At 57.5% G+C, this 55,285-nt stretch carries 58 protein-coding genes and 1 tRNA gene (1 of these 59 running past the window's edge); 27 read left to right on the top strand and 32 right to left on the bottom strand.

What is annotated here, in order from left to right; translation table 11 throughout:
- The first annotated feature begins 162 nt into the window (after positions 1 to 162).
- The 3 genes from AWH62_RS15015 to AWH62_RS15005 are packed head-to-tail and all read left to right on the top strand — an operon-like array spanning position 163 to position 3,173.
- Entirely contained in the window at positions 163 to 1,125 is a 963-nt protein-coding gene (locus AWH62_RS15015; RefSeq protein ID WP_143743091.1) for an ABC-three component system protein, read from the top strand.
- Positions 1,019 to 1,378, top strand: coding sequence for an ABC-three component system middle component 8 (locus tag AWH62_RS17270; RefSeq protein WP_366933631.1), 360 nt, complete (start codon positions 1,019 to 1,021; stop codon positions 1,376 to 1,378). Before AWH62_RS15015 ends, AWH62_RS17270 begins: the two co-directional genes overlap by 107 nt.
- Positions 1,353 to 3,173 carry a DUF2326 domain-containing protein gene (locus AWH62_RS15005; protein WP_075191302.1) on the top strand — a complete coding sequence of 607 codons (1,821 nt, stop codon included), beginning with the start codon at positions 1,353 to 1,355 and terminating at the stop codon, positions 3,171 to 3,173. The genes AWH62_RS17270 and AWH62_RS15005 overlap by 26 nt, the downstream gene beginning before the upstream one ends.
- Before the next feature lie 143 nt (positions 3,174 to 3,316).
- Here the strand turns inward: AWH62_RS15005 and AWH62_RS15000 are convergent, their stop codons facing one another.
- The 3 genes from AWH62_RS15000 to AWH62_RS14990 all read right to left on the bottom strand — a co-directional run bounded on the left by AWH62_RS15000 (position 3,317) and on the right by AWH62_RS14990 (position 5,088).
- Positions 3,317 to 4,447 (bottom strand): Fic family protein, encoded by a 1,131-nt coding sequence (locus AWH62_RS15000; RefSeq protein WP_075191301.1) that lies wholly within the window; start codon positions 4,445 to 4,447, stop codon positions 3,317 to 3,319.
- A gap of 78 nt (positions 4,448 to 4,525) precedes the next feature.
- Positions 4,526 to 4,861 (bottom strand): hypothetical protein, encoded by a 336-nt coding sequence (locus tag AWH62_RS14995; protein ID WP_075191300.1) that lies wholly within the window; start codon positions 4,859 to 4,861, stop codon positions 4,526 to 4,528.
- Positions 4,858 to 5,088 (bottom strand): hypothetical protein, encoded by a 231-nt coding sequence (locus tag AWH62_RS14990; RefSeq protein ID WP_075191299.1) that lies wholly within the window; start codon positions 5,086 to 5,088, stop codon positions 4,858 to 4,860. The genes AWH62_RS14995 and AWH62_RS14990 overlap by 4 nt, the downstream gene beginning before the upstream one ends.
- 556 nt (positions 5,089 to 5,644) lie before the next feature.
- Between AWH62_RS14990 and AWH62_RS14985 the strand changes: the two genes are divergently transcribed.
- Positions 5,645 to 6,223, top strand: a complete 579-nt coding sequence (locus AWH62_RS14985) for an AraC family transcriptional regulator (RefSeq protein ID WP_233128349.1) — start codon at positions 5,645 to 5,647, stop codon at positions 6,221 to 6,223.
- Here the strand turns inward: AWH62_RS14985 and AWH62_RS14980 are convergent.
- From AWH62_RS14980 to mobC, 6 genes are all read right to left on the bottom strand, one after another.
- The gene (locus AWH62_RS14980; protein ID WP_011644255.1) at positions 6,220 to 7,074 is read right to left on the bottom strand and encodes a sterol desaturase family protein; all 855 of its coding nucleotides are present in this window, start codon (positions 7,072 to 7,074) and stop codon (positions 6,220 to 6,222) included. The genes AWH62_RS14985 and AWH62_RS14980 overlap by 4 nt on opposite strands.
- A gap of 214 nt (positions 7,075 to 7,288) precedes the next feature.
- Positions 7,289 to 10,396, bottom strand: coding sequence for an efflux RND transporter permease subunit (locus AWH62_RS14975; protein ID WP_011644256.1), 3,108 nt, complete (start codon positions 10,394 to 10,396; stop codon positions 7,289 to 7,291).
- A gap of 12 nt (positions 10,397 to 10,408) precedes the next feature.
- Positions 10,409 to 11,608, bottom strand: coding sequence for an efflux RND transporter periplasmic adaptor subunit (locus AWH62_RS14970; protein WP_011644257.1), 1,200 nt, complete (start codon positions 11,606 to 11,608; stop codon positions 10,409 to 10,411).
- Complete coding sequence (locus tag AWH62_RS14965) at positions 11,605 to 12,891, bottom strand: TolC family protein (RefSeq protein WP_011644258.1); 1,287 nt, start codon at positions 12,889 to 12,891, stop codon at positions 11,605 to 11,607. The genes AWH62_RS14970 and AWH62_RS14965 overlap by 4 nt, the downstream gene beginning before the upstream one ends.
- Positions 12,892 to 13,533: 642 nt before the next feature.
- Positions 13,534 to 14,445, bottom strand: coding sequence for a relaxase/mobilization nuclease domain-containing protein (locus tag AWH62_RS14960; RefSeq protein ID WP_011644259.1), 912 nt, complete (start codon positions 14,443 to 14,445; stop codon positions 13,534 to 13,536).
- Between the two features lie 8 nt (positions 14,446 to 14,453).
- Positions 14,454 to 14,783 carry a plasmid mobilization relaxosome protein MobC gene (gene mobC / locus AWH62_RS17265; protein ID WP_011644260.1) on the bottom strand — a complete coding sequence of 110 codons (330 nt, stop codon included), beginning with the start codon at positions 14,781 to 14,783 and terminating at the stop codon, positions 14,454 to 14,456.
- 880 nt (positions 14,784 to 15,663) lie between these two features.
- Here mobC and AWH62_RS14945 point away from each other — a divergent pair.
- Entirely contained in the window at positions 15,664 to 16,206 is a 543-nt protein-coding gene (locus AWH62_RS14945) for a hypothetical protein (RefSeq protein ID WP_011644261.1), read from the top strand.
- Between the two features lie 31 nt (positions 16,207 to 16,237).
- The gene (locus AWH62_RS14940; protein WP_011644262.1) at positions 16,238 to 16,681 is read left to right on the top strand and encodes a helix-turn-helix domain-containing protein; all 444 of its coding nucleotides are present in this window, start codon (positions 16,238 to 16,240) and stop codon (positions 16,679 to 16,681) included.
- Here AWH62_RS14940 and AWH62_RS14935 read toward each other — a convergent pair.
- Entirely contained in the window at positions 16,621 to 17,073 is a 453-nt protein-coding gene (locus tag AWH62_RS14935; RefSeq protein ID WP_011644263.1) for a helix-turn-helix domain-containing protein, read from the bottom strand. The two genes, AWH62_RS14940 and AWH62_RS14935, sit on opposite strands and share 61 nt — an antisense overlap.
- Positions 17,074 to 17,143: 70 nt before the next feature.
- Here AWH62_RS14935 and AWH62_RS14930 point away from each other — a divergent pair, with 70 nt between their 5' ends.
- From AWH62_RS14930 to merB, 4 genes are read left to right on the top strand one after another with little or no spacing between them, the layout of a single operon-like run.
- Positions 17,144 to 17,530 carry a mercuric transporter MerT family protein gene (locus tag AWH62_RS14930; RefSeq protein WP_011644264.1) on the top strand — a complete coding sequence of 129 codons (387 nt, stop codon included), beginning with the start codon at positions 17,144 to 17,146 and terminating at the stop codon, positions 17,528 to 17,530.
- Between the two features lie 10 nt (positions 17,531 to 17,540).
- A complete protein-coding gene (locus tag AWH62_RS14925; RefSeq protein WP_011644265.1) occupies positions 17,541 to 17,918 on the top strand; it encodes a cation transporter in 378 nt (125 codons plus the stop codon).
- A 39-nt stretch (positions 17,919 to 17,957) separates the two neighbouring features.
- Complete coding sequence (gene merA, locus AWH62_RS14920) at positions 17,958 to 19,388, top strand: mercury(II) reductase (RefSeq protein WP_075191298.1); 1,431 nt, start codon at positions 17,958 to 17,960, stop codon at positions 19,386 to 19,388.
- Between the two features lie 7 nt (positions 19,389 to 19,395).
- Positions 19,396 to 20,043, top strand: a complete 648-nt coding sequence (gene merB, locus AWH62_RS14915) for an alkylmercury lyase MerB (protein WP_011644267.1) — start codon at positions 19,396 to 19,398, stop codon at positions 20,041 to 20,043.
- A 32-nt stretch (positions 20,044 to 20,075) separates the two neighbouring features.
- Here the strand turns inward: merB and AWH62_RS14910 are convergent, their stop codons facing one another.
- Entirely contained in the window at positions 20,076 to 20,630 is a 555-nt protein-coding gene (locus AWH62_RS14910) for a PEMT/PEM2 methyltransferase family protein (RefSeq protein ID WP_011644268.1), read from the bottom strand.
- Entirely contained in the window at positions 20,630 to 21,265 is a 636-nt protein-coding gene (locus tag AWH62_RS14905; RefSeq protein WP_075191297.1) for a cation transporter, read from the bottom strand. The genes AWH62_RS14910 and AWH62_RS14905 overlap by 1 nt, the downstream gene beginning before the upstream one ends.
- A 64-nt stretch (positions 21,266 to 21,329) precedes the next feature.
- Here AWH62_RS14905 and AWH62_RS14900 point away from each other — a divergent pair, with 64 nt between their 5' ends.
- Complete coding sequence (locus AWH62_RS14900; RefSeq protein WP_075191296.1) at positions 21,330 to 21,776, top strand: helix-turn-helix domain-containing protein; 447 nt, start codon at positions 21,330 to 21,332, stop codon at positions 21,774 to 21,776.
- Positions 21,777 to 21,780: 4 nt separating this feature from the next.
- Here AWH62_RS14900 and lspA read toward each other — a convergent pair whose 3' ends face one another.
- From lspA to AWH62_RS16895, 7 genes are all read right to left on the bottom strand, one after another.
- Positions 21,781 to 22,344 carry a signal peptidase II gene (gene lspA / locus AWH62_RS14895; protein WP_075191295.1) on the bottom strand — a complete coding sequence of 188 codons (564 nt, stop codon included), beginning with the start codon at positions 22,342 to 22,344 and terminating at the stop codon, positions 21,781 to 21,783.
- Between the two features lie 73 nt (positions 22,345 to 22,417).
- Positions 22,418 to 22,804 carry a DUF302 domain-containing protein gene (locus AWH62_RS14890; protein WP_011644272.1) on the bottom strand — a complete coding sequence of 129 codons (387 nt, stop codon included), beginning with the start codon at positions 22,802 to 22,804 and terminating at the stop codon, positions 22,418 to 22,420.
- Positions 22,805 to 23,013: 209 nt separating this feature from the next.
- Positions 23,014 to 24,225, bottom strand: a complete 1,212-nt coding sequence (gene nhaA, locus AWH62_RS14885; RefSeq protein WP_011644273.1) for a Na+/H+ antiporter NhaA — start codon at positions 24,223 to 24,225, stop codon at positions 23,014 to 23,016.
- 786 nt (positions 24,226 to 25,011) lie between these two features.
- Complete coding sequence (locus AWH62_RS14880) at positions 25,012 to 28,152, bottom strand: efflux RND transporter permease subunit (RefSeq protein ID WP_075191294.1); 3,141 nt, start codon at positions 28,150 to 28,152, stop codon at positions 25,012 to 25,014.
- Positions 28,136 to 29,515 (bottom strand): efflux RND transporter periplasmic adaptor subunit, encoded by a 1,380-nt coding sequence (locus tag AWH62_RS14875; RefSeq protein ID WP_075191293.1) that lies wholly within the window; start codon positions 29,513 to 29,515, stop codon positions 28,136 to 28,138. The genes AWH62_RS14880 and AWH62_RS14875 overlap by 17 nt, the downstream gene beginning before the upstream one ends.
- A complete protein-coding gene (locus AWH62_RS14870) occupies positions 29,512 to 30,825 on the bottom strand; it encodes a TolC family protein (RefSeq protein WP_011644276.1) in 1,314 nt (437 codons plus the stop codon). Before AWH62_RS14870 ends, AWH62_RS14875 begins: the two co-directional genes overlap by 4 nt.
- 42 nt (positions 30,826 to 30,867) lie before the next feature.
- Entirely contained in the window at positions 30,868 to 31,176 is a 309-nt protein-coding gene (locus AWH62_RS16895; RefSeq protein ID WP_143743088.1) for a hypothetical protein, read from the bottom strand.
- Between the two features lie 213 nt (positions 31,177 to 31,389).
- Here AWH62_RS16895 and AWH62_RS14860 point away from each other — a divergent pair, with 213 nt between their 5' ends.
- The 4 genes from AWH62_RS14860 (at position 31,390) to AWH62_RS16890 (ending at position 33,596) form a co-directional block, all read left to right on the top strand.
- Positions 31,390 to 31,995 carry a site-specific integrase gene (locus tag AWH62_RS14860; protein WP_011644277.1) on the top strand — a complete coding sequence of 202 codons (606 nt, stop codon included), beginning with the start codon at positions 31,390 to 31,392 and terminating at the stop codon, positions 31,993 to 31,995.
- A 78-nt stretch (positions 31,996 to 32,073) separates the two neighbouring features.
- Complete coding sequence (locus AWH62_RS14855; protein WP_041636976.1) at positions 32,074 to 32,634, top strand: hypothetical protein; 561 nt, start codon at positions 32,074 to 32,076, stop codon at positions 32,632 to 32,634.
- A gap of 66 nt (positions 32,635 to 32,700) precedes the next feature.
- Entirely contained in the window at positions 32,701 to 32,868 is a 168-nt protein-coding gene (locus AWH62_RS17040) for a hypothetical protein (protein WP_158025645.1), read from the top strand.
- Positions 32,869 to 33,224: 356 nt separating this feature from the next.
- Positions 33,225 to 33,596 carry a hypothetical protein gene (locus AWH62_RS16890; protein WP_011644278.1) on the top strand — a complete coding sequence of 124 codons (372 nt, stop codon included), beginning with the start codon at positions 33,225 to 33,227 and terminating at the stop codon, positions 33,594 to 33,596.
- Between the two features lie 3 nt (positions 33,597 to 33,599).
- On the opposite strand, the gene AWH62_RS14850 is transcribed toward AWH62_RS16890, so the two are convergent.
- From AWH62_RS14850 to AWH62_RS14825, 5 genes are all read right to left on the bottom strand, one after another.
- Positions 33,600 to 35,357: a type IV secretory system conjugative DNA transfer family protein gene (locus tag AWH62_RS14850; protein WP_011644279.1), complete on the bottom strand. Its 1,758-nt coding sequence runs from the start codon at positions 35,355 to 35,357 to the stop codon at positions 33,600 to 33,602.
- Positions 35,354 to 36,286, bottom strand: a complete 933-nt coding sequence (locus tag AWH62_RS14845; protein WP_075191291.1) for a hypothetical protein — start codon at positions 36,284 to 36,286, stop codon at positions 35,354 to 35,356. Before AWH62_RS14845 ends, AWH62_RS14850 begins: the two co-directional genes overlap by 4 nt.
- Before the next feature lie 468 nt (positions 36,287 to 36,754).
- Positions 36,755 to 37,273 carry an antirestriction protein ArdA gene (locus AWH62_RS14840; RefSeq protein ID WP_075191290.1) on the bottom strand — a complete coding sequence of 173 codons (519 nt, stop codon included), beginning with the start codon at positions 37,271 to 37,273 and terminating at the stop codon, positions 36,755 to 36,757.
- A gap of 557 nt (positions 37,274 to 37,830) precedes the next feature.
- Positions 37,831 to 37,916, bottom strand: a tRNA-Leu gene (locus tag AWH62_RS14830).
- A gap of 73 nt (positions 37,917 to 37,989) precedes the next feature.
- Positions 37,990 to 39,177 carry a phage integrase SAM-like domain-containing protein gene (locus AWH62_RS14825; protein ID WP_075191288.1) on the bottom strand — a complete coding sequence of 396 codons (1,188 nt, stop codon included), beginning with the start codon at positions 39,175 to 39,177 and terminating at the stop codon, positions 37,990 to 37,992.
- Positions 39,178 to 39,523: 346 nt separating this feature from the next.
- Here AWH62_RS14825 and AWH62_RS14820 point away from each other — a divergent pair, with 346 nt between their 5' ends.
- The 3 genes from AWH62_RS14820 to AWH62_RS14810 are packed head-to-tail and all read left to right on the top strand — an operon-like array spanning position 39,524 to position 41,317.
- A complete protein-coding gene (locus tag AWH62_RS14820) occupies positions 39,524 to 40,153 on the top strand; it encodes an exopolysaccharide biosynthesis protein (RefSeq protein WP_075191287.1) in 630 nt (209 codons plus the stop codon).
- Positions 40,154 to 40,208: 55 nt separating this feature from the next.
- A complete protein-coding gene (locus AWH62_RS14815) occupies positions 40,209 to 40,739 on the top strand; it encodes a disulfide bond formation protein B (RefSeq protein ID WP_158025644.1) in 531 nt (176 codons plus the stop codon).
- On the top strand, positions 40,736 to 41,317 hold the full coding sequence (locus AWH62_RS14810; RefSeq protein ID WP_075191286.1) for a demethoxyubiquinone hydroxylase family protein: 582 nt from the start codon (positions 40,736 to 40,738) through the stop codon (positions 41,315 to 41,317). The genes AWH62_RS14815 and AWH62_RS14810 overlap by 4 nt, the downstream gene beginning before the upstream one ends.
- Here the strand turns inward: AWH62_RS14810 and AWH62_RS14805 are convergent.
- From AWH62_RS14805 to AWH62_RS14795, 3 genes are all read right to left on the bottom strand, one after another.
- Positions 41,314 to 41,835 (bottom strand): DUF1697 domain-containing protein, encoded by a 522-nt coding sequence (locus tag AWH62_RS14805; RefSeq protein WP_075191285.1) that lies wholly within the window; start codon positions 41,833 to 41,835, stop codon positions 41,314 to 41,316. The two genes, AWH62_RS14810 and AWH62_RS14805, sit on opposite strands and share 4 nt — an antisense overlap.
- 15 nt (positions 41,836 to 41,850) lie before the next feature.
- Positions 41,851 to 42,417 (bottom strand): HNH endonuclease, encoded by a 567-nt coding sequence (locus tag AWH62_RS14800; RefSeq protein ID WP_075191284.1) that lies wholly within the window; start codon positions 42,415 to 42,417, stop codon positions 41,851 to 41,853.
- Positions 42,418 to 42,644: 227 nt separating this feature from the next.
- Positions 42,645 to 43,310: an alpha/beta hydrolase gene (locus AWH62_RS14795; protein WP_075191283.1), complete on the bottom strand. Its 666-nt coding sequence runs from the start codon at positions 43,308 to 43,310 to the stop codon at positions 42,645 to 42,647.
- 253 nt (positions 43,311 to 43,563) lie between these two features.
- Here AWH62_RS14795 and gluQRS point away from each other — a divergent pair, with 253 nt between their 5' ends.
- Complete coding sequence (gene gluQRS / locus AWH62_RS14785) at positions 43,564 to 44,400, top strand: tRNA glutamyl-Q(34) synthetase GluQRS (protein WP_075191281.1); 837 nt, start codon at positions 43,564 to 43,566, stop codon at positions 44,398 to 44,400.
- Here gluQRS and AWH62_RS14780 read toward each other — a convergent pair.
- Positions 44,397 to 44,957, bottom strand: coding sequence for a hypothetical protein (locus tag AWH62_RS14780; RefSeq protein WP_143743087.1), 561 nt, complete (start codon positions 44,955 to 44,957; stop codon positions 44,397 to 44,399). The two genes, gluQRS and AWH62_RS14780, sit on opposite strands and share 4 nt — an antisense overlap.
- Positions 44,958 to 45,094: 137 nt before the next feature.
- Between AWH62_RS14780 and AWH62_RS14775 the strand changes: the two genes are divergently transcribed.
- Positions 45,095 to 46,144 carry a Rieske 2Fe-2S domain-containing protein gene (locus AWH62_RS14775; RefSeq protein WP_075191279.1) on the top strand — a complete coding sequence of 350 codons (1,050 nt, stop codon included), beginning with the start codon at positions 45,095 to 45,097 and terminating at the stop codon, positions 46,142 to 46,144.
- The gene (locus AWH62_RS14770; RefSeq protein WP_075191278.1) at positions 46,144 to 46,350 is read left to right on the top strand and encodes a twin transmembrane helix small protein; all 207 of its coding nucleotides are present in this window, start codon (positions 46,144 to 46,146) and stop codon (positions 46,348 to 46,350) included. The genes AWH62_RS14775 and AWH62_RS14770 overlap by 1 nt, the downstream gene beginning before the upstream one ends.
- 8 nt (positions 46,351 to 46,358) lie before the next feature.
- Here AWH62_RS14770 and AWH62_RS14765 read toward each other — a convergent pair whose 3' ends face one another.
- Positions 46,359 to 47,432 (bottom strand): serine hydrolase, encoded by a 1,074-nt coding sequence (locus AWH62_RS14765; protein ID WP_075191277.1) that lies wholly within the window; start codon positions 47,430 to 47,432, stop codon positions 46,359 to 46,361.
- Positions 47,433 to 47,488: 56 nt separating this feature from the next.
- Between AWH62_RS14765 and AWH62_RS14760 the strand changes: the two genes are divergently transcribed.
- Positions 47,489 to 48,064, top strand: a complete 576-nt coding sequence (locus AWH62_RS14760) for a cob(I)yrinic acid a,c-diamide adenosyltransferase (protein ID WP_075191276.1) — start codon at positions 47,489 to 47,491, stop codon at positions 48,062 to 48,064.
- Positions 48,065 to 48,175: 111 nt separating this feature from the next.
- Positions 48,176 to 48,757 (top strand): YceI family protein, encoded by a 582-nt coding sequence (locus AWH62_RS14755; protein ID WP_075191275.1) that lies wholly within the window; start codon positions 48,176 to 48,178, stop codon positions 48,755 to 48,757.
- 65 nt (positions 48,758 to 48,822) lie between these two features.
- On the opposite strand, the gene AWH62_RS14750 is transcribed toward AWH62_RS14755, so the two are convergent.
- Positions 48,823 to 50,337, bottom strand: coding sequence for a serine hydrolase (locus AWH62_RS14750; protein WP_083635236.1), 1,515 nt, complete (start codon positions 50,335 to 50,337; stop codon positions 48,823 to 48,825).
- A 103-nt stretch (positions 50,338 to 50,440) separates the two neighbouring features.
- Between AWH62_RS14750 and AWH62_RS14745 the strand changes: the two genes are divergently transcribed.
- The 4 genes from AWH62_RS14745 (at position 50,441) to AWH62_RS14730 (ending at position 53,327) form a co-directional block, all read left to right on the top strand.
- Positions 50,441 to 50,800, top strand: coding sequence for a PadR family transcriptional regulator (locus AWH62_RS14745; protein WP_075191273.1), 360 nt, complete (start codon positions 50,441 to 50,443; stop codon positions 50,798 to 50,800).
- On the top strand, positions 50,797 to 51,348 hold the full coding sequence (locus AWH62_RS14740; protein ID WP_075191272.1) for a hypothetical protein: 552 nt from the start codon (positions 50,797 to 50,799) through the stop codon (positions 51,346 to 51,348). The genes AWH62_RS14745 and AWH62_RS14740 overlap by 4 nt, the downstream gene beginning before the upstream one ends.
- Before the next feature lie 297 nt (positions 51,349 to 51,645).
- The gene (locus tag AWH62_RS14735) at positions 51,646 to 52,395 is read left to right on the top strand and encodes an electron transfer flavoprotein subunit beta/FixA family protein (protein WP_075191271.1); all 750 of its coding nucleotides are present in this window, start codon (positions 51,646 to 51,648) and stop codon (positions 52,393 to 52,395) included.
- 2 nt (positions 52,396 to 52,397) lie between these two features.
- A complete protein-coding gene (locus AWH62_RS14730) occupies positions 52,398 to 53,327 on the top strand; it encodes an electron transfer flavoprotein subunit alpha/FixB family protein (protein WP_075191270.1) in 930 nt (309 codons plus the stop codon).
- Positions 53,328 to 53,395: 68 nt separating this feature from the next.
- On the opposite strand, the gene AWH62_RS14725 is transcribed toward AWH62_RS14730, so the two are convergent.
- Both AWH62_RS14725 and AWH62_RS14720 read right to left on the bottom strand, forming a co-directional pair.
- Entirely contained in the window at positions 53,396 to 54,808 is a 1,413-nt protein-coding gene (locus tag AWH62_RS14725) for an amidohydrolase family protein (RefSeq protein WP_083635235.1), read from the bottom strand.
- A gap of 88 nt (positions 54,809 to 54,896) precedes the next feature.
- A protein-coding gene (locus tag AWH62_RS14720) for a helix-turn-helix transcriptional regulator (RefSeq protein WP_075191268.1) crosses the window boundary here: on the bottom strand, positions 54,897 to 55,285 show its end. Its footprint extends 724 nt past the window's final position; 389 of the gene's 1,113 nt are visible here — the last part of the coding sequence; its start codon lies off the right edge, out of view; its stop codon occupies positions 54,897 to 54,899.

Raw genomic sequence — 55,285 nt, 5'->3', positions numbered from 1 at the left:
AATCGCGTACCGCAAGTCGGGACCCAGATAGCGGTTGCACATATACGGTACCGATTTTGGAGATAGCTCGAAACGCGACACTTAACCGTCGATCGCCAGTTCCAATTCCGAAATAGATTCAATTTGATAAGGGAGTTGCGAAAAATCCCAAATTTCGTTTAAATGGATCAACAAGAAATTACACCCAATGGTAGCATGCTGATCCGACCATACCGCTATGAAGACCTGAATGATGCCGAGTTTGAGGAACTCTCGAACAGCATATGTACGCAGCTGCTCGGCCTTGGAACAATTTCATTTTCTGCCGGCCCTGATGGTGGACGAGACGGAAAGTTCACCGGAAAGGCTAACGAATGGCCAAGCGCCACGGAGCCAGCGTCAGGCCACTTCATAATTCAAGCGAAATGGACCTCCAATCCCGCAGCGTCGGTCAGCGACAGCGACTTTAAGAAGGTCGTCGACAAAGAGATTCCCAAGATCGAAACCCTCGTCGAAAACGGCGAGCTCGATCACTACCTCCTTTTCACCAACCGGAAGAAACCTGCGAATTCGACCCAACTTGTCATCGATCGAATAATTGCTGCTGGCGTCAAGAGCGTTGGAATTTTTGGAATCGAGGAGCTGAATCGCCACCTGCAATCCAACCCGACCATTTGGTCAAATCTCGGATTTCCGGAAACTAGTCGACCATTTCGCGTGGACCCAACCGATCTCAATGACCTTGTGTCGTCATTCCGCGATGCCGTTGAGAACGGAGGCGATCAATTCGATAGTGCTCGAAACTTCACGTATCTAAAGCAAGCAGAGAAGAATAAGATCAACGGCGTCAGCGCCGATTACGCAACCTATATGCGAGAATCATCGCTACCCCATTTCGCTGACATTCAAACGTTTCTCCAGGATCCGAGAAACGCCGAGGTCAAGTCGATCTACCACGACGCAGCGGACGATCTTAAGCAGAAAATTCTAGTGTTTCGTGACCAATTCGATTCATTCGACAAGGTCCTGACTTACATTCATGACTTGGTCACGAACGCCAATGACGCACTGCGCACCAGAAAGCGGTTCGTGCGAGTTTTCCTTCACTATATGTATCATGACTGCGATATCGGTCAGCATGCTTAGTCCAACCAAACACCTCGACCTTGATCGCTCCGTACTTTGGGTCTCGAGTATCATACTTTCCGAGCTTAAGCGGCGACGCGTTCTCTCGTTCGAAGCTGTTCGGAAACTCATCAAACGGCGCGTCAAAGACGATAATGACATCGTGCTAATACCAGCGCTCAGCTTTTTGTACTTGGTTGGTCGCTTAGATTATCACCTCAAAACGGATTCGTTCGAGTACGCGGATCATGGAGGCGATGCCGATGCAATTTAGTCGCCTCTATTCGAACAAACCGACTGTTTTTGAACCGATAGATTTCAATTGTGCCGATGCTGCAAACGTATTGAATTTGGTTCTAGCAGACGTTCAAAATCCAAAAGAAAAAGGTAAAGACTCCCACAATCTGGGGAAAACAACCCTCATTCATCTACTTGAGTTCTGCCTACTCAAATCAATAACCAGCACGTCGCACATACTGGAAAAGCGTCGCGACCGCTTTGTTGAATTCGTCTTCTTCGTTGAGCTCGCTCTCCACGATGGGGGCTTCGTGACAATCAAGCGATCGGTGGAATCCAATACCCGCATATCCATAAAGCGCCATATTGAACGAGGGGAAGACTTTACCGACCTCGCCGATGACGAATGGGACCATGACGACGTAAGCCTCGAAGCTGCCATCAAGCTCCTCGACTCTTATCTAAATCTCCAAATCGTTGCTCCCTGGGGGTATCGAACCGGAGTTTCCTACTTTCTGCGGACGCAAAATGATTATTTGGACGTCTTCCAGATCCAAAAATTTGTTCAAGGAAAACACAGAGATTGGAAGCCATATTTGGCTCGCATCTTCGAACTCGACCACGAAGCCGCGCAACTCAAGTATGAAATCGACCAAGATCTCGACGATGCAGACCAAAAGTGGAAACGAAAGAAGGCCGAGATCCTCGACGAGCACAGCGATCGGAACGCGCTCTCAACTCAGATCGAAATCAAACGGGACGAGTTATCTGAAGTCGAAACTCAATTGGATGATTTTGACTTCAAAGGAGAAGAGCGCCGTATCAATCGCGAGCTAGTCGATGCGGTAGAACGAGATATCCAAGAAGTCGGCCGCAACCTCTATGCAATTACCACCGACATCGAGCAAATCGATCACTCACTTTCGACCGGGCTACGATTTGACCTAAATAGGGTGCAAGAAATTTTTTCTGAAGCCGAAGTGCATCTGCCAAACGGGCTTACTCGTGACTACGAGGAACTGGTCGAGTTTAACAAAAAGCTGACCCGGGACCGCGATGCTGCGCTTAAGAAACGTAAGCGTGAACTTATTGAGCTTCGTAGCAACACAGAGGCCAAGCAAGACGAGCTAAATGAGCGACGACAAGAGTATTACTCCATAATTAAGACTGCAGATTCCTTCAAAAAGTACAAAGCGCTTCAAAAGCAACTGGCGAAGCAACGGGCGGAACTCGCTATTTTGGAAGGGCAGCTCAAGCGTCTTGACGAACTTTCGGAGATAGAAGCAGAGCGAAGGGAACTCAAGCGACAGCGTGATGCCTTGGTTCAGAGGATGGAAGTCAGTCTACGCCAAGAAAATTCTCGGAAAAATCAAGTAGTTGTTTTGTTTAATCGCTATGTTCGCCGCGTGTTGGGCATCAACGGCGAGTTTGTCATTCGTCAAAACGGAGAAGGAAATTTCGATTTCGGCATCAAGACGACTGACCGTCTTGGCAACGATACAAGTCAAGCCGACGGAAAGACCTACAGCCAACTTATTTGTGCGCTGTTCGATTTGGCCGTTCTGAAGGTGCTAGAGAACGAACCATTTTTCCATTGCGTGTACCATGATGGCCTACTCGAAGGTCTTGATAATAGAAAGAAGATGGCAGTTCTTTCGCTTATTCGAGAGTTCATCAAGGATGGCAAAGTTCAATACATTTTCAGCGTAATCGATTCCGACCTCCCTCGTGATGATGACGATAATAAAGTAGCGTTCACCGACGAGGAGATCATCTTGCGGCTAAATGACAGCGGTAACGATGGCCTCTTATTCAAGATGCCTCCGTTCTAATCACCATTCCCTTGGTGAGACACCCGGCATTCCCTCGGAGCCGACACGCATCCAACCAGCACCGCCTCGCAGCGATCGTCATACCCCCGAAGCGGGGTTGACCGAGCAAGAGCGACGCTATGCTGACCGTTAGGCTTCTTAGGTCAGGCTAGCTGTTCATTAGCTAGATTGATCTCGTACCGGGCACTTCGACCGGCACCGACAGGTAGCAGCGCACCTATCTCGGCAAGATGCTGCAGATCCCTTGTGGCCGTCGCTTTCGACACCTTGGCCATGGACATGTATTTGCGCGCATTCATGCCGCCCTGGAACCCGTCAGGCCCAGCTTCCAGCATCTTCACAACGACCTTGTTTTGACGCTCTGATAACGCGTCACCATGGCGATCGAAGAACCGCGCCTTTGCGAGGATGAAGCTCACTTGCTCATCCGCCCTGTCTTGGGCTTCCACAATGGTGCTGACGAAGTAATGCACCCATTCGGTGACATCATTGGAGCGCTGCGCGCGCTTCAACGCATCGTAATAATCATTACGCTTTCGCTCGATTGCCTCAGACAAGCTGAGCACAACCGGGCGCCCGAGCCCTTGGGACAACACCTTCTCAGAAAGTGCCCGTCCGACACGACCATTACCGTCTTCGAACGGGTGGACGCTTTCGAAGTAGACGTGCGCTATCGCGGAGCGAACCGGTGCCGGCTGCATGGCCGCTGACCCATCTGGCGCACTGTCATTGAACCAATTTATGTAGCCCGCCATCTCGTCAGGGACGCGATCTGATGGTGGCGCTTCATAATGAACCTTCCATTTGCCGTAGGCACCAGACACGACTTGCATGGGCTCATCGCTGGATCGCCATTGCCCAACGCTCAGCTTTTCAGGGTCGGCAACGCCGCCTAAGAGAAGCTGGTGCCAATCAAAGAGCATTTGATCGGTGAGAGGGGCGGCATACTCGTTGCGAACACGAAGCATCAGCTGCGCCACGCCTTTGGCGCGCTCATCACTGACTTCTTCGGGTTCGGGACCAACACCGAGATGCTTCATCAGAGAAGAGCGAACGTCCTCTCTGCTGATGAACTCACCTTCGATTTCGGAGGTCTTCACAGCCTCGGCCACCATCAGCTCGATGATGGTTTCGATTTGCATGCTGTCTGGCAGACCGCTAAGGGCACCACTTACACGCCCCGCTTTCTCGGCGAATTCGTATAAAAGCCCCTGTATTTCCGCGACTTCAAAGCGGAATTCAGGCCAATCTTTTTGCTGCCAATTGTACTTCATGAGCCGATTGTACCACTTAATCGGCTCACAAAACAAACTAATTATGAGCCGATTAGAGCTTCTAATCGGCTCACAGCGCTAAATCAAAGCAAGCTGTTGGGCGCTCGGGTCAGGGATTCCGTACACTTCTCGCGCCATCGAGATGGTTTGAGAGCCCGAGAAAATGGGCTTGTCTCGAACTTCATTTGGATGGTCCCAATCAGCCCAGATGCGCAAGCCAGACCCTCGATAGGATACGGACATCCGACCAGGTCCACAGGAACCGCCTGCGATGCCAAGAACCTTTTCAAGAAACGCATGAAGTTGGTCATCGGTTGCTCCATTGACGAGTTCGTCACCGTACCAGCGCAAAAGCGCGCTGGTCGCGATTTCGAATGCGGTCCGCTTGTCCGCATATGAGAGGGCCGCGCTCATGACGCGGCCTTCTTGTTTGATTTGCGAGATGGCTTCTCGGCGCTTCTTGCGTCATCCAAGAGCATCACGACGCCGTCCGGTGGCAATGCGTCCAGCTTGAGGCGAATGTGGCCACCCTTAGTGGTCCAGGCTGCCCCGATCTCACGCCAGAATGATTTCCGGCCGGTGGCTTCATCGCCATCGCGAACAGCGAAGGCGCGAAGAGCGGGTTGAGCGAAGTTTGTCATGGTTGTGTCTCCTTTGGTTTTTGGGCTGAAACACGTCCGTCGTGTTCCAATCGCGGATCACCAAAGGTCGATGGGAGGGAGCTTTGCTGCCCTGTAACCGTAGGCGGCGTTAGCCGGGGCTTAGCGGAGCAAACCCCACGCACCTAGATTTGCGTTTCTTGGACGACGAACGGATGAGGGACGCCAAGAACCGTGGAGCGCCATCGCAACGCGCACAGCTTGAGACACCCGTTTATGCCACAAACAGACGTCCCAGCCGGTCCGCAAAATTGCGCTAGAGATCGTCGCCCCGACCAGAAGGGGAGACAAAACACTCGTGCGCTTGCGACATCGGGCACAGCATCAAAAATGCGATAGGCTCGCACTAGCGAAAACCCTACGTTGGCATATGAAACGAATTGGTTTGTAAATTTGCCATGCTTGGAGGAATGGGTTGGCTCTAAAAGATAGACCTGATCCGGCATGGTCCGGACGCGTAGTTCTCGAGCCAGGGTGGGCCCTGTTCCGGGGACAGACGGGACACGCGACCTTCCATAAGCACTACGCCGTGCAGATCATGTTTTCGGCCAAAGACGATCGGGTCAAGAGTGCTGGAACGAAGAGCGCCTCCAAGGGTAGGGTGACGATAATTTCCTCAATGGAACCGCACCAGGTCACCTCGTCATCGCATGTGACGGACGTGCTATTCGTCGACCCCCTTCGATACCAGCACCTGGCAGAAAGCCACGGTGCCGATGCATTAGCGTGCGCTAATGTCGATAGCTGGATCTCGCATATCAGATCCGCCACCGCAAAACCCAAAGATTTGCGCATCGCAGAACTCCTGCGGGAGCTCGACGAAATGGAGGAGCTAGCACCAGGTTATTCAGCTCGTGATGCCGCAAGGCAAATCAATCTCTCGTCGTCGCGATTTTCCGCGTTGTTCCGGGCCGAGATGAAACTACCATTTCGACAGTGGGTGCTTTGGTCTCGGTTACAACGGGCGTTGAGCGTCATACTTTCGGGAAGCGACCTAACTAGTGCAGCTTATGCAGCAGGGTTTTCAGATTCTGCTCATCTGGCTCGAACGATGAAATCGATGTTCGGCGTGAGCTTAAGCAAAGGCATCGCTCCGCTAACGCGAATTAGTATCTAGCGCATCGACTTAAATGGTCGAATAAGCTGACTCCAATAATCGGTAGGGTAGTCTGGCTCGCCTTCAATGCCGAGATCGTCCGATGTGAAAGTGCGGTTGGGATCAAAGGACGCTGTGCCGAGCAACCAGTCCCATACCATAGTGAATAGGCCGAAGTTGACATCACCTTCACGGGCGGAATTGAGATGATGGAAACGGTGCGCCGGAGCCAGCGCAAGAACGTACTTGAACGGTCCGACACGCACGTCCGCATTTGAGTGCTGCAACAGGAGCTGAAGCGCGATGGCGACCACTAGCAACCAGGCTACGTCTTGCTGCACACCTAGTAAAATTATAGGAAGCACCCCACACACGCCTTCTATCAATTGATGAAGCGGATGTTTCATTAGACCGTTAAATCCATACATGCGTTTAACGCTGTGATGAACCGCATGAAATCGCCAAAGCCAATTAATCCGATGACTCGCGAAATGAGCCATCGTAATCCCGAAATCAACGATGCCTATCGCCAACAACAACTGCCCCCAAAGCGGCCAGTGACTTGGCCAGACCCCAAAATTCGGCAGCAGGGCGGCCAGAAACGGCAAACCCAAGATCGATAAGAAGTTCGCGCCCTCATTGACCACAAAGTGTAGTCGGTCTCGCCAGCGGTCTTGGTGAGAGAGGTTCCAATCTGGATTGTAGGGGATGAGTCTTTCGACCAAAAACGAGACGAAGATCACGCCGACGATCAGGGCCGCGAGCCAGACATGGTGGGCCCCCATAGATACAAGGGTTAGAGCCAGTGCGTTGCCACCCAAGAGAACAAAAGGCACAAAACCCAAGCGCAAAACCCAGCGAATTCCATTCATTTGATACACCGTTCAAGGATTGTCGAACGACATAATGGCGAGCGGCGATACCGTTGGCTTGAACGTTTCAACTGACTCCATCGAACCCCGGGCCGAGCCCGCGGATCGTAGCGTTGATACCTTGCTACGATCCGCAGAGCCTGTAGTGCCGGTCCTCGAAATCGAACGTCGTATTGACGTTCGATGCACAGCCGCGGAGTACAGTGCCTTGTCATCAGTCACGAGCGTGCTCTGTCTCCAATACCGAAACATGCCCGCCCGGTTTTGGTGCGAACCACCGATGTAGCGCTGGCAGTACGAGCAAGGTAAGGACGGTTGACGAAACGAGTCCGCCCATCACAACGGTCGCTAGCGGGCGCTGCACTTCAGCACCTACTCCAGTCGCAAATAGCAATGGCGCCAAACCAAGCGCTGTCGTGAGCGCTGTCATCAGCACCGGCCTTGCTCTCAGTCCTGCCGCTTCAATAGCGAGCGCATTGTGGTCGCGGCCTTGCCGCGCGAAGTCGTCCATAAAGCTGACGAGCACCATTCCGTTACCAAGGGCGATACCGAAAAGCGCAATAAACCCGACCGTGGCTGGCACCGAGACTGGTAATCCTGTTAGCCACAAAGCGAGGGCGCCACCGGTCAACGCGAGAGGAATGTTCAGCAGGATCAATATCGCTGACTTGAGCCTCCCAAATGCGAGTAACAGGATGAGAAGAACTATTCCCAACGTAATCGGTATCACCACGGCGAAGCGGGCATTGGCCTGTTGTTGCAGTTCAAACTGGCCACCCCATTCGACACGATAACCAGGCGGAAGGTCTAGCTGACTGGAGGTCGCCGCTTGCGCATCGGCAACAAAGGAGCCGATATCGCGCCCGCGAACATTGAGCTGCACCGTTATGAAACGCTCCCCATTTTCGCGCGTTATCTGACGAGGACCGACAACAGTTCTTATCGAGGCGACACTTGAAAGCGGCACCCGAGCACCACTCTCGCTTTCTAGGATAAGTCGGCCAATCGCCTGCGCATTGTCACGCCGGTTTTCGTCAAATCTGACGACCACTGGAAACTGGCGAACCCCTTCAAAGAGGACGCCGGCTTCCGCCCCGCCGACGGACGCGCTCAGCGTATCAAGGGCTTCCTCCACTGAAAGACCATATCGGCCTAAGGCCGCGCGATCGACCGAGACGACTAACTGTGGCGCGCCGGTGATCTGATCAGCCTGCACATCACTCGCCCCGCTGACACGTTGAAGAATTGATTGTAGTTCCTGCGAACCTTCCAACAGCACATCCATGTCAGGACCGAAAATTTTTACCGCGAGCTGAGCTTTCGTGCCGGTTAGAAGTTCATCAACCGACATCGCGATCGGTTGCCCGATGTTCACTCTGATTCCCGGAAAGGACTCCAGATCTTCGGATATTTCTGCACGCAGGTCGGTCGGTGTGAGGCCGGGTCGCCACTCTGACCTTGGCTTCAAAGCGACAAAGGCCTCAATACTGTTTACCGGGTCAGCGTGAGCCCCGACCTCGCCTCGGCCAATTCGACTAACAATGGAGTCAATCTCAGGGAACGCCGCCAGCAATCGACGTTCAAGTCGTGTTGATGTCTCGCGCCCCTCGGTGAGCGATATTGATGGAGCCATAGAGACCCGAAGTAAGATATCACCTTCTTCGAGAGCGGGTGTGAACTCCGAGCCCAATCTTGAGCCCGCCAACCCTCCGATGACCAAAAGTCCAAGCGCTAACGCAACCGCAGCAAGGCGTGCGCGGACGAACACGCTTGCGACAGACTTGACCACGCCGGCGATTGCGCCCTCGCCAGACGTATTGTGTTTGGGTGGCTTGATTAAGCCAAAGGCCATGGCGGGCGCGACTAGCGCGGCGTAGAGGAGCGATCCTGTCATGGCAAGGGCGGCAGACGCAGCAAGCGGCCGGAAAGTCTTACCCTCAACACCTTCCAGCGAAAATAGAGGCAGAAACACAATAATCACGACTGCGACGGCTGCGATTAGCGGAGCGATAACTTCCGCGGTCGATTTGGCGACCACATCGCGAGCGTCCTCGCCATTCCGCCGTTCCCGGAAACCTCGGTCGACATTTTCGGCAATGACGATAGCGCCATCAACCATCATACCGATGGCGATGGCGACACCTCCCAAAGACATTAAATTTGCGCTAATGCCCAACACGCTCATCGAGATGAAGGCGAAGCCAACCGAGAATGGAATTGACAAGACCACCACTAGGCTAGGTCGCCAGCCACCGAGGAAGATAAACACGACAACTGCGACCAGTAGAGCACCTTGCCAGAGCGCGGTCGTGACGGTCGAGGCCGCCCGTCTAACCAGTGTACCCTGATCGTAATATGGAACGGCGCGTACGCCTTCTGGCAGGGATGCATTGATCTCATCGAAGCGCGCGTGTGTGCGCTCAATCACATCAGACGTGTTCGTACCATAGAGTTTAAGAACGAGGCCGGCGACCGTCTCGCCATTGCCGTTGGCAGTCGCGAGCCCTTGGCGCGTACCACCGCCAATAACGACCTCTCCAAGATCGCTCACTCTGATCGAACGACCGTTGACCGTGCTAACCGGCGTTTCTGCGAGGTCGGAAACCGATCGTGCCAAGCCGACACCACGCACGGTGTATTGTTCCGCGCCTACTTCGATGAATTGCGCACCGGTCGTGCGATTTGCGCTTTCTAGAGCACCGATTACATCTGCCACCTCTAAATCATAGGCGATCAGAAGATCGGGATTGAGACGAACTTGGTATTGCTTTTCGAAACCGCCAAGCGCTAGCACTTCGGTCACGCCTTCGACGGATTGAAGAGGGTACTTAATCATCCAGTCGGTGATTTCGCGGAGTTCGGTCAGATCATAGGCGCCAGTCTCATCGACGACGCGAAAGTACATGATGATGCCTAGTCCGCTCGAAATGGGCCCGAGCTGGGGCGTCCCGAAACCATCTGGGATGGCTTCGCTGGCCTCTGGTAATCGCTCGCCTACGACCTGGCGTGCGAAGTACACATCCGTGCCATCCTCGAAATAGATGTTTACAATGGAGAGACCGAAATTTGAGACCGATCGGATTTCCTCGACATCTGGAAGACCGGACATCGCGGTTTCGACTGGGAAGGTTACATAGCGTTCGACTTCTTCTGGAGAGAGCCCTTCGGTTTCGGTGAACACCTGAACCAGCGAGGGTGAAGGATCGGGAAACGCATCAACTGGAAGCGCACGAAAGGCAAACAGCCCCCCTACGGTGAGGGTTAGGGCCGCGATGGCGGCTAGCAGCCGGCCGCCGGCAAGGCGGTGCATTAAGTTTTGCATATCTCTAACTTCCTAGTCGTCATCATCACCGAAGGAGTCTCTTTCGAGATGTGCTTTGAGCGTGAATGCACCCTCTGACACGTAGAACTCTCCTTCATCGAGGCCAGACAGGATCACGGTCTGGTTGCCGGATTCAGTTCCCGGCTCCACGGTCCGCGGCGCAAATCCGTCATCAGTTGGAACGAACAGACTCGTTCGACCCGCAACTTCAACGATGGCCGCCGATGGCACTTGGAGGCGGCTCTCGTCGGCCCCGGTTGCAATCTCAGCCGTTGCGAACTGACCGGGGCGCATCCGCCGGTCAGAATTGTCCACAACCATGCGGGCGGTCGCCATGCGCGAGGTTTCGTCTATCGTCGGCAAAACGGTCGAAATCACACCTTCTGCTAACTGAGCCCCCGTTTCTGACCGAAGGACGACGGCCATGCCGGCTTCAACGATTGCTGCGTCCTGCGTGTAGACCGCTATGTCAGCCCATAGGACGCTGTCATCAACAATGGTGAAGAGAGCTGGGGCGCTTGCGTCTTCTGCCGATACTGCTGCGCCAAGGATTGCTGTTCGGCGCGCAACCACACCGCCGATGGGAGCCCGAAGGCGGGCCTGGGCGAGTGTTAGGTCGGGCGCATCGCCGAGAGATGCGAGCTCACTGCGAGGAACGCCCACAGCAATGAGCTTGTTCTCAACGCCTTCGCGTGCGGCGCTGGCCGCGATGAGCGCAGCGCGGGCAGCCTGCAGGTCAGCCTCGGGTGTAATTCGCTCTGCAAAAAGCGTTTCCTCACGTGCCAGGGCTTGCTGGGCAAGGTTTTCGGAAGTGGCGGCTGTCAGAAACTCAGCCTTCAGGTCGGCGAGTTCACGACTGGAGAGGATTGCCAGCGATTCATTGGGAGAGACGAGATCGCCTTCGGTCGCTGTAATTTGGATGATCCGCCCGCTCACTTGCGGTGAGACTGCGGCGACGCGATCTGCATCAAACCTCAACTCGGCCGGGAGAGAGAGAAACTGTCTCAGGGGAGTACGTGTCGCGCGCGCGGTCACAATGCCAGCCTCTGACGCCACCTCCGGGCTTAACTCAACTTGGGCAGATTGTTCGCCATCATCGTGATCCACTTCCGTTGCGGAGGAACGATCCGAGTCTCGGTCCCCACCATTGCCACAAGCGGTAATGGCCAAAGTAGCGGCGATGACCGCGAATAGATGCGGTTTACCAATCATCGGATATCTCCATCAAAGGGGGCTGCCCCAATCAGAGCTCGCAGACGCAGCTCTGCGCTCTGCAAGGCAAACTCTGCATCAATCACAGCGAGTTGGGCGCTCAACAGGGCCGCGCGGGCATTTAGGGTGGCGGTGAGATCGAAACGACCAATCTGATAGCCACGCGAGGCCGCCTCGTAGGCCTCCGTCGCCGCGGGCAGCGTATCGTGTTTTAGGATTTGCAATCGGCTTTGTGCCGTGCGTTGAGCCGCAGCTGCAGCCCGTTGCTGGGCTAACAAGCGTTGTTCGGTAACTGCTCGATTGAGTGTGGCGGCATCGCTCCGGATCGCCGACGCTCGCGCAGCATCCCGCCCGCGATCGAAGATTGGGAGCGGCAGGCTAACACCCGCGACGAAAGCCTCATCGCCGGTCTCTTCAAACCGCCGGATTCCTGCCGATACGCTTATGTCTGGGATGATGGCGCTTCGGGCAAAGCTGGTTTCGGCCTGTCGGACACGAACGGCTGCATCTGCTGCATTTAGCGCAGGGTGTGTCACGTCTGCTTCGACTTCCGCGATGGTGGAATTAAAGCTCACTCCCATCGGTGCTGAGAATGTGGGCTCGGCACTGCCCCACAGGAGAGCAAGCGCGTATCTGCGGCGATCAATACCTGCCTGCGCCGTTTCGACAGACGCGCGCAAAGCGGTCGCGTCCGCCCGCGCCCGCGAGAGCTCCGGTGGTGCCGCAGCGCCCGCATCGACTCGGCGCGCCACAATGCTCACCAGTTCATCCGCTAGATCCGCACTTTCTTCTGCAAGGTTTCGTAATTGGACGGCTGCCACCAACTCAGCAAAGACGATCGCGGCCTCTAGTTCAGTCTCCCTCAGGATAACCGCGCATTCCGCGCTGGCGAGCGCCTGGCGAGCCCGCGCAGCTCGTTCCTCGAGCGCTCGCTTCCCTCCAAGACGGAGCGTTTGTTCTAATGCGAATGTTGATTCAGTTTGATCAAAACCCGACAACGCGTTGCTGCCCGCAAAATTCTCCAGTTCGAGCGATAGGGTCGGGTTGAGCCGCCGCCCGGCTTGGTCCGCCTCTGCACCGAGGGCGCGGGCCTCCAATCCGGCCGCGCGAACAGCAGGCGAGGCGTGGCGAACTTCTGAAAGTACGGTGAAAAGTGTTAGGGGCCTTCCCGGCGAAATTTGTGGCGAACCGCCAATCCGTCCATCGCAAGGTGAGGCCAGCGCGCCTTCGGTCAATGCGGCGAGCGCCAGGGCTGCGGTAGCGCCCTTTAGAAAAAATGACATGTTGTATGCTCCTCAAGCGGATCCAGCTAAAGCGTGCCCGCAAGTGCGGACCGATGTTCTGCTAAGGATCAGGCTCGAGGGGGACGATAGAGACTGCCGATCGGTCGAGATCGCAAACTGTCGACTGGCTGCGGTCTAGCTGAGGGCGCGCCACTCGGTGCCAAACCTGCCTCGTATGATACTTGTCGCGTTTTGAACGCGTGACAGGGGCCGCAATTTTTCCCACGGTCTTCGTGTTCTCCCCGACCTTCGTCCCGCTGCTCGGCGCTGTTCGCCTCTTGGCCAATCACGCAAGCGATAGCGAACTTGTCGTCACATAGCTGGGCATCAGCTATGTGCGCCAACAAAAACGCGCAGGCCACGAGAAGTGAGGCTGCAAGTTTTAGCGTCAGGCCGATCGGCAAGAGTATATTGGTCGATGCCGCTATGATTTCGCCTCTACTCAGTTATCCAACACCCAATTTGGTGAGCAAAATGGATTCGTTCAGATTGAACTACGAAAAGCCTTACTTCCTATAGCGGCTGTAGAAGCAAGCGGTTTTCGAATTTTTTTACATTGTCTCAATCGTGGCGGCTGCCAATTCACTAGAGGCAGGTTGATTGCAGACCCTTGTTCTTGAGTGACGCGCACATACTCGCTAACTACCGGACCCGACCATCATCATCACGATCGCGTTCACGCTGACGGCGCAGCCGTCGCTCGATCTCACTCAATTCGTCCCGGTCAAGAGCGTCTTGACGATCGAAGCCACCGGATTTCTTCCGCTGCGCCTCATGGCTCTTCCAGTCCCCGAAGCGCGCTTCGAGCATCGCTAGACGATGCTTCTTGCCGCCGACTTGGGAGAGCTTGGCGAAGCCCTTCCCATCGCTGAAGATCAATCCTTGGCCCTTGCCATGGATACCGAGCCCGCGCTCGGAAACCCGATCTTCAAGATCATTCCATGAGGATGCCTCATCGAAGTGCGGCCGAATGAACTGGCGCAACTCACCGATCTTATCTTTGCCCCAGGCGACAAGCGCGTTGACGTCAAACCCGCCTTCAGCCCGCTTCTTCAAACGCTCCCCAAAGCTCAACACACGGGAGAGCCGTCCAGGCACCTGCTGTAAGCCTAACTCCCTCTCTTGGGTTTTGAGAGAGCGTTCAAGGCGGGTCTTGTAGCGCCACTTCGGCCAGGCCTTACCGGTTTCCGGATGCACCCGATTGACCAGAACATGGAGATGCGGGTGTTCGGTGTCATTGTGACAAACGATCACCGACTGATGCTCCGACAAACCGAGATCTGAGAGCGTTCGATCTGCAACGCCCGCCATGGCGTCCGGCTCGAGCTGCTCGTCGACTGGCCAACTGACAGAAAAATGAAAGACGGGATCTTGAACCCGTCGCGACATCCGCGCCGTGGCACGCATCATCGCAGGATAGGTGTCCGGATCGGTTGTCGGCAGATTGCGCGCCTCTGCCCATTCGACCCGCTCAGGTCGATCGCCACGCTGCCCCGTGGCGAGATATCGGGCAAGGCCGCCAAAGCCGGTTCCGGTCTGAGCTTCTCCGATCACAAGAAAGCTCAGCCGAGCCGGCGCACAGCGGACAGGACAGCGTCCAGGGTTGCGTGTACCGCGGGAGCGGATACCACGAAGCCGGCGTTGGCCTGCTTTGCGAGCTGATTGAGATTGTTCCCAATCGAGGTCAGCTGGCGAATGGCATCCGCTGTGACGCGTGCAGGTTTCGCTTGGGGACGGGCCCCGAGCGCACATGCACGCACGAAGGCCGCACGGGTCTGATCGCAAGTCTCCGCCGCTTCGTTTATGGCCGCCAACTCAGTTGGCGTGACATAGACGTCGATCCGCTCGGATCGAACCTCGGCGCGTGACTTTCGATGACCCTTTGGCGGCATTCGTTAAGCCCTCCTGGCACTTGAAGGACAAGCAGGATATGCCTTGAGGACACACTTCGTGTGCTTCGAATGGTATACATGTAACGGAGCATTTTTGCCCGTATACATCCTGCTTGCTCTCACCCAAGTCGATCTCATCCGCAGAAATATACTCCAGGTTGAAACGCCGAGCTATAGCACAACCGACACATGTGACGTTGCACCGATGCTTCACCCCAAGCACCGTGGCACATGTGTCACGAGGGCCTGACGAGTCCCCATCTGGGGACTCTAGGAAGGCTCTCGCCAAGAAGCCGTCACAAGACGGATTCTTCTTCAAGAAGGGGGAGACACAATTGGCCGGGCAGAGGCCAATTTGGATCTCGCTTCAGGCCGCAGGCCCAAAGGGTGGGAAAGGGTGGGATAGCGCCAGCGTTTCGCCCCTCCTAAGGGGCGAGAAGTCTCGAACTCGTGATCGATCTGCGCCCTAGAACGACTTGCATCTGTAGTAACTACAGATGTTATTGTGGCGACATGTCAGTAGCGGGTACAGATCAAAGTTGGCTCTCAAGAGCGCTTTCGAGTGGCGGCGTGCTCGGAGGCTTCGCCGCTTTCGTGGGCGCGTCGTGTTGCGTCATCCCGATATTGCTTGTGCACTTCGGATTCGCGAGTGGGTTGGTCGCGAAACTCGGCTGGTTCGCGCGTTGGCAACCTTCCTTCTTTTGGACATCTGCAGGATTGCTCGCCGTTGCAGCGTCCTATGCAATATGGCGCGGCCAAGCATCAAGATCATTTTGGATCTGGTGGGTGATCGGAACAACGTTCCTCATCGCCGCATTCATCCTGCCGCAGTACGAGTTCAGACTTCAAAGTTGGGTTTTGGATTGGACGCGGAGGTAATATGGCAGACGCTAAACCGACTTTCCGTTTCGACGACGCTGGCACAATTCCACCGCCAGGGTGGATCGGTCGTGCTGCTCGCGCGCTCTTCGGTTACGGCTCACTTTATTGGGTCTATCAGATCGTGAGTTTTGGCGACGTCGGCGCGCTTACCAATCTCTCCGTGATTGGATTTACGCTCTTCGCATTGCAGCTCATTCCCTACACGGTGAACATTGGCTTCGGCATTAAGCTATCGTTCTGGCCACGCCTCCTTGCAGCGCTGGGCATCGCAGCGGCCGCCTATTTGGGTTGGCAATCAACCGGTGAAGTCGCGTCATCATCGCTCTGGAACGCGATCGCGATATTGAACATCTATGTCTACGGGCATCTTGGGATATCGTTCGTGCTCGCGGCGATCTTCGCGACGGCTGGCTGCGAGATGCGGGCTCTCCCGATTTTGATTGGTCGGCTGGCCGGGCGCCGCGCCCGCGATCATTATTGCCCGGGCCCAATCCGGGCCATCGACAACTGGGAACGCAAGCGGTTTGGTCAAAAACCCTAGACTGAGCGCAGCAACAAACCGAGACGACTTGATGAACATCACCCGCGGTAAACTCGCCAAACTCACGGGCTGCCATCTAGAGACTGTGCGGTACTATGAGAGCATCGGCCTCATGCCCGAACCTGCTCGTGCGGCAAATGGGTTTCGAACCTATTCGGATGACGATGTTCGACGGCTCCAGTTTTTGATGCGCGCACGCGATCTCGGATTTGCTGTCGCCGAGGTCCAGAACCTCCTCAGCTTGGTCGACAACAACGCCTATAGCTGTGGTCAGGTGCGAGATATAACTCTCGACCACTTGGCATCGGTGCGTAAGAAAATTGCGGACCTAAAACGTCTAGAAAGTGTTCTTGGTGACATGGCCTCACAGTGCGACGGCGGTGTCGTGCCGGAATGCCCGATAGTTGATGCTCTCTACGACTTCGCGCCGGAGGACTTATCAGCATCGACTTGGAGTAACGCGTCCAGAACGTGACAGCCGGCGTTCGGTTCAATTGAGCACTTTCTGGCCGCCGCGCGCAGCGTGGACGCGACTGATTTCAGTTCCGCTATACGCCCTTCGACCACCTCAATATGGGCGTTGATCTCGCTAGCAACCGCCTGGCACTGGCCAGAATGGTCGCGCTCCAAACGCAGCAGCGCACGACATTGGTTCAGCGAGAACCCTAGATCTCGGAATTGTCTGATGAAGGTCAGAACCGCGATGTGGCGGCGGTCGTAAAGTCGGTATCCGTTTTCTGCGCGGCGAGGCGCAGGCAGCACGCCCTGAGTTTCGTAGTAGCGAATGGTTTCTGCGTGGCAGCCGGTGAGACGTGCAAGCTCGCCTCTCGTAAGTGCCTTCACGCGAGCGTGTGTTTTCGTGTTCATTTTCTCCTTGAGTCTGTAGTCACTACAGGGATTAGCCTAGTTGAAAATCTAGGAATGAGCAAGAAAACGAATGACCGAAATCGAACAATCGAGCGACCAAACACCAGCCCCCCGTCAAAAACGAGGCTGGCTCGCAGCGGGAGGCATTATCGGCGCCATTGTGGCGTCATCCTGCTGCATCTTGCCTTTGGTGTTGGTACTCGCCGGCGTCAGTGGCGCGTGGATCGGGTCGCTCACCGCGCTCGATCCGTACAAGCCCTACTTCATAGTGGTGACGCTGGCCTTTATCGGCGCGGGATTTTGGCACGTCTATTTCAAGTCTGAGCCACCATGCGAAGACGGCTCATATTGCGCAAAACCCCAATCCAACATCATCACCCAAATCGCCCTCTGGGTCGGCTTGGCGATCGTTCTGCTCGCCGCAACGATCGACTGGTGGGCCCCATTTTTTTACTAGGAGACACACAATGAAACGAACATCCACCGTAATACTATCCGTAGCCCTGCTCGGTATCGCAGGAGCCGGTTTGTCGGCATTCAATTATGCGCCGTCAGAGACATCAGCAAAGACGAATATAGTCGTTGCTCAAACAGAAACCGCTACATTCGACATCGAGAACATGACGTGTGCGACCTGCCCGATCACAGTTCGGACTGCGATGAGCCGTGTTGAAGGCGTGGATTCGGTTGAAGTGGACTTCGAAACCAAGACCGCAATTGTTCGATTTGATCCGAGTGTGACAACTGCAGCGCTTGTTGGTCAGGCATCCACCGATGCTGGTTATCCCGCACATGCCTCCAACGCCGAAGATGCCGACCATTCCGAAGCAGAACATCAACACTAAAAGCGCCGCCAGATCACTGGTCAGACGGAGAAGTCACGAATGAAAGATTGCTGCTCAGATGGGAACAATGGCGAATACGACATCGCCGTTGTTGGCGCCGGGTCCGCTGGATTCTCGGCGGCGATCACCGCCGCCGAAGCTGGCGCGCGCGTGGCGATAATCGGTCACGGAACGATTGGCGGCACATGCGTAAACGTTGGCTGCGTGCCATCGAAGGCCCTGATCCGCGCTATGGAAGCGGCGCACTCAGGCGCTGCTGCCCGCAGGTTTGCGGGTGTGTCCGTGGCATCCAGGGTCGATGACTGGCCAGCGGTCCAGGCGCAAAAAGACGCACTTGTTTCGGGTCTTCGTGACAAAAAATACGAAGCCTTGCTGCCCGAATACGAAAATATCGACTACATCGAAACGAAAGCTCCTGCCCGCCTAGTAGAGGGCGGTGTTGCTTTCGACGGGCGGGCAATACGCGCTGCGAAGATCATCATTGCTACTGGCTCTTCCAGCAGCATCCCGCCGATCCCTGGCATCGAAAACGTTCAAACACTAGATTCGACCAGTGCGCTCGAACTAGATCGGCTGCCAGAGAGCATGATTGTCATCGGCGGTGGCGTCATCGGGTGTGAACTCGGGCAGATGTTTGCCCGCGCCGGTGTGCACGTAACGATCTGCTGTCGCACGCGTCTTATACCGGAGGCGGAGCCCGAAATTAGTGCGGCACTCCAGGCTTCATTTGAAGCTGAGGGCATCACGGTCTGCTCTGGCGTTGGCTATCAACGCATCGAGCAATCGTCCTCCGGCGTCCAGCTCCACTGCGAGACGACTGGCGGCACGGATGTCGTCGTCGCCCAGAGCGTTCTGATTGCAGCGGGGCGACGCCCGAACACGCAACATCTTGGCCTGGGCGACGTTGGTGTGGAGACCGACGCGCGCGGCGGCATTGCCGTCGACCTGCTCATGCGGAGTAGCAATCCCTCCATATATGCGGCAGGCGATGTCACAGGTCGCGACCAATATGTCTACATGGCAGCGTACGGCGCGAAATTGGCCGCCAAACACGCCACGTCTCAACCCGTCAAACCCTATGACAATCGTGCGATGCCCTGGGTCGTGTTCTCCGATCCACAGGTTGCTGGCGTGGGCTTCACCGCCGCGGCAGCCGAGGCAGCGGGCTATGACGTCAAAACGTCAATCGCCCCGCTGGACCAAGTACCCCGAGCCCTCGCGGCTGCCGACACGCGCGGGCTTATAAAGCTCGTGGCGGATCGCAAAACTGACGAGCTACTCGGTGCACAAATCATGGCCCCTGAGGGCGCAGATAGCATCCAAACCTTGGTTCTGGCGCTCAAGTTTGGCATGACGACCAAAGAACTTGGCGACACGATATTTCCATATCTAACGACGGTCGAAGGTTTCAAGCTTGCGGCACAGGGCTTCGACAAAGACGTTGCGAAGCTCTCGTGCTGTGCGGGGTAGTTTCTCTATGACAGATCTCGCACAAATCACTGCTGTTCTAGAAGCGGGATACATCGGTGAAAATCCGAAAGATCTTCAGAGGGCGTCGCTCTACATTTATAGAGCGCTGGCCAGTGGGAAACCGATCTCAATTGCGTCTATCGCAGAACACCTCGGAACGCCTTTAGAAACGGCTTCAAGGCTTCTCAACCTTGTTCCTCCAAGCGCGATCGAGCTTGATGATGACGGGCACATCATTGGCTTTGTCGGTCTGAGTTTGGCGCCCACAGCGCACAGGTTCGAAACCGCCGAACGCTCACTTTTTACTTGGTGCGTTTTTGATGCACTGTTCTTGCCATCATTGATTGAGCAGGCGGCCACGCTGCACACAACGTGTCCGAACTCTCATACAGACATAGAAATAAAGGTGACTAGCAGCTCCGTTGCCGCCATTGCACCTGATAGTCCGGTAATGTCACTGGCCAAAACTGACACCAAATCTTGTTGCAAGGATCTCCGGGGAGCCTTTTGTGATCAGGTAAACATGTTCGCAGATCAATCGGCTTTTGACGAATGGAGCTTGGATCGTCCCAACGCGATCAGCGTCTCACTATCTCAAGCTTTCGCATTGGCTCAACAACGCAATGCTTGGCGCTACCCCGACGTCGAATATTAGTGCCTGGAGCACACCCGACTATCGTGTCTCAATCAGACATATCGTCGAACTTTTTGCGCATACTTACCAAACGCGTCACCGAAGGTTCTGCGCATGTGCGGCTCCTCCACCCAGGTAATGAACACGTGGATGATCGCCGTGAACACCAGTGCGGATAGCATAGCGAGACCGGATCCGGCCGCGATCGCAGCACCGAGAAACATGCCGCTGTAGCCGACATATTGCGGATTGCGGGTGCGCCGATAGATGCCGTGCTGGATTAGCTCATCTTCGAGCAAGCCGTAAACGCGTTCCTGTGAACCATAGGCGTAACGCCCGAGAAATATGACGTAGGCGCCACCCAGGAAGAGCCCTCCCCCGAGCGCCAGTGAGATCAGGTTCGGCGCGAACAAACTGCCGCGATCGAGCCACGCGAGAGCAATCGTGGCGACGAAATGCCCGTGCATGATGAGGCCCGAGAAGGCGGCGGTCAGCGGCGACCATTTACCTTGTTGTCGAAACTCAGACCGCGCTCGAAGCATAAACGGGATCGATAGTGCGGCCGTTATGAGAGTGTAAGCAACGACGCCGATGAGCAGAGGGAACATTACGCTTCTCCTGGGTTGGCGGTAGAGCTGTGGTCACGAAGCTCTGAGAGAGCTTGCGAGCAGATGGACCAAGCCGAGCGGGTGAAAATGCCGGCGAGTACGAACGCAAGAATGAGATCCGGCCAAGCCGACCCGGTCAGGGCGACAAGGCCGCCGGCTATCATCACGCCAACATTGCCGATGGCGTCATTGCGGGAACACAGCCAGACCGAACGGACGTTCGCATCGCCGTCTCTCCATTTAAGAAGGATCACCACGCTTACGGCATTGGCGAGAAGTGCCGCGAACCCGACGATGCCCATCGTCTCAGCGACAGGCGGCTCGCCAGAGAATGCGCGGACGAGCGTCATGCTCAGCACCGCAATCGCGATCGCGAACAATAGCCCACCCTTGAAGAGAGCGGCTTTGGCACGAATGGCGAGGCTGGAGCCAATGACTAGGAGGCTGATGGAATAGGTCATCGTATCGCCGGCGAAATCAAGGGCGTCGGCTTTCAGCGATTGCGAACCTGAAGCGAAGCCTGCCGAGATTTCGACGACGAACATCACAAGATTGATAAAAATGACGGCCCACAGGGCGCGTGTGTACGCAACCGATGATCCATCGAATTTTTGGTCGCTTGGGCAACAACTCATTTTCTTGACTCCTACGTTTAAGATGGAGTCTAATTTCTACAGCGACTGTAGAAGCAAGAGAAAAATGCAAAAAGAATTCACCATCGGCCAAGCGGCAGAAACGTCAGGCGTCAAAGTGACGACGATCCGGTATTACGAGAGCGTCGGCCTAATGCCAGAACCGAGGCGGGTTGAAAGCGGACGGCGCGTCTACGGGCAAGCCTCGGTGGACCTGCTCGGCTTTATCCGACATGCGCGTGATCTAGGTTTTACCGTCGAAGCCATTCGAGACCTGATCGATCTTCAGGAGAACCCTGGCACAGATTGTACCAAGGCGGACGAACTTGCGCGGCACCATCTAGTTGAAACGCAAAAACGCATCGAGCAGCTTCGTGTGCTCGAAAGCGAACTTATGCGCATGATCGACGGCTGCGCCGGTGGCAAGGTCGGCTCCTGTGAAATCGTCACAAGCCTCTTCGACCACTCCAAGTGCTTATCGGATCACAAATCAAAGGCTCTCAAAGAGCAATAGTTGACTACTGCTCGTCGTCTTCCAAATTCTGCGACCCTTTCGTCCACGCGAGGAGTAACAACGCGACGCCTACAAATATAAAGACATCGGCCAAATTGAACGTGGGCCAGCGAAGCGCTCGCCATCCAAAGTCCAAATAGTCTGTGACGGCTCCATCTCCGAGCCTATCGATCGCGTTGGCCAATCCGCCCGCGGCAAACAGGACACCGGCGACATTAATGCACTTCGATTTCTGCTGCGCAGTCCAGATCAAGACCGCTACGACCAAGATCAAAGCCACGATTGCAAGCAGATAGGGCATCAGCCAGTGTCCGTTATCGAGCATCCCGAAGCTTACGCCTCGATTGTGGTTCAGCGTAAGCCTAAACCCGGGGAATATGGAAGTCGCGCCCTCCCAAACGGCCAGCTTACTTTCAAGCACCTGTTTTGTGATCAACTCCATACCGACCAAGACCGATATCGCCGTTAGTTGCGCGATGCTCACCGCTCGAGATATCTTCGAAAACCTACTGCTCAAAGCAGCTTGCTTCGCTAAGTACCGATCAACACGCACAAAGAAATTGGCCATAGCGTTCACCGGGACAAATGCTCAGACAGCCGCGGCATCTGCCGCCACAGACAGACAAATTGCATTAGATTGATCACACTTCATCAATCGCATGAACTAGCAAATCACGAACTTCGATGGCCAAACGCGTAAGGTCGTCATTCTCAGTCGCGAGCATCGACGCTACCGGGTCGATAGCGCTTACCTCGATGCCGTTTTCCACCTCCCGCAGGATTACGTTGCATGGCAGCATCGCTCCAATCCGAGGCTCAAGCTCTATGGCTCTATGCGCCATTGTGGGATTGCACGCTCCGAGAATGCGATACGCTTGAAGATCAACATCGATTTTCGCCTTCATCGTGGCTTTCACATCAATTTCCGTAAGGACACCAAAACCAGCTTCAGCGAGTGAACGTCGCGTGCGCTCCTCAATCTCAGCCATATTAGCATTTTCGAACAAACGATTGTGAGTGTAGGGCATAACTTTCCTCGTGCACTTGTGGCCACTATCCTAGCCTCAAAACTTCGGCTCTGGGCTTTTCTCAATTGGGCTGGGTCTCGACAGTAAAGTCTCTAGTGGCTGTAGCATCAAGATCTGTTTCAGCACCACTCGAGTATCCGCTCTAATCTATGGGCTATTGATGGCTTTTAGCGAGCTCGAGCACGCGAGACCAAAAGACTGGCCATTGATTAGTCAGGCGCGTTCGCGAGGGAAGGGGATGTCTGGTATGATCTGGCGAGCACAACAAGCCCACCGGTCGCCGACAAAACAGAGCCCACAACTACCGCAAGATTGACCGTCAGAACCGCGCCAGGTTGCTCAAATGCTAGCCCGGCCACAAACAGGCTCATCGTAAAGCCCACACCCGAAAGTAGGGCTGCACCATAGAGGTGCCCCCAGCTGACCTCTATTGGCCTAGCGCCAATCCTGAGGACAACGGCGAGGCCCACACCCAACATGACACCTACCTGTTTACCAACGAAAAGGCCAAGGATGATGCCGAGACCCAACGGGCCGAAGAATGTCTCGAAGTCGACGCCGCCCAGGTCGATTCCAGCGTTAAAGAATGCGAACAACGGAACGATTAGGAGAGCAACCCAGGGGCTGAGATCATGCTCAATTTTATGGAGGAACTCTCTGCCAGAGACGCGCATCGGGATGCACCACGCAATAATCACTCCGGCAAGCGTCGAATGAACGCCCGACTCCAATACTGAGACCCAAACGAATACGCCAACGAGGACGTAGGCTGTGAGACTTGCAACACGTAGTCGATTAAGCACAATGAGTGCCAACGTGCCCAACGCCGCCATCAGCAGCGATGGCAAACTCAGGCCCTCCGAATAGGCGAGCGCAATAATCACCAACGTGCCGAAATCATCGAATATCGCTAGCGCAGTTAGGAATACTTTCAGCGCGATAGGCACGCGTGACCCGAGCATCGCCAACAGCGCAAGAGCGAGCACGATATCGGTGGCAGCGGGCACGGCCCAACCGCGCACGTACTCCTCACTTCCGTTGTTGAACGCAAGAAAGATCGCAGCCGGAACCAGCATCCCCCCAAGAGCGGCGAACGCCGGCAGTGCGATCTGTTTTGGCGAGGACAGTTGGCCTTCGAACACCTCCCGCTTGATCTCCAATCCGATCAAAAAGAAGAAGACGATCATCAGGCCTTCGTTGATCCACAAAATTAGCGGCTTTGCGAGCTCAAACGAACCGATCGATATTGCAGCCGGAGCATGGTGGATGGCCTCATAGCTATCTGCAAATGGCGAGTTCACCCAGAAAAAGGCGACGAGCATCGACACCAATAGGACCAGTCCGGCTATTGCCGGAGACCGCAGCACGCGTTCAAGCCCAGTCTGGTTGGCCGGTGAACATTCCGTTGAATTTTTGGTCATACATCACCTTCGTTTCCAGACGGACCACGCCGCTGGGATGCGCACGCAGATCGAAACTCTGAAAACGTGGAAGCTGATGGATCAGCAACAAACCTGGCTCGTACCGGCGTGGCATCACGCACGGCGATGGTAAAGCTCGACGCATGCTCCAGCTCCGTCAAAATGCGCACAACGAGATCAGAGTTTTCAATTGAGAGTGTTAGAGGTGACGTTCGGCGCGCAATCGTGACCCAGCGCCGCTCACCTTGCGCGTCAATGAACATTTCAAAGTTCGAATGGAACGGGGAGAATACGGTTACATCTCGAAAATTGAATGATGTTGCTCCATCTCGACACCTAAACTCAAGAACTGGCCCCGGCCTGTCACCGACTTGGGTTGTTAACTGCAGGGTGGCCAGGGACTGAGCCTGTGGAGCTATCTGGAGTACCCAGTTTGATCCGGTGTACGTGACACGCCGAAGAAAAGCATATGGTTGCACCCAGTGGCGCCGCCACCATCGCAACCCTTCATCCTGGTAGGCATATTGCGGATCCGCGAGGCGGGAGCTTCCGATGTCATCATTACTTGGTGATGAACTCGCACACGCAGTTAGAACGAGCACGAGTGCGATGGGGAGGAAGAGTTGTTTCATCAATTCAGTCTCCTCGTTGAGGATTGACTTACGAATGCCGAGCAAACAGCCTCGGGCGCCCGTACAGGGGGGGGGCAGTACGCCCGAGGCTGCCGGCGGATCTGGTGGTTGCGAGAACAGGGAGTTGCCCCACCAGATCCTGACCTGCCATCGATTAGGTTGGCAGGCGTTCGGGAGCACGACTTTGTGGATGCGGTGCGAACCATTTGTAGACGGCCGGCAACACCAACAGGGTCAGGACGGTCGATGTGACCAGACCGCCGATAACCACCGCTGCAAGAGGTCGCTGGACCTCTGACCCGATACCGGATGCAAACAACAGCGGCATCAAACCGAGCCCGGTGGTCGTTGCCGTCATCAAGACGGGTTGCGCACGGCGCACCGCAGCCTCGACACTGAAGGCGTCGACATCCAGCCGCTCTTTGGCAAACCGGTCGAGGAAGGACACCAAGACCATGCCATTACCCAGAGCGATGCCGAACAGCGCGATGAAGCCCACAGAAGCTGGGACGGACAGGTTTTGCCCGGTCAGCCACAGCGCCGCGATACCTCCAACGAGAGCGAGCGGAATGTTCGCGATGATGAGCACTGCGCTCTTCAAGCGACCAAAGCTGAAAAGCAGAAGCAAGAACACAACCCCAAGCGTGACCGGAATCACGATTGCAAAACGTGCATTTGCTTGTTGCTGCAGCTCGAACTGGCCACCCCATTCGACAAAATAGCCAGGCGGCAATTCGATATTCGCAGCTACGGCACTTTGCCCTTCTGCCACAAACGAACCGATGTCGCGTTCGCGGACATTGGTTTGGATAGTGATGTACCGCTGTCCGTTTTCACGCGTGATCTGACGAGGTCCCTCGATCCGCTCGACCGTCGCAACCTGGCTTAGTGGTATAATTTCATCCCCCGGACCATTTAGAACAATCCGGCTGATGCGCTCGGCATTCAGACGATCTTGCTCGCGATAGCGAACGATAATGTCAAACCGTCGAACACCCTCGAAGACCTGCCCAGCTTGCGATCCACCGATCGCCGTTCGGACGACTGACAGGACATCTTCAACATTCAATCCAAATCGACTTATCGCTTCACGGTTCACAGTTATCCGGAGCTGGGGTGCCCCGGTTACCTGGTCTGTTTGCACATCAGCTGATCCGGAAACGTCACGAATGACGCCTGCAATCTGAGCAGCGTAGTCTTCGAGGACAGTCATATCCTCTCCGAAAAGCTTGATCGCTAGATCAGCTTTTGTGCCCGTCAGCAATTCGTCGGTAGCCGACGCAATTGGCTGAGTGAAGTTGAAACGTGCCCCAGGGAACGATTCGAAGCTCTCACTCATCATCGCTAGCAAAGCAGCTTGCGTTTCCGCGGTCTCCCATTGGTCACGAGGTGTGAGCGCCACGAAAGCTTCAGCACTGTTAACCGGGTCTGCGTGCGCACCAACTTCTCCGCGACCGATACGCGTAACGATACGCTCAACTTCAGGGAAGTTGGAAAGCAATTGCTGTTCAAAGCGTGTCACAGTCTCCCGGGCTTCCGGCAATGAAATTGACGGAGCCATGGTAAGCCGTACCAGCAAATCACCTTCGTTCATGCGTGGCGTGAACTCAGAACCCAATCGTGGGAAGATCGCACCGCCAACGATGAGCATGGCCGCAGCAAGTACGAGCGCGGCCCATCGCTTGTGCACAAAGAAGCGCACTAAAGGTGCAAATCGCCGTTCATAGAAGTCGGGCTTATCCAAACCCGACGAACGTTCCCCGACCTTCAGACCGAGCATTGATGCCGCCGGCGCAAGAAGGACGGCGAAAACCAATGACCCAGCCATAGCGAAGACAACAGAAAACGCTAATGGTCGAAACATTTTGCCTTCGACCCCTTCAAGGGTCAGGATCGGAACGAACACAACGACCACGATCAAGATTGCGAAAATGAGCGGTTGCAGCACTTCCGCACAGGCACTCGCAATAAGCGCGCGCTTGTCCTCGCTCTCTTTTGCTGCGGTCAGGATACGATTCGCGTTTTCTACAATGACGACCGCCCCATCCACCATCATTCCGATGGCGATAGCGATACCGCCAAGCGACATCAGATTTGCTGAGACGCCAAAAAACTGCATCGCGAGTAGTGCAAAACCGACAGAAAACGGAATTGAAGCGACAACGATTAGGCTTGGACGCCATCCTCGTAGGAAAAGAAACAAGATCACCGCCACGAGAAGTGCGCCTTGCCACAAAGCTGTGGTCATCGTTCGCACAGCGGCGCCAACCAACTCTGACTGATCATAGTATGGAACAGCCGTCACACCGGGCGGGAGAGCTTCATTAATCCTCTCCATCCGATCGTGAACGCGCGCAATCACTTCATTCGTGTTTGCACCGAGCAGCTTCAGCACGAGGCCAGCAACAACTTCACCCTGCCCGTCCATGGTCGCCATGCCCTGTCGAGGAGCGCCACCGATATCGATGTTTGCGATATCGCGAACGCGAACTGGCACGCCATCTTCGACCTTCACAATGATATCGGAAAGATCGTGGATGCCTTGAGCTAAGCCAACGGCTCGAACGGTATATTGCTCACTGTTCTCAATTAGGAACTGAGCGCCGGCATTGGCATTGTTGGACTCAACAGCGGTAACAATATCTTCGATCGCTAGTTGATATCGGAGCAATGCATCCGGTCGAACATTAATTTGATATTGTTGTTCGAACCCACCAAGAGACAGAACTTCTGTCACACCGCGGACTGTCTGAAGGTCGAATTTGACCTGCCAGTCCTGCAAGGTACGCAGCTGAACGCCGTCGAGGTTTTCATCCGATGTTTGCAGGAAATAGAAGAGAATTTGTCCAAGACCTGTGGTGATCGGTCCCATTCCGGGATCACCAAAACCTTCGGGGATCTCTTCCCTAGCTTGTTGTAGACGTTCACCAACGAGTTGGCGCGCCCAATAGATATCAACGCCATCCTCAAAGTAGATGTTCACGACAGACAAACCGAAGTTTGATGTCGACCTCACTTCGCGGAGCCGAGGTAGTCCATTCATGGACGTTTCTACCGGGAACGTGACATACCGCTCGACTTCTTCCGGTGCGAGGCCTTCCGTTTCTGTGAACACCTGCACGAGTGTCGGCGTGACATCAGGAAATGCGTCTACTGGCATGGTCCTGAATGTGACGATTCCGCCAATCAGAACGAAAGCAAATGCGAGAGCTGCGAGAAGCCGCCCTCCGGCAATGCGGTGAAGCAAACCGGTTAAGCCACCGGCCTGTTGTGAAGGATTAGTGCGCGTGTCCATCGTCGAACTCCCCCTTCTGTAATTCTGCTTTCAATGAGAACGATTGTGTCGTCGCGATCATCTCGCCCAGGCTGACGCCTGACAGGATTTCTGCGTACCGATCTGATCGTCGTCCTAGTCGGACCTCACGCACCTCAAATCCGTCAGATGTACGAACAAAGACCACGGTCTCACCTTCAACAGTTTGCAGCGCTGTAACGGGCACTCGAACGGTCGGCTGAGCATCAGAAGCCGCAGCAAATACCGTCACGAACATGCCGGGCCGCAGTCGGTCGCCGGGATTATCGATCACAATTCGAGCGCGACCGGTTCGCGTACGTTCGCCGATTTGAGGGCTCACGAAGTCAATTGATGATTCAATTGGCTGACCGCCATCACCGGGGTCAATTGAGACCGGTGCACCTGCGCGAATTCGACCCAGGTCAGCGCCATAAACCGCTGCATCGACCCAAACAGAGTCAGTGTCCGCAACAATAAACGCGGGCGGTTGCGCACCTTCTTCCAGCACTTCCCCGAGCACCGCGTGACGCTCAATAATTGTGCCTGAGATCGGAGCGGCCAACTCGTATCGTGTGAGCGAGACATCTGACGACGCCACCATTCGAGGAAGAGTCGAAACATCAACGCCCAGCGCATCAAGCTGCTGCCCGGCGCTTCGAACCTCTATTCGAGCCTCTTCAAGTGCTCGTCGGGCGTCCAGGAAATCCTGTTCAGCTGAAATTTGGCGCTCCCATAAGCGCTCCTCTCGCTCGAAGGAGCTTTCGGCGAGATCCAGTCTGGCCCGTGCCGAAAGGTAAGACGCTTTCGCGTCGGCGAGCGGGCGACTGTTAAGCACCGCCAGGACATCGCCAGCCTCAACCCGATCACCTTCTGCTACCGCGACACTGCGGACGATGCCGGATACGCGGGGCGTTACGTGAGCCAAATGGTTTTGGTCAAAACCGACTTCAGCGGGCAACTCCAATATTCCGTCGACCGCACCGTTCGTCACCGCAGAAACAACGATACCGAGTTCAGATATTTGATTTGCGTTGAGGTGGACTTCAACGCTCTCGCTGTGCTCGTCCTCATCCGCATGATCATTTTCGTCAGCTCGATCGGCACCGTCTTCATGGTCGCTGCCTTCTTCATGACCATCATCATCTGAATGATCATCGCCATGGTCTTCGTCGCCAAGGTCCTCGGCGTCCGAGTGTTCCTCACCCTCAGCGTGGTCATCGTGCCCGCGGTCGGATGCCAGATCACTAGCCGCGCTGGCCTGCTCCCTGTTTTGGTTTTGTTCGCTCTGATTGTCAGGTGAACATGCCGCTAGAGCCAGAACGCTGGCCGTAATCAGCAGGAGATTTATTTTGTTATTGGTCATTGTACTGCCTCCTCTGGGTTGGTTTCGACCAGGCGATTGAGTTGCGGAGCACCCGCAAGGGCATCAAGCTCGATTGCCGCACGCGCCAACTCGGCGCGAGCAGAGATCAAGTCCACTCGAACGTCGAAATACGACCGCTGGATATCCAAGAAATTTAGGACATCGAGCGCGCCCTCCCGATACGCCTCTTGAGCGGCTCCAAGCGCGCTTTCCGAGGCAGGAAGGATGCTGTCGTTGAGTTGAGTGTAAGTCGATTGAGCACGTGCGAAACGACCTGCGGACGAAGCGTACTGGGCGATCAGTGATCGTCTCATGACCTCTTCGTTCAGTCGCGCCGCGTTTTCTCGCGAGGCAGCCGCAGCCACGCCGCCCTGATTGCGGTTCACGACTGGAATAGGGATTTCTAGCGTCGCGACAAAAGCCGTTTCGTCAGTACCACCAAACCGTCGCACACCTGCGCCTACGGTAACGTCGGGAATTGCTCCCGCGCGCTCTCGGCGGATTTCTTGGCCTCGCGCACGGGTTACTGCTCTAAGCTGAACGAGCTCCGGGTTGTTCGCGATCCAATCCGTAGGCTGAGCGTCGGAGTAGGCGGTAAGGTCAAAAGCCTGAAGCGGTGGCGTCAGCTCACCGTTGATCACGGCTCCGGACCATATCGCAACAAGTTGCGCATTGGCTGCTAACTGAGCTCCAGAGGCATCGTTTGCCGCAATCGTTGCCAACCCAACCAGCATTTCCGCACGGTTGCGCTCAATTGGCGAAGCTCGACCAGCCTCGACCCTTGCTTGGATCGCATCGGCCGAATTGTTGGCTATCTCCAACAACTCCATTCGCAATGACAGAGTTTCAGAGGCCGCCTGTGCTTCGACATACGCCTGCGCTGTGCTCGCCAAGAGACGAGTGCGCTGGAGTGCCAGATCTGACCTTGCGGCGAGAGCCCAGGCGCTTGCTGCCTCGCGAGCACGCCCGCGATCACCGCCCAGTGGGATCGTTTGATTGATTGACAGGGTCGTATCGGCATCGCCGAGGCCTCCCCGGTCGCCCCCAAACTCCTCTACTTCTGCTCCAAGAGTGGGGTTATCCCAAAGTCCGGCTTGAAGCGCCTCGGCTTCAGCAGCTCGTATTTCCTCGCGAGCTGCGCTGGTGATTGGATTGTTTTCCAGTGCGAGATTTAGTGCACCAGATAGGTTTAGTGAGTCTGACGAGGCAGTTTGGGCCTCAGCAGCGCTAATGGAGACTCCGGCTAGCACAATTGCTGCCACAGCGCTCCGCCCTAGCCAGTTTGGCCAGGCGACAAATTTTGAGTTCATTTAATACAGATTCCGATTTTTAGTTTCAGTTAGACAAAGTGGTCAGACTGAATTCTCAATCGGTGGTTGGAATGGCGGCTCAAGAGCCCGTGACGACATTCGGTCGCCCGTAAAATAGTATTTTTGATCGGAGGAACTAACCGCGACACCAATTACGAGCAAACGGCCGTCGACCATATGGTGACAAACGCCGCACCCATGGATCGCATGGTTCCCATGCTCTCTGTCGGGCGCTTCAGCTGGCTCTTCAACCATGGTGAGGTCGGAATGATGGTCGTGTTCAGGCGCAACACTAGCAACGCCCTCGCCACCCATGGCGAGGAACAGCATCAGCACCAAAAACAGTTTCACGGCTCCATTCATTCTTGGAGCCTATCGCAGATGAACAACAATAAAAAGAAAAATTTCAGCACCATCACTTCAAGTGTTATAAAATATCGTCACATTTGCAGTAAAACTAAATACAGAAACCGATTATATTAATATTGCGTGACGCAGACAGAATGATGCATAATGTTCACATATTTTAACTCTTTCAACCGGGAACTTCCCGAAAGGACATAATTGGGCTTTTCGCCGCGCTCGCTTTTGGATCGTGAAGGCAATCGCCTTTACCTGACCCCGTTCGAACGTCGTCGTTTTCTCATTGTCGCTGGAGAGTATGCCGAGCCCTGGCGCACGCTTGCTGAGTTCCTCACATTTTCTGGATGCCGCATATCCGAAGCGCTTGCAGTTCGAGCATCTCACATTGATCTAGAATCCAATTTAGTAGCGGTCGAAACCCTCAAGCAGAGAACGAGAGGGATTTGGCGGCAAGTTCCCTTGGATAGCGGTTTCGTTTTGGCAGTGAACAAGCGCTTTAGGTTGCGGCCCCTTCAGCACCTTGGCGCCGGCGCAAGTTTGCTTTGGCCAATAGGTCGAACGTCCGCTTACAATCACATCAAAACAATCATGGCGGCGGCTGAGATCGTTGGGCCCCAAGCCACGCCCAAAGGGCTTCGTCATACCTTTGGGACCCACGCGATGCTCCAGGGCGTGCCTATCACCTTAGTGAAAAAATGGATGGGGCACGCTCGACTACAAACAACCGAAATCTACTTGGATGTAATTGGTCCTGAAGAACGAGACCTTGCCCGAAAGATGTGGGTTAGCACGCCGTATCAAGAATAATCCTGGAAGGCTGTCCGCTGAACAAAATGCATCATTCTGTTCAACCCCGAACTGCAGTTCGGAGTGCGAGGTGCGTCCATGGCCGAGGCTTCTTCCAACGATCTTTCCCCACAAGAGCTGATCGCAAAGTACCGCGGGTATTACTTTTTCCTTCAGATGCGAACGCTCGTTGTGGGCGCCACCCTGATCACCGCCGCGGCAGCATTTTTTCCGGAACGCCAAATTGTTGCAATGATCGCGGCAGCGGCAGTGTTTGATCTGTACCGATTTTTCAAGGGATCCTGGCTGCATCATCAAGAGACCGGCCGCTGGCGGGATTCAGCGATCGGGGATCTAAACCGGTATTTCTTAGCGTCATCGCCGCGCAGGTGGCTCGAGTACGCCCTAATTGCCCTACCAGCAAACGCTGCCTTCACATACCTCCTCCTCGGCGGATCGTCGGACGCGATACAGAATCTCGGAACTCACACACTAAATGTTCTTACAGAAGCCGTCGGCTTGGTCGCCGGAGAGGTGTCGGATCTAACTGCCGGGCTGGCTTCGCTTGTTGTTGATATCGGCTTCGTCGGCGCACTTGAATACATCGCGGCGCGGTGGCTTTTTTCGAAAAGAAAGTTGATTTTCAAAGAGAAGACTTGAAATTCCCACGCACAACACCAATAATATCCGTATACGGATGAAACAATTATAGGTGATGTATGACATATGGGTTTTTTGAAATTCTTTGGCGTTCCGGAAGGAATGACTGCTGCTGAAGCACGAGCACTACAAAAACTTGAGGCTCGAGGCGTGGCGCCTGAGACCGTTGCTTCTGCAGAGGTGAAGGCCGAAGCCACATTGGCTGACGACGATGGTGTCGAGGTTGGTGGCTAATGACTGGTCATATAGGGACACGATACGGGGGATACTATGAACTCCCCGGCACAGACGATTTCGCATACGTCGATATGCGGCGACCGCAATGGTTTGAGCCCCACCCAAAACTAACCGGGCTTCGCCTTGCCATCTTCCGAATTGCTCGCCGTCTTTGCCAACGCCAGAGCATTTGGTTCAGCCCTTCCTGGTTCAGCAATTATTATCGCAAGCACGGCGTGCCGCCGCTTAAGCCACATCAAACCTACATGCACTACGACAAAATTTTCTACACCGGCGAAGTCCCTGTACTGCTGCCACCATTGAATGAATAACGCTTAAATGGCAGTTTCGACGCTCACACGGGAGCGTCGATTTTGGCTGACAAAAACACCACACGTAGAGATCTAGAAGAACTCGTCCGGGTCGCCCAAACACGCGAAAAGACAGCTCGCAATCATCTCAATGCGGCAATGGAAGCAAACCGCCAAAATCCTGCTCAGGGGAAGACCCCCGCAGCCAAACAAACGGAAGACCGACTAACCCGCGAGTATCGCGCGGCTCAGCAGAAAACCAAATCTGAAGAACTCAATCTGCTGACCTTCGACCGCATCGCAGCGCGTAAGCGCCAGAAAGAGGTCCAGAAAGAACGCGAGCTCAAGGAGATCGGTGACACTCAACATCGAGAGGCAGGAAAACCTGCACGCGGCTTTCGCAGACGCGGCAGAAGCTTCGACCGCGAACGTTAGGCCTCAACCGCGCTTCCACGTGCTGTAGAGGCCTTCCAGAAGCTCAAACTGATAGTGCGGTAGCTTCGTGGCCAGGATCGGCCGCCGATTTCGGATGAAGACAAACTGGAGCTCCTCCGGCAATGCTCGGACGTCCGACGCTGTCGCGATCTTCCACTTGGTGTAGCGGTGATTGATACGATCAGCTTCGTGTTCCAGGTTCGTGACCCTCGATCTTGAGCTACTTGTACCACTCGAGTTGTTATCTGAGCGGTTCGTGCTGAAGCCGGATGAGTATTGGTTTGATGAATTGCTTCCTGACGAAGAGCCAGTGTTGGACGATTGGCCGGTTTGGTCGGTGATCGATCCCGCATTGTAGTACCCGCGGGCATAGTAATGCTGAAGGGTCTCGCTCGTTTCCCCCAAAAGCCGCTCGACGTAAGCCGCAGTATCCGGATCGTTGACGCCAAAGAATGACGTCGCCCCCGCATTGGCAGGGAAATTCTGCCAGGCTTCACCGTAAATCGATTTGAGTTGCCCAATGCTCTGTGCGAATGGCCATAGCTGAACACCATACCCGGCCAAATACGCAAGCCCATTGGCGATTGGCGTCATTTCACCGAGCGCCGGAAACTCGTCGAGCAGGAACAAAACCGAACAAGGTGGCTTCCGCCGCCATCCTGGCTCCTCCACCCAATCACCGACACGAGTCAGCTCGACCGCAGCAAGTCCCGTCATCATGCGCAACACGCTTCGATACTCGTTGAGATACTCAGGGGGGATGATCACATAAATCGTCGTTGGAGCCGGGCCCTCGTCGATCGGTCGGCACATTGACTTCTTAAGGTCGGAGAAGCGAAAATCACTCCGGTCGGTCGCGCTCAGCAGCCGATCAGATAACCAGATCTGCATACCTGCTCGACAGGTTGAGAGAATGCTACTGGCCACCTTTTCGTGGTGACCCAAAAACGCCGTCGCGAGTGCGTGCAGAGGCCGATAATTGATGCTCTCCGCGTAGACCTGCATCGTCACGAACTCTCGTTCGATGCCGGTCATATCTTCTTCGTCATCACCGACATAAAGCACATCGACGACAGAACGCATCGTCCGCGCGTCTGACGCGTAACCATTGCGGCAAACCACATACATCAAGATGGATGTGAGGATATTGCGGGCCTCTAGATCCCAGTATTCGTCTTTCGATTTCCCGGTCTTCGGAAGCAGCATTTCCGCGAGCAGCCGACAGTCCTCGAAAGTGTCTGGCGTCGGCCCACCATTGTCGGCAGTTCTGACGAAATCCAGCGGATTATACCGATCCGTTTGTTCTTCGAAGGGTGAGAACTTGATCACCTTGGCTCCGGGAAACATCTGTGCCCGGTGCTCGCCGGTAATGTCGTAGTTTTCACCCTTGATATCGATGACAAACGCGCTGCCGGCATAGAACAACAAGTTCGGAATAATCTGGCTGACACCTTTGCCGGTTCGCGTTGGCGCGATCGTCAGCAGGTGGCCTGCGTCAGGAAATTCTAGAACCCCGGCATCTTGCGACGGCGCCCCGTCCTCACCCATCGACAATACGCCGAGAAACGGACGCTTGCCCTGAGGGTAGTCATAAACCAGAGGCGAGGCCTCAGACCGCGCCTCACTTGCTCCAAGTAGCGCGTTGAATCGCTGCGTTTCACGCCAATCGGGTGTTCGGTGCCAGCGGGTTTGCCAATAATCCCGCCAGAGATCTGCGTATTGCTCGACGTTCGTCTTCGACTGGAAAAGGGAGGCAGTCATTGTGCTGCCTCCACCTCGCTCTGATCATCCAGAGCCTCTTCCGATCGCGAGTCTTCCTCGCGTAAACTCCAAAGAGCAGCAAACCGATTGGCATGTTGATGCGATGCCATAGCTTGCCGGTGCGCTTCCTCTTCGCGATTTTCGTCAAGCACGGCACCGCGAAGCCGGGCCGGCGAAAACGCCTCCCATTCGTCCTCAGGCCCAGATAGCCCCCGCAGAAGGCCAGTGAGTAGATCAGCCGGATAGTCTTCAAGAAACTTGCGGTCGAAACGATAATCTACAAAGCCATATCGGTAGAGTTTAAGACGTTTGGGTTCCGGTGTTTTTTTGGCTGTTGCGTTGGTGCGCGGAGCATCACCGGTCTTTGAGATTACGACAGGGCGAATATCCCGCGGAAGCGATAGATACGCGCTAGCAATCGGATCGGCGAAATGAGGATCCATTTCCAGCTCTTTGGAGGCTGCAGCCCACAAACCGAACGGGTCATAGAGAACCGGGAATGACGGACGTAGCCGCTTTTTGATCTCACCTTCCAGCCAGGCAAAATCGCCAGATATCTTCGTACCGAAGTCATTGTCCAAGCTCCCGTTCCAAAGCGGCGTCTCGGCGTTCTCGTAGAGGAATAGTTTTGCGTTGAACTCTTCGAAGCGCGTCACTGGGTCACGAGGCTCAGGGAACACGTGCACGCCCTTTGTGGGCGGCTCCTTCCCGAGTTCGGCTTTTACCCGGGGAACATTGCCAGGCTCGGCGTTCGTCGGTGCGGGCTGTGCCGGCTTTGGTGGCACTGCCTCGGGCTCGCTCGGCATCATCTCGCCGAGTTTCTTCCAAGCCCGCTTCAACCAAAGAATAATTGGGTGATTTTTGGTTTTCGGATGAACAAAGAGCGTTATGGCTCCGCCTACAAACACAACAAAAAGTACCAGTTCCATGGAACGCCTCAACACGAAGGAATGGGTGAGGACGCCATCTAACCGAGATTAGCTCATATTATCTAGTTAAAATTGTGAATATGGCACTGCGCACTTACGGAGTGTTTCGGCGCGCAATAGCTACCCAATCAATCCAGCCTAAGCGATTGGCATTTCGTTGGCCGTGCTTGGTCAAATAGAAATCTAGGTGGGCGCAGGTTTCTTGGGTGATAGCGGCAACGACTTCATCGTGACGCCGCGAAACCTCTTTGTCCGCCAAGGTAACGACTACGCGCCAGTCCGGACGACTAGCGTTGGGCGTTTGCTGTTCAAGCCAGACAGACGTGCTGGTTGAATTGTAGTCCCGGCGGGATACGTAAATACGCGCATTCTTGTCGGCGCTACGCGGGCGCCAATAGCTCAATCTAATCATAATCAAAGCATGGGGACCTAATTAGTGGCCTACCATACCTATGAGGAGGTAGAGGCCTATTGGCCCCAGAAAATATGGACCTCCTCAAACCCCTCAGTCACAACATCAATCTCACCACCAAGCTGAAGCGAACGAGCCATAGCCTCGTAGTCGATGTAATACGCAAGCTGTTCCGGAATCTCATACCATTGCTCCGCACATTCTTCGGCGAAGGCAGCGACCGAGGTGTAGCATCCGGCATAGCGCTCAAGCATTGATCGGGCCGCTGAGAGGTCACCGAACGAGTCCTTTAGTGTGACAGCTGCTAACGTGCCGTGCTCAGCGAGAAACGAGGCGATCTCGGACACGTCTGGCAGGCCGGCATACTCGCTAATGAAGGCACCACCGAAATCCTCGTAGTCGTGGATCGCATATTCCTCAGCGCCTGCGATAGGCGATGCGGCTAGCATGGAGTTCACTTGATCCTGCAGCTCGCTCACGCCCTGTGTGGCGTCGATCCAGGCCCCATGCAGGTAGCCATTATTGTATGCCGCCAGGCAGGCAACATAAATTCGTGGTTCAAAATCGGTCGTCATTGATCTGTCTCCTGTTTGAGACCGTGTTCATTCACGGCCTGTTGGAGAGCGAGCAGCCGACACCGGATGAGCGGCGCACCTCGTTAGAGGCGCTCCAAAGGAGCGACGTTGAAGGCGATGTTTCTTGGGTGGGCGGGGAAATGAGCGCAGCTCATGGCGAAGAAACCTCACCGCAGGCGTTGCGCCTAGCTCAGCCGGGTCGGCAGGGTTCCAATTGTAAGGCCGGTGTGACCGAATTCACGGAGCGGATCTGCTTACGGCAATGGAGCCAGACCTTATTGCTGTTTGAAAGAAGATGATGCGGACGGCGGGCCCGCACCCGCATGACCTTGAGGCCAAAGGTTTCTCTTACCCGCTACGGCTGTCGCCGCCCCTCGCTAGTCGGAAACGTATCCACTCCATAGCGGGGCAGATTGAACGTCAGACTTTGAGCATGCCTCAAAGCTATTCTCGACGTTACCTCGGAGTCCATAGGCAGAGCTTTCATCGCGCCAACGGCGCAGCTCTGGTGCGGAAAGGGTTCTCTTTCCGCCGGAATTTTCTGAGTGAAATGATGATGGTGCGGGTGGTCGGACTCGAACCGACACGTCCTAGGGACACCAGATTTTGAGTCTGGCGCGTCTACCAGTTCCGCCACACCCGCACGAGTGGGACCGTGTTTACACTAGTTCCAAATGAAGGCAACAATATATGTTAGTGAGAATAAATTGCAATATTTAGTTTTCTTTGCTTTTCGTTTTCTTGACTTTTCTCACATTTACTGCGGCTGCATTAATGCTGTTTGCGATATGGGCGGCGTAATACTTCTCGATCATCTCCACACTCGTCCTGCAATTCTTCGCAACCTGATAGATGTCCGCTCCTTCGGAAAGGCGCATTGAGATGTAGGTATGGCGCAAAGAGTAGGCGGTTCGGCGCTGCCCTTCGCGATCGAATTTGAGATCCTCTTCATCCAAGATCGAATTCAAAAGCTCATTATGACTCTTCGGGAACAACAGCTCCGTGGGTGCGCCGTTGTTTCGCTTTTGAAGTCTCTCAAATGGCCTGACCGCACCTGGCATACTTTTACAGTACCCAACGCCTCGTTTACCGCGCACCGAAATAAGTAGAATTACCTCTTCAGTGTCTTGGTCTTCAACGATCTCGACGTCCCGATACTCCAGCCGCTTGATTTCATCTGGCCGGAGACCGGTATTGGCCATGAGCAGCACGTAGTCGTGCAACTGCTCTGCCGACCAGCGGTGGTTCTTTCGCGTCGCGGCACCAATGCGCCGGCGCGTTGCCTCATATAGTCGCTTGTACTCGTCGGGCGCGAACCACGCGCGTCGGGTAATTTTCTTGTTCGTCGCATAGGGCTGGGACAAGTCGGGCAATCTATCGAGCCACCCATGGCGCACCGCCGTTTTGAGAACTTGGCGCAGCGCGACAATCTCTTGGTGGATTGTATTATGATGCGGCCGCTTCCCTGAATGCTCCTTCTTCTGATTGTGCCGTTTGACCGAGAATGATTGCCGATGGATTCGGTATTCTTGGATGAGCCCAGCGGTAACTTCAGAAAGCCCTCGGGTGCCGAAGTAGGGGATGATGTAGTTATCCAGCTTCCTCATCATTCCGGTCACGTACGTTTCGGCTCGCTGACCTTCCGTGATGACCAGATACTCACGCCTGAATTGCTCCGCAGCGTGTTTGAAGGATTTTTCGTTTTTAAGGAGACCGTCTCGCGCACGCCCCCTCAAGCCGAGATACCAATCCTCGGCGATTTCCTTCGCGAGCGACAGGCTCTCTTCGCCGGTACTTTTTCGCCGGTTTTGGCCCTTCAAATAGGCAGAACACTGCCAGAGCTTGCTGTTCTCGCGCTTATAGAGGTGAAGCTTTCCACCAAACAACGTGTGCTTATTTGTCATACAGCAACAATACCAGAAGTTGCGTATCTGAGCAAATTTATGTGTAACACATGCGTAAGGGTTTTTGGGGAATGCGATTTGAGAATTTGGCTGTTAATGTGTTGTTTTTATTATGTTTTTTGGATCTATAATTTTGAATACAAAATCTTTTGAATCCGTCGCGTCTACCAATTCCGCCACAGGGGCCCTGTGTCCGCCGTCCGGACCTGCTCATGCAGGCCGTGCGGGGCGGGGAAATTCGGAGGCGCAAGCTGCCCATCCGGCCTGCCCCTGTCAACAACCCATTCCGCTTGGCCCGCATGCAGGCTGCGGCTAGGTTCGCTGCCAATCCGGGACGGAAGACCATATGACCGACACGACTTCGCCACGCGGCCTGATCGGCACGCTCGAACTGATCGCCGACACGGCGCCAGACGACGGACTCAGCCTGGGCGAGTTCGTGGATGCGCTCGGCGAGCAGGCCTTCGGTGTGATCCTGTTTGCCATGGCCCTGCCGGTCTGCATTCCCTTCCTGTACGGCGTGCCGCAGGTGATGGCGCTGCCGATGATGGCGCTGTCGGCACAGATGGCGATGGGTCGGCCCGAGCCGTGGCTGCCCGCCAGCTTCAAGGCCCGCCGGATCGAAAAGACCGGCCTCGTGCGGATGGCCCGCGGCGGACGGAAATGGTTCGGCTGGCTGGAGGCGCTGGCCCGGCCCCGCCTGACCGGATTGTCCGGACCCACCGCCGAACGCCTTGTCGGCGCGGTTTTCGTGCTGTTCTGCGCCTCGATCCTGGTCCCCTTGCCGCTGACCAACTCGACCCCCGGTGTGGCGCTGGTGATCGGATCGCTGGGCCTTCTCACCCGCGACGGTCTTCTGGTGCTGGCCGGGCTGGTCCTGGGCATTGCCTGGATCGCGCTGCTGATCACATTGTTTTCATTCTTCGGCGGCGCCGCAGCGGATGTATTGAAAGACTTCATCCGGTCACTGCTGTGATCGCAGGCAATCTGTGTGCGCATTGGTCGCGGTGCGCATGAGAGGTGATCCCGCAATGATGCATTTCATGAACCCGGTCCTGTCCCAATTCCCGCTGACACGCTGGCCGCTCCTGCTGGCCGGTGGGTCGCTCGCCCTGATGCTGGGCGCTTGGGGCTTTGAATATATCGGCGGCTATGAGCCGTGCGCCCTGTGTTACGATCAGCGCCACATCCATATGACCGTGATCGCACTCGGCCTGGTATCCGGCATCGCGCTCATCCTGCGTCCCTCGCTGGCCAAATTCGCGCCCTGGATGATCTTCGTGATCGCCGCGGTCCTGATCTACTCGGCCGGCTTTGCCGGCTGGCATGCCGGCGTCGAGTATGGCTGGTGGGACGGTCCCGAGACCTGCACCACCAGTGGCGGCATTCCCGAAGTTGATCTGTCGTGTATCCTCAATGGCACCGATTGCGGGCCGATCGTGCTGTGCGACGAGGCGGCCTGGACCCTGCTGGGTATTTCCATGGCCGGTTTCAATGCGATCATCTCCGCCGCCATGGCCGTTCTGGCCGTTCTGGTCGGCTATAAGGGTCTGAAATCATGACAGCCGGTCGCGACGCCGACACCTTCACCCCGCCCCTCCCCGGCAAGCGCCGCAATGCCCGCCGTGTCGAGGAAATGGTCCGGGTCGACCATGCCGGCGAATATGGTGCGGTGGCGATCTACCAGGGTCAGCGAGCGGTCTTCAAAGGCCTGCCCCACAAGGCCCGCATCGCGCGGCAGCTGGAGGAGATGGAGGCCGATGAACAGCACCATCTCGACACGTTCGACCGGCTGATCTTCGAGCGCAATACCCGCCCGACGGCCCTCGCCCCGATCTGGGATGTGGCCGGTCATGCACTCGGCGCCGCCACCGCCTTGATGGGCGAGAAGGCCGCCCATGCCTGCACCGAAGCCGTCGAAAGCGTGATCGAACAGCATTATGCCGGCCAGATCGAGGAGCTCCGCGCCATGGGCGAGGACGAGCTGGCCGACCTGTTCACGAAATTCCGCGAGGAAGAGCTCGAACACCGCGACCTCGCCATCGAGGAAGGCGCCAAACAGGCGCCGGGCTATGCCCTGCTGTCAAAGGCGATCGAAGCCGGCTGCCGGGTTGCGATCAAGGTGTCCGAGCGGATTTAGGCGCTCGCCTCACCGCCCGCCATCGTCACCAGTTTCGCCACCGTGTTCATATTGCGGGCGGTACCGGTCTTCGCCGCTGGCACGACCAGTTTCGACTGGCCCATGCCGTCACCATAATGGATGTAGATCTCGCGCTTGCCAGCGGCGACCCGCTCGCCGGCCTGATGCTTCAGCGTGTCCGACAGATCATCCGGCGGAGCGGTGTCGAGGAAGAGCACAACGCAGCGATTGCCCGGCGCGTCCGGAAACGGATTGGCTGCGAACACGGCCTGCATCTCGTCCGGTGTCCGCATGATCACGCCGACCGGCTTGCCGGCATAGTCCTGCAGGGCCGCCTCCAGCGCCTCACCGGCCTGCGCCGTGGTCAGATTGCTCTCGAACACGAGATTGCCGGAGGCGATATAGGTGCGCGGGTTTTCAAACCCGATCCGCACCGCCATCGATTTGAGTTCGGCCATGGGAAGTTTGCGGGTGCCACCGACATTGACGGCGCGCAGCAGGGCGATGTGGGTGGTCATGGCGTTCCCGGACAATCAGCGTTCCAGCTCGATATCCCAGTAGAGATAGTCCAGCCAGCTTTCGTGCAGGAATTTCGGCGGGAATTTGCGGCCCTGGGCCTGCAGCTCATGCATGGACGGCCGTTGCGGCGGACGCGGCAGCGGCATGCTGGCCTCGCGCGGCGAACGGCCACCCTTTTTCAGATTGCAGGGACCACAGGCGGCGACAATGTTTTCCCAGCTGGTCTTGCCCCCCGCCCGACGCGGGATGACATGGTCGAAGGTCAGCTGGTCGACACCATGCTTGCCGCAATACACACATTTGAAGCCGTCGCGGAGCCAGACATTGTATCGCGTGAAGGCCGGTGTGCGGTCCTGGGTGACATAGTCGCGCAGGGCGATGACGGAGGGCACATGCATCTCGAAACTGGGCGAATGCACGACCTCGTCATAATGCGAGACCACGGCGACCCGTTCCAGGAAGACATTCTTGATCGCCTCCTGCCAGGACCAGGTCGACAAGGGCCAATAGCTCAAAGGCTGATAGTCCGCATTCAGGACCAGACAGGGCCATCCCTGCGGCGCCCGATCAAGCACCTGCATGGCGACCTCCCTCGCTGCGACCGGTCCCTACCGGTCGGTCGGGACAGATCGGGAGGGGGTGGGTATCCCGGACGAACGTCCTGAAAGCACACCTCCCGTCGCACGCAAGAGGCGGATTCGTTTCTACGAATCATTTCGCTTCCCGCGCTTGAACGGAAGTTACTCCTGTTCGCGTGTCAGTCCTATGACGGCGTCGCGAATCCTCGATGACGGTCTATCAGTGTGGCTCAGCGGTAACGCCCGGCCAGCGCATTGCCGATGAAACGCTTGCCGATGTCCAGCCCGTCTTCACCGATCGAATGCGGCAGGCCCTGGGAGATATGCCATTGCGCGCCATGACCGGCGGCGGCCAGGTTTTCCAGCGCATCAAACATGAAGCCCAGCGGCAGGACCTGGTCCTGGTCGCCATGCACCAGCATGATCGGCGGTTTGGAGCGCATCTCTTCCTTCAGGCGTTCACCACCCGGCAAGGCCCCGGAAAACCCCATAATGCCGGCAATCGGCCGCTCACGCCGCAGGCCGGTCGCGAGCGACAACATGGTCCCCTGCGAGAAGCCGCACAGCACCAGATCATTTTCGGTCAGGCCGTAACGGGTGAGTTCCTGGTCGATAAAGGCATCGACAATGGGCCAGGCGGTCGCGGCGCCGGCCTCGATGCGCTGCGGATCGAGATTGGAGATCGGGAACCATTGATAGCCGTCCGGCGCGCCCGGCACCGGGTCCGGCGCATTCGGCGACACCCATTGCACATGCGGCAGATCCCGCGCCCAGTGCTGCCCCAGCCCGATCAGATCCTTCCCGTTCGAGCCATAGCCATGCAGGAAGATCACCAGTTTTTTCGGCGTCGATCCGTCGCGCGGCGCGAGGCGCGGTCCGTCAATGGGTCGGGTCATGATGGGCTCCGTATTCGCAGCCAACTGGATAGAGGGATGCGGGGGCCGCGGGCAAGGGGTGGAGTGGGCTGTGGGCAGCCTCCTGCATATTCGCGACATTCCGGACGCATGCCCCGCAAAAGCGGGGCGGAGATCCGGGACCTATACACTCGATGTCTGCCGCGCTGATGCCAATGGGTCCCGGATCTGCGACCTGCTTTCGCAGGCCTCCGTCCGGGATGACAAATCGCCCTGACTCTGCCTCACTCCCACCATGACTTTCACCACCCGTTTCGCGCCCTCGCCCACCGGGCATTTGCACATCGGCCATGCCTTCTCGGCCTGGACGGCGTTTCGCGCGGCGTGTGAGGCGGAGGGGCGGTTCATCCTGCGGATGGAGGATATCGATACCGTCCGCTGCAAGCGGAAATTCGAGCAGGTGATCCTGGACGATCTGATCTGGCTGGGGCTGGATTGGGAAGAGCCGGTGCGGCGGCAGTCGGAGCATTTCTCCGAGTATGACGCAGTGCTTGAGCGCCTGCGCGGGCTGGGCGTCGTCTATCGCTGTTTCAAGACACGGCGGGAAATCATGGAGGATATTGCCCGGGCGCCGCACGAGGTCGGCGAGGTCTATCGTGGGCCGCTCAAACCGATGAGTGCGGACGAAGAGGCGGCGCGCGTTGACGCAGGCGAGGCCTTCGCCTGGCGGCTGTCGCAGAGCCATTGCCGTGATGTTCTGGGCGCGCGCTTCGGCGAGATGCGTTTCATTGAGGACGACAAGGGCGAACAAACCGCCGACCCGGCGCCGCTGGGCGATGTCGTCCTGGCGCGCAAGGATGTCGGGACCAGCTATCATATCGCCGCGGTGCATGATGACGCGCTGCAGGGCATCAGCCATGTCATCCGCGGCGAGGATTTGCGCGCCATGACACCGCTGCATGTATTGCTTCAGACCCTGCTCGGCCTGCCGACCCCGGTCTACCGCCATCACCGCCTGCTGCTGGACGAGACCGGCGAGCGTTTTGCCAAACGCAACAGGTCCGCGACACTGAAATCCCTGCGCGAAAGCGGCGTTTCTCCGGACCAAGTGCGGGCGCGGTTCAGCGATTAGGGCGCCCGCCTCGCCAACTCCTCCCGCTCGAGAACGCGGGTCAGAGCGCCGTCCCGCCAGACATATTCCCGCACCGATACCCGGCTGCCGGCGCTGCCCGCGAACACGCCCTGGCGGACCACAAAGCGGGCCTCCTGATAATCGGTGCGGGTGGAGATCTCATTGCCCGACATCAACCAGATGACCTGATAATCGGCGCCGTCCGACATCAGGGCCGGAAAGGCACAGATCGACCCGCCACAGAAATAGGCGACCGCGGACCCCAGTTCGCTGCGGCATTGCAGGTCCTGCGTGGCAATGGCGAAGTCGGGCTGGCGGTCATCATTGATGTATCCAACCACACGCGGCGCCGCTTCGATCGCTGCGTTGCTGCAGGCGAGATCGCCATCACTCATCGTGCGCAGATGCGTCTGGAACGCGGCCAGTGCGGCCGCCGGCAGCCCCGCCTCGTCAGGCAGGGGCGCGGGATCGCGCGAACAGCCAACCACGGCCAGTACAGCGGCAAGGCTGAGTACCGGGACCGGGCGGAACAAAATTGCCAGTCGTCTCGTGCGCATGCGCGTCATCCTCGAACGCGCCCCCTCTGCGACCCTCAGACTAGCCCTGCCGTCACTGCCTTCACAAGGCCATATGCCGCACTTGTGATGCCGCCCGCCCGCTAGGCAGGCGGGCCGCAACGCGCTATGTGGCGATCATGTTTGTCAAAGACCTGTGGTATTTCGGCGCCCTCGCCAGCGAGCTCAAGCCGGGCCAGCATCTCCATCGCGAGTTGCTGGGCCAGCCGATCCTGTTCGGCCGCGACCATGACGGCAAAGCCTATGCCCTCAAGGATATCTGCCCGCATCGCGGCATTCTCCTGTCCGGCGGCGAAGCGCAGAACCATGATGGCGAGACCCAGGTCGAATGCCCCTATCATGGCTGGCGTTTCCGCACGGACGGGTCGTGCGCCGCCATCCCCTCGCTAACCGCCGACCAGGCCGAGGCGATGGACCTGACCAAGATCCGCGTCCGCCGCTTTCCGGTGCATGAGGACCAGGGCCTGATTTGGATCTGGTATGCCGACGAGGTCAATGTCGACGCCGCGCCCGGGATCGACCCGCCCAAGCTGGATATTCCCGACGGCCACAAGCCGAAACTCGTCGTCCATGACGTCTTCAACTGCCATGTCGACCATGCGGTGATCGGCCTGATGGACCCGGCCCACATCCCCTATATTCACCGCCAATGGTGGTGGCGCTCGGCCAAGTCGGTGCACGAGAAGACCAAGAAATTCGGACCCGTCGAGCGCGGCTTCTCCATGCTGCCGCACGTGCCGTCGAAGAATTCCTATCTCTATTCCCTGATGGGCGAGCCGCAGACCGAGATCCGCTTCCAGCTGCCCGGCCTGCGCACCGAATATGTGAAGGCCGGCGGCAAGCATTTCACCGGTTTCACCGCCGTCACGCCAACCAATGAAAACTCGACCGCGATCACCATCGTCGTCTACTGGGATCACTGGCTGCCATCGATCGTGCCCAACCCGGTGATCCGCAAGGGCATCGAGACCTTTGTCGGCCAGGACCGCGATGCGGTTAACGCCCAGCAGGTCGGCCTCGCCTATGATCCCAAGCTGATGCTGATCCATGACAGCGACGTGCAGGCGAAATGGTATTTCGCCCTCAAGCGCGCCTGGGACAAGCATCGCGAGACCGGCGAACCCTTCAAGAACCCTGTACGCGCAGCGGAACTGCGCTGGAGAAGCTGATGGATACCTTCCTCACAGGCCTGCTCTACATCGCCATGCTGGCCGTCCTGGTCACGCTCGGCTTCGGCGTTTTCAACATGTACCGCTCGGACGACAAGGCGCGCTCGCGCTCGAACAAGCTGATGCGCCTGCGCGTGGTGCTGCAATTCGCTGCCGTGCTGATCATCATCGCGATCTTCCTGGTGAAGGAAAATTTCGGCGGTTGAGGGTGGCGTTATTGTGCCATGGCGCGGATGGCGTCGCCGACCGGGCCTTGCAGCGCGTTGATCCGCCCATCATTGAAGGCGACCACGTAGCCGCGATCCGTGGCCGGTTCGATCACCATCTGGACAAACCACATCGTGTTCGATCCGGCGTGCAGGAGCTGGGTGCCGTTAAACCCCCAACCCATCGCGTAGTTTCCGCCGAAGGGCGGGGTATGCAGGACGGTCCAGCTCTCTGCGGACAGGTAGTCCGTCACCTCGCCGCGCGCGCCGGCCAGATGCGCCTGGAGGAAAAGCGCCAGGTCCGCCATCGAGACATGGACCGTGGCGCCGGGCCCCATGACGGGCGGATTGTCGGCCCCCGGCCCGGGCGCCATCGCCTGACGGCCAAACAGGCCGCCACGGTGTCCGCGCGGCTGGTCGATCGTGTCGGCCGAGCCGGGCGGGCCGAAGCCGGCACTCGTCATCCCCAGCGGCTCGAAGACCTCGCGTGTGATCAGCACCTCCCAGCTCTCGCCGGTGACCTGCTCCAGCATCGCTGCGGCCACGACATAGCCGGCATTGGAATAGAGAAATTCCGCCTCTGGCTCGACGGCCGGAGCCGGGCTCAGAACCCGGCGCGCATAGTCGATCCGCTGCGGCGGTAGGGGATCGCCACTGGCGCCCTGCTGATTGAACGCGATCATGGCGACCATGCCGACATTGGGTGTGATCCCGGCTCGGTGGGACAAGAGGTGCCGGAAGTTGAGATCGCGATAGGCCGGGTACATGTCCGGCACAGTGTCGCCGAGATGCTGGGCGATCGTGTCGTCCCAGCCAACCACGCCCTGCTCGACCAGGCGGGCGACCAGCGTTGCCGTCATCGCCTTGGAGTTCGAGCCCATATGCCAGAGATCATCGCGCCCGATCGGCGCCTCATTATCGATGGCGCGAAGCCCGGCGGTGCCGGTTTCAACCTCGTCGCCGATGATCCGCATCACGGCCACGCCGGGTGCGCCCGAGGCCTCCAACGTGGTCGCTGCAATGGTGTCGAGTTCGGCAGGCTGGACAAAAAGCAGGCCGGCGGCGGCGATAAAAGCGAACATGATCTTCCCCTTTTCAGCCCTTTCCCGGGCCGCAGACAGGCGCTAAGGACAAACCCATGGTTCGTCTGACAAAAATCTACACCCGCACCGGCGATGCCGGGACCACCCGGCTGGGTGACATGTCGCAGACAGTCAAACATGACCCGCGGGTCGACGCCTATGGGGATGTCGACGAAGCCAATTCCTCTATCGGCCTGGCACGCACCGCACTGGGATCGCAGCCTGCCCTCGACGCAGTGCTGGCCCGTATCCAGAACGACCTGTTCGATCTGGGTGCCGATCTGTGCGTGCCCGAAAACGACACGCCGCCGGACTGGGAGCCGCTTCGTGTCACTGATGCACAGGTCACCTGGCTGGAGGGCGAGATTGACGCGCTCAATGCCAAGCTGGAGCCGCTCAACTCCTTCATCCTGCCCGGCGGCAGCGAGGCGGCGGCACGCCTGCACCTGTCGCGCACCATCTGCCGCCGCGCCGAGCGCAAGGTCTCCGCACTCGTGGCCAATGGAACGACGCTCAATCCGGCGGTGTTGAAATATCTCAACCGGCTGTCCGATCTGCTCTTCGTCATGGCCCGGACCGCCAATGATGAGGGCCGCGCCGATGTGCTCTGGGTACCGGGCAAGGATCGCTGAGTTCGGGATTGTTTCCGCGTTGGAAAGATCAACTTGATGTCAGCCCGGTCGACAAATTGTCGCAGCCTCCTATGTGTAGTGCCACCAGTTCAGTCCATACGGAGTTACCGCATGACCCGCCTTCTTCTCGCCGCTTCCGCGGCCCTGCTGACCGCCACGGCTGCCCAGGCCGAACCTGTCAATTTCGAGTTCGACAAATCCCACACCCTCATCGAAGCCAGCTGGGACCATCAGGGCTATTCCACACAGCGCCTGCAATTCACCGATTATGACGGCACGCTGTCGCTCGACCTTGAAACTCCGGCCAACTCGACCGTCGACATCACCTTCAACCTGATCGACGGTTTCTGGGTCGGCGCCCATCAAGAGCGGTTCATCGGCCACCTGAATTCCGACGACTTCTTCGAGACCGAGGCCAATCCGACGGCGCATTTCGTCGCAACGGGTTTCGAGACCGAGGACGGAGAGACCGGCACGATGACCGGCGATCTGACGATGAACGGCATGACCAACCCGGTCAGCCTGGATGTAACGCTCAACCAGGTCGGCGAGACCCGTGATGGCGCGACCAAGCTCGGCTTCACCGCCACCGGTTCGCTGCTGCGCTCGGAATGGGATATGGGCTTCGCCGTTCCCTTCGTCTCCGACGAAATCAGCCTGTTCATCTCGACGGAAGTGACGGCGGCGCAATAACCCAGCTATGACCCGATGATCGGCAGACGCGCCCGGCACGGCGCGTCTGCCGCATCCTGTGTCGATTAGCGGGTTCGCACGTCGGGCGCGGCCGGCCCCGCCTGACGCATCGGGCTGGAGAAGAAGCTCAATGCCAGACCGGTCAGCACCGCCAGGATCGCCGGAAGCAAATGCTCGAATTCATCGATTGGCATCTCGTCGATAAAGATGACCTCGGTGCGCCACATCACGGAATTCGTGTAAAATAGCCAGGCAGACATGGCGGCCGCGACAGTGAAGAACGCACTCAACACAAGCCGGCCCGTCAGCCGCAAGGGACCGCGTCCGCGCGGCGGCCAGCTGAGTTTGCGTCGCCCCGCCGCGATGCCCGCAATCAGCCAGTACGTGACCAGGATCGCCACGACACCGGTGATCGCGGCTGCCAGGCTGATCTGGCGGGTCAACTCGAGAGCTTCTTCGCACACGTCATCCACCGGCATTTCCCGCGCTGCGGACAACCAGGTGCAGCTGAGGTCGAAATCGAGCTGGGCGCCCGATGTTGCATTGGTCATGAAGTAGAAGCCGTCGCCGGTTTCCGGGCGGATATAGATCCGGGCGTTCCAGCTGGAATTGTTTCCACCATGTCCGACCAGCAGGCCGCGCGGCGTTTCCAGACGTGTATAGCTCATGCCGATCGCGGGGCTTCCTTCGGACGGCGCGAACGCTTGGTCGAGCCAAGTCTCTGACAGCACACCCCCGCCATCCAGGTGAGCGAGCAGAAAATGCTCCATGTCGTCACCGGACATGTAGACGCCCGCCGCAGCGGAAGCGACATCGCGCAAATCCTCGATCTCGCGGCGATAATAATTGAATGCTGCCGAACGGCCCGGCAGATCCGCTTCGACGAAACCGCTATCGTCCATGCCCAGGGGCGCAAAGACATGCTCGCGCACATAGGCATCAAACCCCTGCCCGCTCACATCCTCGATCATCATTTGCAGCAGCACATAGCCGCCACCGGAATAACGCGGCTGGCTGCCCGGTTCGCGTACGATTTCAAGCGGCTCGAATGTCTGTGACAGCTCGACAATATCGGCAGGCTGGTCTTCGTGGCTGCCATAGCCGCCATAGCCGTGGACATTGATACCGGCGACATGCTGCAGCAGGCGGCGCAAGGTCACGCCGCTGGCGTCGAACTCACTCTCGGGCAGGGTGAAGCGGGTCAGATAGGGCTGGACCGGCGCATCCAGCTCGATACGGCCATCCCGCGCCAGCGTCAGAACGGCCCAGACCGTTGCCGGTTTGGAAATCGAGCCGAGATTGAACGCGGTCCGCCCCGTGACCGGCGTGCCGTCGGCAAGCGCCTGGCCCCGGCGGGCCGACCAGATGACCTCGCCATCACGCAAGGCCCCGGCTGCGACGCCGGCGATCGAGTAGTCCTGCATGGCCCGATCGAGCACGCTGTCGAGCTGCGTCGCCATTTCAGCCGATGACGCTTCGGGATCAATGCCGGTGAAGACGCGCATATCGGTGGCAACTGCGTAGATCCAGGCCAGCGCCGCCAAGCCGCAAAACAGGCGGACCAAGGTGAGAGGTCTCATCGTTCCAATTTCCCATCCATAACCATATACTATGTATTGCTATATATATTGCCATGACCAAATACAAGGTATACCGATAACGACTCGGAAACATGAGGCGTGAATGGTCGGCAAGACAGACAATGACGACGTGCTCGAACGCTGGATTTCCCAGGCCCGCAAAGGGTATTTCGAGATGTTGTTGCTCGCCCGGGTCAGCGCTGGCCGGGCCTATGGCTATCAGATCGTGGCCAGCCTCAAGCACGCGCCCGGCTTTGAAAGTCTGGCCGAGGGCACCGTCTATCCGGTCTTGTCGCGGATGAAAAAGGACGGGCTGGTGACCGCCGAATGGGTTGCCGAAGAGACCGGCGCACCCCGCAAATACTATACGATTACCGACCGCGGCGCCGCGGCGTTGGCCCGCATGCGCGCGGTCTGGACACGGATGGGCGAAGTGCTCGATGCCCAGGGAGACACCGCATGACGACCGATCTCGTTCTCGTCACCGAGGCCGCCCGCACCCTTTGGCGGCGCTTCCTCAAACGGCTGGACTGGTCCAACCGGACCCTCGGCCCGGACGAACGGGCCGAAGCCCGGGCCGAGGCCGCCGCCCATATGCGCGAGGCGATGGGCGAGACCACCGCCGAGACCGAAGCCGGTCGACTGGCCGATGCCATTGCCGGTTTCGGAGACCTGCCGGCCCCGCCGCCGGCCTGGCGTCAGCCGGTCGCGCATTTGGTGCACTATCTTGCCATCATGGTGATCGGCGCGACCGGCCTCATGGTGCTGGTCTTCTTTCACATGGCGGTGATGGAGATTTTCAATCCTGAAGGTGTCGGGCTCTGGCTCTACCCCGATGAGGTCGGACTGACCCTGTCCTACGAAGTCCAGCCCGGCGCGCGCGAAGCGCTGGGCGCCGCCTTCATCCCGGTCATGCTCCTCGTCAATGCTGTCCTGATCACCGCAATCTACGGGTTGTGGCGCCTCGCCCTGAGCCCGCGCGGACCGGTCTCGCGATGGATGCGGCCCTAGTGCACCGGCCACAGGATCCCGACCGTCGCACCACCCCTCGCCGCTAAAACGTACCCGTAACTCTAAATTTACCCGACACCGACAGCGCGGCACTGCGTTGAATTGCAGCAGACATGACCATAGAGACCATAACTTCGCTGACCCACCCGCCATACCGACAATACCGCAACTGCGAATTGACGCTGGCGTAAGCCAGCTGGATGCATTGACTTACCGTACCGGCGAAGGCAGGTTTCCGGCCTATTCTTGTCAGGTGCGCGAACCTTATTTCCGCGCGCGGCCAACCGGAGCCCCAGCATGAAGATTCTCGTCCCCGTCAAACGGGTCGTCGATTACAACGTGAAGGTCCGCGTCAAGCCCGACCAAACGGGCGTCGACCTCGCGAATGTCAAAATGTCCATGAACCCGTTCTGCGAGATCGCGGTCGAAGAAGCGATCCGTCTCAAGGAAAAGGGTGTGGCCGAAGAGATCATCGTGGTCTCCATCGGTCCGGCACAGGCCCAGGAAACGATCCGCACGGCCCTGGCCATGGGCGCCGATCGCGGCATCCTGATCCAGACCGATGATGCGGTCGAGCCGCTCGCCGTCTCCAAACTCCTGAAGGCCGTGGTCGACGAGGAGAGCCCGGAGATCGTGCTGCTCGGCAAGCAGGCCATTGATGGCGACAACAACCAGACCGGCCAGATGCTCGCTGCACTGCTAGAGTGGCCGCAAGGCACCTTCGCCTCAGAAGTCGAGATTGCCGACGGCAAGGCCAAGGTCACACGCGAAATCGATGGCGGCCTGCAGACCCTGTCGCTCACCCTGCCCGCCGTGGTCACCACCGATCTGCGTCTCAACGAGCCGCGCTACGCCTCCCTGCCCAACATCATGAAGGCCAAGCGCAAGCCGATCGACACCAAGGCTCCGGCCGATTACGGCGTCGACACCGCTCCGCGCCTGAGCGTTTTGAAGGTCACCGAGCCGCCCAAGCGCGAAGCCGGCATCAAGGTCGAAAGCGTCGCCGAACTGGTCGACAAGCTGAAAAATGAAGCGGGAGTGATCTGATCATGGCTGTTCTCGTTATTGCCGAACACGACAATGCCACGCTGAACGACGCGACCCGCGCGGTCGTCACCGCTGCCAAGGGCCTGGGTGGCGACATCCATGTCCTCGTCGCCGGTTCCGGTGCCCAGGCCGTCGCCGATGCCGCTGCCAAGCTGGACGGTGTCGCCAAGGTGCTGCACGCCGAGAGCGACGTCCTCGCCAAGCCGACGGCGGAAGCCATGGACGCGCTCGTCACTCCGCTGATGGCGGATTATGACGCCGTGCTCGCGGCTGCGACCACGTCCGGCAAGAATTTCATGCCGCGCGTCGCCGCCAAGCTCGACGTGATGCAGATCTCGGAAATCTCCGCCGTCGAAGCACCGGACACCTTCATCCGCCCGGTCTATGCCGGCAATGCCATGATGACGGTGAAGTCTTCCGACGCGAAAAAGGTCATCACCGTCCGCCCGACCACCTTTGAAAAGGCCGGCGATGGCGGCTCGGCCAGCATCGAGGATCTCGGTGCCGCTTCCGGGCCGTTCAAGTCGGAATTTGTGTCCGAGGAACTGTCCAAGTCGGACCGTCCGGAACTGACCGCCGCCAAGATCGTCATTTCCGGCGGCCGCGGCATGCAATCCGGTGACAATTTCCACCTGCTCGACAAGATCGCCGACAAGCTGGGCGCCGCCGTTGGCGCCTCACGCGCCGCCGTCGATGCCGGCTATGTCCCGAATGACTACCAGGTCGGCCAGACCGGCAAGGTCGTCGCCCCGGAGCTCTACATTGCCGTCGGCATTTCCGGCGCCATCCAGCACCTCGCCGGCATGAAGGATAGCAAGGTCATCGTCGCCATCAACAAGGACGAGGAAGCGCCGATCTTCCAGGTCGCCGATTACGGCCTGGTCGCGGACCTCTTCAACGCCCTGCCCGAGCTCGACGCCGCGCTCGGCTAGGCTGACGCCACATTGAAATGATCAAGGCCCGGCTGGTTCAGCCGGGCCTTTTTCTTGTCGGCCAGATGTCAGCCGATCGCCCGGGTGTGCTGCCCCAGACGCCACCAGGTGCGAAGCGTTGAGGGATGATGCCCCGCCTCTTCGAGCGCCGCCAGCGCGTCGCGATCCAGCCAACGGCCATCGCGCATCACGGCCTCGATCTCGTAGAGCCGGGCGATATCCTGTGCCGGATCACCGTTGAGCAGGATGAGGTCGGCGGCACAGCCCGGCGCCAGGCATCCGACCTCGCCCTCCAGCCCCAGCGCCTGCGCGCCGTTCAACGTCGCAGCCCGGATGGCTTCCATCGGTGTCAGGCCGGCATCGACCAATATCTCCATCTCACGCACGGTCGAGACACCATGCGGCGTGACCATCACACCGGAATCCGTCCCGACTGTCAGCGGCACGCCGGCTTCGTGCAGGGCGCCGGTGACCTCGACATAGAAGGCCTGCATGCGGGTACGGTCATCATGCGGGTATTGCGCCCAGAATTCGAAATTGTCCTGCTCGAAGCCGGCAATCACCGGATTATAGCTCGCCATGACCGGGCGGGTGATATGGGCACCGCCGGTCTCGACGATCCGGGCCAGGTTTTCATGCACGACCAGGGTCGGGTCGATCATTGTGCCGGAGGCGGCGATCTGCTCGGCCAGCTGGCGTACGCCCGCCGGGTCCATCTCGTCATTCAACGCATACCAGACGATCGACTCGGTGTGTTCCAGCGTCCGGAAGCCGGCATCCAGCGAGGCTGCAAAGTCGACCGGATCGGCCTCGGTGCCCTCGACGGGGTGCCCGCTCATCGTCATGCCCAGACCGGCTGCCTCGTCGCGAATGGCCGCGAAGCTTTCCCGGGACAGGTTGGAATAGAGTTTGAGGTGGCGAAAGCCGGCGGCGTATTGCCGACGCACGCTCGCCCGCGCCTCCTCGGCACCGTCGACCGCTTCATGCAGGGCATTGCCATTGCGACCGCCGACCTCATTGAGGATCGGACCGGTCGTCAGCAGGCGCGGCCCCAGGATTTCGCCCCGTTCGATGCGGGAGGCGAGCGGCAGGTGGAAGGGAAAGCCGCCCATATTGCGCACCGTGGTGACGCCGCGCGCCAGGCCCGCCGCCAGATCCGTCTCGTCGAAAACATGGACATGAACATCGATCAGGCCCGGCATCAGGACACGCCCGCCCGCATCAATGAGTTCGACGCCGTCGGGCCGGGCCGGCAGGGCGCCGGTCCCGACGCGTTCGATCCGCCCGTCGACCACCAGAACATGCCCGTCCGTCTGCACGCGGTCGGTCGCAGGGTCGAGCAGGCTGGCATTGGCGATCAGATAGGAGCGTGGCGCGTCGCGATCCGGACGCATGGCCTCCGGCAGTTGATGCGCCAATGCGACCAGCACCGCGGCGGCGATACTGAGCAGAAGGCCGAGGGCCATGAAAAGTCGAAGCATGTCTGTCTCCCGTTTGCTGACGGGAGGACAGGATCACGGGCGTCCCGACAGATCGCCCGATATCCGGATTCCGGACGTGCGGAATACGTCAGCTGGCGGCCGGACCGGATTCAGGACCGACCGGCGGGGCATCCATAGCGCCGAGATAGGCCGACGGCGTCTGCCCGGTCTCACGCTTGAAGACGGTGTTGAAAACGGACTTGGAGCTGAAGCCGGCCGTGAAGGCGAGATCAATCACACGCTGGCGGGTCCCGGTGCGGGCATCCTCCCGCATCATTGCACAGACATCCTCGATCCGGAGCGCGTTGATATAGTCGTTGAAATTCCGGCCTGTCGCCGACTTGATGGCCAGGGTCACGGCCCGCTCGGTGAGGCCGGAGGCCACCGCGACCTCCTGCCGTGTGAGGCGCGGTTCGGTATAGAGCGCCTCGTCACGGACCGCGGCCTCGACGCGCGCGAAATCGGCAGTCGCAGCCT

Origin of the sequence: Maricaulis sp. W15 (assembly GCF_001924955.1) — a bacterium.
GTDB classification, from domain to species: domain Bacteria; phylum Pseudomonadota; class Alphaproteobacteria; order Caulobacterales; family Maricaulaceae; genus Maricaulis; species Maricaulis maris.
This window is presented reverse-complemented; position numbering and strand designations above follow the sequence as displayed.

Excerpts from the sequence above, each read along its gene's own strand:
- AWH62_RS15015 (WP_143743091.1), top strand. The coding sequence starts at position 163 with ATGGATCAACAAGAAATTACACCCAATGGTAGCATGCTGATCCGACCA.
- AWH62_RS17270 (WP_366933631.1), top strand. The coding sequence starts at position 1,019 with ATGACTTGGTCACGAACGCCAATGACGCACTGCGCACCAGAAAGCGGT.
- AWH62_RS15005 (WP_075191302.1), top strand. The coding sequence starts at position 1,353 with ATGGAGGCGATGCCGATGCAATTTAGTCGCCTCTATTCGAACAAACCG.
- AWH62_RS15000 (WP_075191301.1), bottom strand. The coding sequence starts at position 4,447 with ATGAAGTACAATTGGCAGCAAAAAGATTGGCCTGAATTCCGCTTTGAA.
- AWH62_RS14995 (WP_075191300.1), bottom strand. The coding sequence starts at position 4,861 with ATGAGCGCGGCCCTCTCATATGCGGACAAGCGGACCGCATTCGAAATC.
- AWH62_RS14990 (WP_075191299.1), bottom strand. The coding sequence starts at position 5,088 with ATGACAAACTTCGCTCAACCCGCTCTTCGCGCCTTCGCTGTTCGCGAT.
- AWH62_RS14985 (WP_233128349.1), top strand. The coding sequence starts at position 5,645 with ATGTTTTCGGCCAAAGACGATCGGGTCAAGAGTGCTGGAACGAAGAGC.
- AWH62_RS14980 (WP_011644255.1), bottom strand. The coding sequence starts at position 7,074 with ATGAATGGAATTCGCTGGGTTTTGCGCTTGGGTTTTGTGCCTTTTGTT.
- AWH62_RS14975 (WP_011644256.1), bottom strand. The coding sequence starts at position 10,396 with ATGCAAAACTTAATGCACCGCCTTGCCGGCGGCCGGCTGCTAGCCGCC.
- AWH62_RS14970 (WP_011644257.1), bottom strand. The coding sequence starts at position 11,608 with ATGATTGGTAAACCGCATCTATTCGCGGTCATCGCCGCTACTTTGGCC.
- AWH62_RS14965 (WP_011644258.1), bottom strand. The coding sequence starts at position 12,891 with ATGTCATTTTTTCTAAAGGGCGCTACCGCAGCCCTGGCGCTCGCCGCA.
- mobC (WP_011644260.1), bottom strand. The coding sequence starts at position 14,783 with ATGCCGCCAAAGGGTCATCGAAAGTCACGCGCCGAGGTTCGATCCGAG.
- AWH62_RS14945 (WP_011644261.1), top strand. The coding sequence starts at position 15,664 with ATGGCAGACGCTAAACCGACTTTCCGTTTCGACGACGCTGGCACAATT.
- AWH62_RS14940 (WP_011644262.1), top strand. The coding sequence starts at position 16,238 with ATGAACATCACCCGCGGTAAACTCGCCAAACTCACGGGCTGCCATCTA.
- AWH62_RS14935 (WP_011644263.1), bottom strand. The coding sequence starts at position 17,073 with ATGAACACGAAAACACACGCTCGCGTGAAGGCACTTACGAGAGGCGAG.
- AWH62_RS14930 (WP_011644264.1), top strand. The coding sequence starts at position 17,144 with ATGACCGAAATCGAACAATCGAGCGACCAAACACCAGCCCCCCGTCAA.
- AWH62_RS14925 (WP_011644265.1), top strand. The coding sequence starts at position 17,541 with ATGAAACGAACATCCACCGTAATACTATCCGTAGCCCTGCTCGGTATC.
- merA (WP_075191298.1), top strand. The coding sequence starts at position 17,958 with ATGAAAGATTGCTGCTCAGATGGGAACAATGGCGAATACGACATCGCC.
- merB (WP_011644267.1), top strand. The coding sequence starts at position 19,396 with ATGACAGATCTCGCACAAATCACTGCTGTTCTAGAAGCGGGATACATC.
- AWH62_RS14910 (WP_011644268.1), bottom strand. The coding sequence starts at position 20,630 with ATGTTCCCTCTGCTCATCGGCGTCGTTGCTTACACTCTCATAACGGCC.
- AWH62_RS14905 (WP_075191297.1), bottom strand. The coding sequence starts at position 21,265 with ATGAGTTGTTGCCCAAGCGACCAAAAATTCGATGGATCATCGGTTGCG.
- AWH62_RS14900 (WP_075191296.1), top strand. The coding sequence starts at position 21,330 with ATGCAAAAAGAATTCACCATCGGCCAAGCGGCAGAAACGTCAGGCGTC.
- lspA (WP_075191295.1), bottom strand. The coding sequence starts at position 22,344 with ATGGCCAATTTCTTTGTGCGTGTTGATCGGTACTTAGCGAAGCAAGCT.
- AWH62_RS14890 (WP_011644272.1), bottom strand. The coding sequence starts at position 22,804 with ATGCCCTACACTCACAATCGTTTGTTCGAAAATGCTAATATGGCTGAG.
- nhaA (WP_011644273.1), bottom strand. The coding sequence starts at position 24,225 with ATGACCAAAAATTCAACGGAATGTTCACCGGCCAACCAGACTGGGCTT.
- AWH62_RS14880 (WP_075191294.1), bottom strand. The coding sequence starts at position 28,152 with ATGGACACGCGCACTAATCCTTCACAACAGGCCGGTGGCTTAACCGGT.
- AWH62_RS14875 (WP_075191293.1), bottom strand. The coding sequence starts at position 29,515 with ATGACCAATAACAAAATAAATCTCCTGCTGATTACGGCCAGCGTTCTG.
- AWH62_RS14870 (WP_011644276.1), bottom strand. The coding sequence starts at position 30,825 with ATGAACTCAAAATTTGTCGCCTGGCCAAACTGGCTAGGGCGGAGCGCT.
- AWH62_RS14855 (WP_041636976.1), top strand. The coding sequence starts at position 32,074 with ATGGCCGAGGCTTCTTCCAACGATCTTTCCCCACAAGAGCTGATCGCA.
- AWH62_RS17040 (WP_158025645.1), top strand. The coding sequence starts at position 32,701 with ATGGGTTTTTTGAAATTCTTTGGCGTTCCGGAAGGAATGACTGCTGCT.
- AWH62_RS14850 (WP_011644279.1), bottom strand. The coding sequence starts at position 35,357 with ATGACTGCCTCCCTTTTCCAGTCGAAGACGAACGTCGAGCAATACGCA.
- AWH62_RS14845 (WP_075191291.1), bottom strand. The coding sequence starts at position 36,286 with ATGGAACTGGTACTTTTTGTTGTGTTTGTAGGCGGAGCCATAACGCTC.
- AWH62_RS14840 (WP_075191290.1), bottom strand. The coding sequence starts at position 37,273 with ATGACGACCGATTTTGAACCACGAATTTATGTTGCCTGCCTGGCGGCA.
- AWH62_RS14825 (WP_075191288.1), bottom strand. The coding sequence starts at position 39,177 with ATGACAAATAAGCACACGTTGTTTGGTGGAAAGCTTCACCTCTATAAG.
- AWH62_RS14820 (WP_075191287.1), top strand. The coding sequence starts at position 39,524 with ATGACCGACACGACTTCGCCACGCGGCCTGATCGGCACGCTCGAACTG.
- AWH62_RS14815 (WP_158025644.1), top strand. The coding sequence starts at position 40,209 with ATGATGCATTTCATGAACCCGGTCCTGTCCCAATTCCCGCTGACACGC.
- AWH62_RS14810 (WP_075191286.1), top strand. The coding sequence starts at position 40,736 with ATGACAGCCGGTCGCGACGCCGACACCTTCACCCCGCCCCTCCCCGGC.
- AWH62_RS14805 (WP_075191285.1), bottom strand. The coding sequence starts at position 41,835 with ATGACCACCCACATCGCCCTGCTGCGCGCCGTCAATGTCGGTGGCACC.
- AWH62_RS14800 (WP_075191284.1), bottom strand. The coding sequence starts at position 42,417 with ATGCAGGTGCTTGATCGGGCGCCGCAGGGATGGCCCTGTCTGGTCCTG.
- AWH62_RS14795 (WP_075191283.1), bottom strand. The coding sequence starts at position 43,310 with ATGACCCGACCCATTGACGGACCGCGCCTCGCGCCGCGCGACGGATCG.
- gluQRS (WP_075191281.1), top strand. The coding sequence starts at position 43,564 with ATGACTTTCACCACCCGTTTCGCGCCCTCGCCCACCGGGCATTTGCAC.
- AWH62_RS14780 (WP_143743087.1), bottom strand. The coding sequence starts at position 44,957 with ATGCGCACGAGACGACTGGCAATTTTGTTCCGCCCGGTCCCGGTACTC.
- AWH62_RS14775 (WP_075191279.1), top strand. The coding sequence starts at position 45,095 with ATGTTTGTCAAAGACCTGTGGTATTTCGGCGCCCTCGCCAGCGAGCTC.
- AWH62_RS14770 (WP_075191278.1), top strand. The coding sequence starts at position 46,144 with ATGGATACCTTCCTCACAGGCCTGCTCTACATCGCCATGCTGGCCGTC.
- AWH62_RS14765 (WP_075191277.1), bottom strand. The coding sequence starts at position 47,432 with ATGTTCGCTTTTATCGCCGCCGCCGGCCTGCTTTTTGTCCAGCCTGCC.
- AWH62_RS14760 (WP_075191276.1), top strand. The coding sequence starts at position 47,489 with ATGGTTCGTCTGACAAAAATCTACACCCGCACCGGCGATGCCGGGACC.
- AWH62_RS14755 (WP_075191275.1), top strand. The coding sequence starts at position 48,176 with ATGACCCGCCTTCTTCTCGCCGCTTCCGCGGCCCTGCTGACCGCCACG.
- AWH62_RS14750 (WP_083635236.1), bottom strand. The coding sequence starts at position 50,337 with ATGAGACCTCTCACCTTGGTCCGCCTGTTTTGCGGCTTGGCGGCGCTG.
- AWH62_RS14745 (WP_075191273.1), top strand. The coding sequence starts at position 50,441 with ATGGTCGGCAAGACAGACAATGACGACGTGCTCGAACGCTGGATTTCC.
- AWH62_RS14740 (WP_075191272.1), top strand. The coding sequence starts at position 50,797 with ATGACGACCGATCTCGTTCTCGTCACCGAGGCCGCCCGCACCCTTTGG.
- AWH62_RS14735 (WP_075191271.1), top strand. The coding sequence starts at position 51,646 with ATGAAGATTCTCGTCCCCGTCAAACGGGTCGTCGATTACAACGTGAAG.
- AWH62_RS14730 (WP_075191270.1), top strand. The coding sequence starts at position 52,398 with ATGGCTGTTCTCGTTATTGCCGAACACGACAATGCCACGCTGAACGAC.
- AWH62_RS14725 (WP_083635235.1), bottom strand. The coding sequence starts at position 54,808 with ATGCTTCGACTTTTCATGGCCCTCGGCCTTCTGCTCAGTATCGCCGCC.